General features: G+C 73.6%; 33 protein-coding genes and 1 pseudogene (1 of these 34 running past the window's edge). 23 read left to right on the plus strand and 11 right to left on the minus strand.

The features are described from left to right. The 6 genes from I6A81_RS12430 to I6A81_RS12455 all read left to right on the plus strand — a co-directional run. Nucleotides 1-311 carry the 3' portion of an alpha/beta hydrolase family esterase gene (locus I6A81_RS12430; protein WP_203005821.1) on the plus strand. 916 nt of this gene lie to the left of the window's left edge, so 311 of the gene's 1,227 nt are visible here — the last part of the coding sequence; its start codon lies off the left edge, out of view; the stop codon is at nucleotides 309-311. A gap of 210 nt (nucleotides 312-521) precedes the next feature. Further along, nucleotides 522-1,748: a 1-deoxy-D-xylulose-5-phosphate reductoisomerase gene (gene dxr / locus I6A81_RS12435; RefSeq protein WP_203005822.1), complete on the plus strand. Its 1,227-nt coding sequence runs from the start codon at nucleotides 522-524 to the stop codon at nucleotides 1,746-1,748. After that, on the plus strand, nucleotides 1,745-2,926 hold the full coding sequence (locus I6A81_RS12440) for a M50 family metallopeptidase (protein WP_203005823.1): 1,182 nt from the start codon (nucleotides 1,745-1,747) through the stop codon (nucleotides 2,924-2,926). The genes dxr and I6A81_RS12440 overlap by 4 nt, the downstream gene beginning before the upstream one ends. Before the next feature lie 168 nt (nucleotides 2,927-3,094). Beyond that, the gene (ispG, locus tag I6A81_RS12445) at nucleotides 3,095-4,249 is read left to right on the plus strand and encodes a flavodoxin-dependent (E)-4-hydroxy-3-methylbut-2-enyl-diphosphate synthase (protein WP_203005824.1); all 1,155 of its coding nucleotides are present in this window, start codon (nucleotides 3,095-3,097) and stop codon (nucleotides 4,247-4,249) included. 15 nt (nucleotides 4,250-4,264) lie between these two features. Beyond that, nucleotides 4,265-5,116, plus strand: a complete 852-nt coding sequence (locus I6A81_RS12450; RefSeq protein WP_203005825.1) for a GNAT family N-acetyltransferase — start codon at nucleotides 4,265-4,267, stop codon at nucleotides 5,114-5,116. Between the two features lie 946 nt (nucleotides 5,117-6,062). Further along, entirely contained in the window at nucleotides 6,063-6,518 is a 456-nt protein-coding gene (locus I6A81_RS12455) for an RrF2 family transcriptional regulator (protein WP_203005826.1), read from the plus strand. A 13-nt stretch (nucleotides 6,519-6,531) separates the two neighbouring features. Here I6A81_RS12455 and I6A81_RS12460 read toward each other — a convergent pair whose 3' ends face one another. Together I6A81_RS12460 and I6A81_RS12465 are read right to left on the minus strand one after the other, a co-directional pair. After that, nucleotides 6,532-7,053 (minus strand): DUF4439 domain-containing protein, encoded by a 522-nt coding sequence (locus tag I6A81_RS12460; protein WP_203005827.1) that lies wholly within the window; start codon nucleotides 7,051-7,053, stop codon nucleotides 6,532-6,534. A gap of 37 nt (nucleotides 7,054-7,090) precedes the next feature. Beyond that, nucleotides 7,091-7,612, minus strand: coding sequence for a hypothetical protein (locus tag I6A81_RS12465; RefSeq protein WP_238430226.1), 522 nt, complete (start codon nucleotides 7,610-7,612; stop codon nucleotides 7,091-7,093). A gap of 484 nt (nucleotides 7,613-8,096) precedes the next feature. Between I6A81_RS12465 and rimP the strand changes: the two genes are divergently transcribed. The 6 genes from rimP to I6A81_RS12495 all read left to right on the plus strand — a co-directional run bounded on the left by rimP (nucleotide 8,097) and on the right by I6A81_RS12495 (nucleotide 14,562). Beyond that, nucleotides 8,097-8,942, plus strand: coding sequence for a ribosome maturation factor RimP (gene rimP / locus I6A81_RS12470; RefSeq protein ID WP_307874622.1), 846 nt, complete (start codon nucleotides 8,097-8,099; stop codon nucleotides 8,940-8,942). After that, on the plus strand, nucleotides 8,939-10,105 hold the full coding sequence (gene nusA, locus I6A81_RS12475) for a transcription termination factor NusA (protein WP_203005830.1): 1,167 nt from the start codon (nucleotides 8,939-8,941) through the stop codon (nucleotides 10,103-10,105). The genes rimP and nusA overlap by 4 nt, the downstream gene beginning before the upstream one ends. Nucleotides 10,106-10,160: 55 nt before the next feature. Then, the gene (locus tag I6A81_RS12480) at nucleotides 10,161-10,427 is read left to right on the plus strand and encodes a YlxR family protein (RefSeq protein WP_307874623.1); all 267 of its coding nucleotides are present in this window, start codon (nucleotides 10,161-10,163) and stop codon (nucleotides 10,425-10,427) included. Nucleotides 10,428-10,656: 229 nt separating this feature from the next. Next, nucleotides 10,657-13,857, plus strand: coding sequence for a translation initiation factor IF-2 (gene infB / locus I6A81_RS44825; RefSeq protein ID WP_203010182.1), 3,201 nt, complete (start codon nucleotides 10,657-10,659; stop codon nucleotides 13,855-13,857). Between the two features lie 135 nt (nucleotides 13,858-13,992). After that, on the plus strand, nucleotides 13,993-14,298 hold the full coding sequence (locus tag I6A81_RS12490) for a hypothetical protein (protein ID WP_203010183.1): 306 nt from the start codon (nucleotides 13,993-13,995) through the stop codon (nucleotides 14,296-14,298). A gap of 30 nt (nucleotides 14,299-14,328) precedes the next feature. Beyond that, on the plus strand, nucleotides 14,329-14,562 hold the full coding sequence (locus I6A81_RS12495; RefSeq protein WP_203005284.1) for a hypothetical protein: 234 nt from the start codon (nucleotides 14,329-14,331) through the stop codon (nucleotides 14,560-14,562). Between the two features lie 336 nt (nucleotides 14,563-14,898). Here I6A81_RS12495 and I6A81_RS12500 read toward each other — a convergent pair whose 3' ends face one another. Beyond that, complete coding sequence (locus tag I6A81_RS12500) at nucleotides 14,899-15,129, minus strand: FmdB family zinc ribbon protein (protein WP_203005283.1); 231 nt, start codon at nucleotides 15,127-15,129, stop codon at nucleotides 14,899-14,901. A gap of 349 nt (nucleotides 15,130-15,478) precedes the next feature. On the opposite strand from I6A81_RS12500, the gene I6A81_RS12505 reads away from it, so the two are divergent. Continuing rightward, the gene (locus I6A81_RS12505; protein WP_203005282.1) at nucleotides 15,479-17,689 is read left to right on the plus strand and encodes a CoA transferase; all 2,211 of its coding nucleotides are present in this window, start codon (nucleotides 15,479-15,481) and stop codon (nucleotides 17,687-17,689) included. A gap of 102 nt (nucleotides 17,690-17,791) precedes the next feature. On the opposite strand, the gene I6A81_RS12510 is transcribed toward I6A81_RS12505, so the two are convergent. Both I6A81_RS12510 and I6A81_RS12515 read right to left on the minus strand, forming a co-directional pair. Continuing rightward, entirely contained in the window at nucleotides 17,792-19,213 is a 1,422-nt protein-coding gene (locus I6A81_RS12510) for a bifunctional glycosyltransferase family 2/GtrA family protein (protein WP_203005281.1), read from the minus strand. Nucleotides 19,214-19,360: 147 nt separating this feature from the next. Then, the gene (locus I6A81_RS12515) at nucleotides 19,361-20,731 is read right to left on the minus strand and encodes an XdhC family protein (RefSeq protein ID WP_203005280.1); all 1,371 of its coding nucleotides are present in this window, start codon (nucleotides 20,729-20,731) and stop codon (nucleotides 19,361-19,363) included. A 118-nt stretch (nucleotides 20,732-20,849) separates the two neighbouring features. Here I6A81_RS12515 and I6A81_RS12520 point away from each other — a divergent pair, with 118 nt between their 5' ends. Then, nucleotides 20,850-21,581: a nucleotidyltransferase family protein gene (locus I6A81_RS12520; RefSeq protein ID WP_203005279.1), complete on the plus strand. Its 732-nt coding sequence runs from the start codon at nucleotides 20,850-20,852 to the stop codon at nucleotides 21,579-21,581. Between the two features lie 328 nt (nucleotides 21,582-21,909). Here the strand turns inward: I6A81_RS12520 and I6A81_RS12525 are convergent, their stop codons facing one another. Both I6A81_RS12525 and I6A81_RS12530 read right to left on the minus strand, forming a co-directional pair. Then, the gene (locus I6A81_RS12525; RefSeq protein WP_203005285.1) at nucleotides 21,910-22,158 is read right to left on the minus strand and encodes a DUF6158 family protein; all 249 of its coding nucleotides are present in this window, start codon (nucleotides 22,156-22,158) and stop codon (nucleotides 21,910-21,912) included. Between the two features lie 219 nt (nucleotides 22,159-22,377). Beyond that, nucleotides 22,378-22,656, minus strand: a complete 279-nt coding sequence (locus I6A81_RS12530) for a hypothetical protein (RefSeq protein ID WP_203005278.1) — start codon at nucleotides 22,654-22,656, stop codon at nucleotides 22,378-22,380. Nucleotides 22,657-23,104: 448 nt separating this feature from the next. Here I6A81_RS12530 and I6A81_RS12535 point away from each other — a divergent pair, with 448 nt between their 5' ends. Both I6A81_RS12535 and I6A81_RS12540 read left to right on the plus strand, forming a co-directional pair. Then, nucleotides 23,105-25,459, plus strand: a complete 2,355-nt coding sequence (locus I6A81_RS12535; protein WP_203005277.1) for an Hsp70 family protein — start codon at nucleotides 23,105-23,107, stop codon at nucleotides 25,457-25,459. Between the two features lie 537 nt (nucleotides 25,460-25,996). Beyond that, nucleotides 25,997-29,377 (plus strand): pyruvate carboxylase, encoded by a 3,381-nt coding sequence (locus I6A81_RS12540; protein WP_203005276.1) that lies wholly within the window; start codon nucleotides 25,997-25,999, stop codon nucleotides 29,375-29,377. A 223-nt stretch (nucleotides 29,378-29,600) separates the two neighbouring features. On the opposite strand, the gene I6A81_RS12545 is transcribed toward I6A81_RS12540, so the two are convergent. The 4 genes and pseudogenes from I6A81_RS12545 to I6A81_RS45515 all read right to left on the minus strand — a co-directional run. Further along, complete coding sequence (locus I6A81_RS12545; RefSeq protein ID WP_203005275.1) at nucleotides 29,601-31,478, minus strand: serine/threonine-protein kinase; 1,878 nt, start codon at nucleotides 31,476-31,478, stop codon at nucleotides 29,601-29,603. A 579-nt stretch (nucleotides 31,479-32,057) separates the two neighbouring features. Further along, entirely contained in the window at nucleotides 32,058-35,393 is a 3,336-nt protein-coding gene (locus I6A81_RS12550) for a PKD domain-containing protein (protein ID WP_203005274.1), read from the minus strand. 108 nt (nucleotides 35,394-35,501) lie between these two features. Further along, the gene (locus tag I6A81_RS45510) at nucleotides 35,502-37,919 is read right to left on the minus strand and encodes a transglutaminase-like domain-containing protein (RefSeq protein WP_203010184.1); all 2,418 of its coding nucleotides are present in this window, start codon (nucleotides 37,917-37,919) and stop codon (nucleotides 35,502-35,504) included. A gap of 310 nt (nucleotides 37,920-38,229) precedes the next feature. Further along, nucleotides 38,230-38,937 (minus strand): annotated as a pseudogene (locus I6A81_RS45515) (metallophosphoesterase family protein); the annotation flags it as partial. Between the two features lie 96 nt (nucleotides 38,938-39,033). On the opposite strand from I6A81_RS45515, the gene I6A81_RS12565 reads away from it, so the two are divergent. From I6A81_RS12565 to I6A81_RS12595, 7 genes are all read left to right on the plus strand, one after another. Next, the gene (locus tag I6A81_RS12565; protein WP_203006482.1) at nucleotides 39,034-41,349 is read left to right on the plus strand and encodes an MMPL family transporter; all 2,316 of its coding nucleotides are present in this window, start codon (nucleotides 39,034-39,036) and stop codon (nucleotides 41,347-41,349) included. Nucleotides 41,350-41,614: 265 nt separating this feature from the next. Then, nucleotides 41,615-42,871 carry a glutamate-5-semialdehyde dehydrogenase gene (locus I6A81_RS12570; RefSeq protein WP_203006483.1) on the plus strand — a complete coding sequence of 419 codons (1,257 nt, stop codon included), beginning with the start codon at nucleotides 41,615-41,617 and terminating at the stop codon, nucleotides 42,869-42,871. Between the two features lie 290 nt (nucleotides 42,872-43,161). Continuing rightward, nucleotides 43,162-44,832, plus strand: coding sequence for a malate synthase A (gene aceB, locus I6A81_RS12575; protein WP_203006484.1), 1,671 nt, complete (start codon nucleotides 43,162-43,164; stop codon nucleotides 44,830-44,832). A 222-nt stretch (nucleotides 44,833-45,054) separates the two neighbouring features. Then, the gene (locus I6A81_RS12580) at nucleotides 45,055-45,945 is read left to right on the plus strand and encodes an AAA family ATPase (RefSeq protein WP_203006485.1); all 891 of its coding nucleotides are present in this window, start codon (nucleotides 45,055-45,057) and stop codon (nucleotides 45,943-45,945) included. A gap of 34 nt (nucleotides 45,946-45,979) precedes the next feature. Further along, nucleotides 45,980-47,401 carry a vWA domain-containing protein gene (locus I6A81_RS12585; RefSeq protein WP_203006486.1) on the plus strand — a complete coding sequence of 474 codons (1,422 nt, stop codon included), beginning with the start codon at nucleotides 45,980-45,982 and terminating at the stop codon, nucleotides 47,399-47,401. Between the two features lie 406 nt (nucleotides 47,402-47,807). Beyond that, entirely contained in the window at nucleotides 47,808-48,947 is a 1,140-nt protein-coding gene (locus I6A81_RS12590) for an FxsB family cyclophane-forming radical SAM/SPASM peptide maturase (protein WP_203006487.1), read from the plus strand. A gap of 128 nt (nucleotides 48,948-49,075) precedes the next feature. Continuing rightward, nucleotides 49,076-50,791, plus strand: a complete 1,716-nt coding sequence (locus I6A81_RS12595; protein ID WP_307874624.1) for a DUF885 domain-containing protein — start codon at nucleotides 49,076-49,078, stop codon at nucleotides 50,789-50,791. Nucleotides 50,792-51,245: the final 454 nt, after the last annotated feature.

Consider the following 51,245-nt stretch of genomic DNA (forward strand, 5'->3'; position numbering starts at 1 on the left):
GCCTCGGCCGCTACGCCCGGGGCGCCGGCTGTGACGCGGAGCCGACCAACCAGCAGCTGCCCGGGCTCGGCGAGCTGACCGCGTGGGCCTGCGATGGCAAGCCCGATGTCGGCGCGCTCCGGGTGGCCAGGGGTGGCCACACCTGGCCGCAGGCCGAGGCGCGCCCCGATCTCGGCCCGACGGCGACCTCGTTCAGCGCGACGGTCGTAAGTCTGCTGTACTTCCGGGCCCATCCGGTGGTCGGTGCCGTGGTGTCGCCGACCTCGCCCGGTCTGGCTCAGTCCCTCGGTGACGCGCTCGCGGGCGGCTGACCCGGTTCGCCGCGGCTGGCCGCGGCCGGGGCGATCGGCGCCGATGTGGCGAACTTCTCCACTTCCTCCCGAGTTCTGGGGAACCGGGCGCTGGAGCTGCGCGATCGCGGGCAGCGGCGTCGGGAGGTCCGCGGGAGCTGTCATGAACCGAACAGGGGTGAAGCGAACAGGCCGTCGTCGGGCGGTGGATGGGCCTGCGACAATGGGGTGGTGTCGCAGCCGCGGGTCGTTCGTGAGGTCGTTCTGCTCGGGTCGACGGGATCGATCGGGACTCAGGCAATCGATGTAGTTCGCCGCAACCCGGACAAGTTCCGGGTGGTCGGACTGCTCGGGGGCGGAGGGCGGGTGGATCTGCTCGCCCAGCAGGCCCTCGACCTGGGTGTCGAAGTGGTAGGGGTGGCGGCCGCGTCCGCCGCGCAGGATCTCCAGATCGCGTTCTACGCGGAGGCGTCCAAGCGCGGGTTCCGGCGTGGCGAGTTCGCCGTCCCGAAGATCCTGGCTGGTCCGGAGGCGGCGATCGAGATCGCCGCCTGGCCCTGCGACGTCGTGCTCAACGGCGTCACCGGGTCCGTCGGCCTCGCGCCGACGCTGTCCGCGCTCGCCGCCGGGCGCACCGTCGCCCTGGCGAACAAGGAGTCGTTGGTGGCCGGCGGGCCACTGGTGCTCGACGCGCTCGACGGCGACCCCGACCGGCTGATCCCGGTGGACTCCGAGCACTCGGCGCTGGCGCAGTGCCTGCGCGGCGGCCGGCGCGAGGAGGTGCGCAAGCTGGTGCTCACCGCCAGCGGCGGGCCGTTCCGCGGCAAGCGCCGGGAGGAGCTGGCCGCCGTCACCCGGGAGCAGGCGCTGGCCCACCCGACCTGGGACATGGGCCCGTTCGTCACGATCAACTCCGCCACCCTGATGAACAAGGGGCTGGAGCTGATCGAGGCGCACCTGTTCTTCGGTGTCCCCTACGACGACATCGCGGTGGTCGTGCACCCGCAGTCGCTGGTGCACTCGATGGTCGAGTTCTATGACGGTTCGACGATCGCGCAGGTCTCGCCGCCGGACATGCGGCTGCCGATCGCGCTCGCGCTCGGCTGGCCCGACCGGGTTCCCGAGGCGCAGCGCCCGATGGACTGGACCACGGCCCAGACCATGACGTTCTTCCCGCTCGACGACGAGGCCTTCCCGTCCGTCGGGCTGGCCCGTGACTCGGGTAAGCGAGGCGGAACCGCGCCCGCGGTGTTCAACGCGGCCAACGAGGAAGCGGTCGGGGCCTTCCTGGCCGGGAAGCTGCCGTTCGTTCGGATCGTCGACATCGTCGCCGAGGTGCTCTCCGAGCACGAGGTGATCGCGAAGCCCACGCTCGAGGAGGTGTACGCCACCGAACGGGAGGCGCGCGCCGCGGCCGGACGGCTGATCGAGCGGGAAGGCACGGTGGTGTCCCGGTGATGCTGCTCGGCATCGTCGCCTTCGTGGCGGCGCTGCTCATCTCGGTGTGCCTGCACGAGGCCGGGCATTTCTTCACCGCTCGGCACTACGGCATGAAGGCCTCCCGGTTCTTCGTCGGCTTCGGCCCGACCCTGTGGTCACGCAAGCGCGGCGAGACGGAGTACGGCGTCAAGGCGATCCCGGCCGGGGGCTTCGTCAAGATCGAGGGGATGACCCCGCTCGAGGAGATCGACCCGGCCGACGTCCCGCGGGCGTTCTACAACAAGCCCGCCCGCGCCCGGCTGGTGGTGATGTCGGCGGGCTCGATCGTCCACTTCATCATCGCCATCGTCCTGATCTACGGCGTCCTGCTGACCCTGGGCACGCCGAAGGTGAGCGAGAACAAGATCGGCGCCACCAGCTGCGTGGCGACCACCGCCGAGTGCTCCGGGTCCGGGCCGGCGGCGGCCGCCGGCATGCGCCCGGGCGACCGGGTGATCAGCTTCGACGGCGTGCCGATCACGAAGTGGCAGCAGTTCACCCAGCTGGTTCGCGAGCACGGCGCGGGTCAGGCCACCGTGGTGGTCGACCGGGACGGCGAGCGCGTCACCCTGACACCCACGCTCGTCGAGGTGCTGCGCGACCGGGCGACCGGCGGGGAGGGGAAGGACCCGGTCGGCGCGATCGGCGTCAAACCGGGCATCGACTCCGAGCGCTACGGCCCGATCGCGGCGATCCCGCGCACCGGTGACGTCATCTGGACCGGCGTCACCGGGATGTACGAGACCCTGACCCACCGGCTCGACGATCTGGGCAACCTGTTCAGCGACAACCGGGACCCGGCCGGCTTCGTCAGTGTCGTGGGCGCGGCGCGCATCGGTGGCGACGTCGTCGCCGCCCCGGACAGCTCCTGGCCGGACCGGATCCGTGACTTCCTGGTCCTGGTCGCGGCGATCAACCTGGCTGTCGGGATCTTCAACCTGTTGCCGCTGTTGCCGCTGGACGGTGGCCACATCGCCGTCCTCGCGTTCGAGCAGGCCAGGCACGGGCTGCGGCGGCTGCGTGGCTACCGTGGTCCCGTGCAGCGGGTGGACTTCGCGAAGCTGTTACCAGCCACCTACGCGACGGTGATCGTGCTGCTCGGATTCAGCCTGCTCATCCTGTCCGCCGACATCGTCAACCCGATCCGTCTGCAGTGACCCGCGCTGACCCGTGCCGCTGGACCTCGGACCTCCCAGATCGGCGCCCGGACCTCCCGGATCGGCGAAGCCGATCCGGGAGGAACCCCGGATCCGGCAGGAACCCGGGGAAAGAACCGCGCCGGGCACGCACACCGCTTCCGAATCCCAGTGAGGACTGAGGACACCGTGACCGTAACTCTGGGCATGCCACAGGCTCCGGCCCCTACCCTGGGCAAACGCCGGGTGAGCCGGCAGATCAAGGTCGGCAGCGTCCTGGTGGGCGGGGACGCGCCGGTCTCCGTGCAGTCGATGTGCACCACGCTGACCGCCGACGTGAACGCGACGCTGCAGCAGATCGCGCAGCTCACCGCGTCCGGCTGTCAGATCGTCCGGGTCGCCGTGCCGAGCCAGGACGACGCCGACGCACTCGCCGCGATCGCCCGCAAGTCGCCGATCCCGGTGATCGCCGACATCCACTTCCAGCCGAAGTACGTCTACGCCGCGATCGACGCCGGCTGCGCCGCCGTCCGCGTGAACCCCGGCAACATCAAGACGTTCGACGACAAGGTCGGCGAGATCGCGCGGCGCGCATCCGCCGCCGGCATCCCGATCCGCATCGGCGTCAACGCCGGCTCGCTCGACAAGCGGCTGCTCGCCAAGTACGGCAAGGCCACCCCGGAGGCGCTGGCCGAGTCGGCGCTGTGGGAGTGCTCGCTGTTCGAGGAGCACGGCTTCCGCGACATCAAGATCTCGGTCAAGCACCACGACCCGGTCGTCATGATCCAGGCCTACCGGCTGCTCGCCGCGCAGTGCGACTACCCGCTGCACCTGGGCGTCACCGAGGCCGGCCCGCAGTTCCAGGGCACCATCAAGTCGGCCGTCGCGTTCGGCGCCCTGCTCGCCGAGGGCATCGGCGACACCCTGCGGGTGTCGCTGTCCGCGCCGCCGGTCGAGGAGGTCAAGGTCGGCACGGCGATCCTGGAGTCGCTCGGGCTGCGCGAGCGCCGCCTCGAGATCGTCTCCTGCCCGTCCTGCGGCCGCGCCCAGGTGGACGTCTACACCCTGGCCAACCAGGTCTCCGCGGGCCTCGAGGGCATGACCATCCCGCTGCGGGTCGCCGTCATGGGCTGCGTCGTCAACGGCCCGGGCGAAGCCCGCGAGGCCGACCTCGGTGTCGCCTCCGGCAACGGCAAGGGCCAGATCTTCGTCCGCGGCGAGGTCATCAAGACCGTGCCCGAGGCGCAGATCGTCGAGACACTGATCGAGGAGGCCATGCGCCTCGCGGAGGAGATGGAAGCGGAGGGCGTCGCCTCCGGAGAGCCCTCCGTCTCCGTCAGCTAGAAAGCACGACGCTGGATGGGCCTGCCGCTGCGGTCCACCCCTGTCCGGCTGCTCGACGACCGGGATCTGCCCGCGGTCCGTCAGCTGCTGGCCCGTGACCCGGTCACCGACGTGTTCGTCGCGTCCCGGGTGGAGGCGTGCGGGCTCGACCCGTGGCGGCTGGGCGCCGAGGTCTGGGGGCACATCGTCGACGGCAGGATCGCGGCGCTGTGCTACTCCGGCGCGAACCTGTGGCCGGTCGGCGCAGGGCCCGCCTCCGTGCGGCTGTTCGCGGAGCGGGCCCGGCGCGCCGGCCGGCGCTGCTCGTCGATCGTCGGCGAGGCCGGCTCGGTCGCCGAGCTCTGGCGCCACCTCGAGCCGGCATGGGGCCCGGCCCGCGAAGTGCGCGCCGAGCAGCCGCTGCTCGTCATCGACGGCCCGCCGCTCATCGCGCCGGACCGGCTGGTTCGCCTGGTCCGACCCGACGAACTGGACGTGCTGCTGCCGGCCAGCGTCGCGATGTTCACCGAGGAGATCGGGGTGTCCCCGGTGGGCGCGGACGGCGGCACCCTCTACCGCGCCCGGGTCGCGGAGTTCATCGGACAGCGCCGCTCGTTCGCGCGGATCGAGGACGGGCGGGTGCTGTTCAAGGCGGAGATCGGCGCGGTCGCCGGCGGGGTCTGCCAGGTGCAGGGCGTCTGGGTCGACCCGTCGATGCGCGGCCGCGGGCTGGGCGCCGCCGGGACGGCCAGCGTCGTCGCCCTCGCCCAGAGCATGTACGCGCCGGTCGTGAGCCTCTACGTCAACGACTTCAACCTGCCCGCCCGCCGCGCCTACGCGCGGGTCGGCTTCGACCGCGTCGGCACCTTCGCGTCGGTGCTCTTTTGATGGTTCGCTCCGTCCGGGCGGCGCGCTCCGGCCCCGTCCTTGCTTCGCTGCGGACGGGACCTCCGCGCGCCGTCCTCCTCCGCGAACGTGCGCTCCGGCGACCTCCGCTGCGGCCCGCCACTTCGCTTCGCTCGTGGCGGGCCTCCGCGGAGGCGCGCCTGCGCGCCAGCTCGGTTACGACGTTCTCGACCAGTCCATCCCGGGCTACCCCTTGCTGGGAGCCACTTCGCTTCGCTCGTGGTGGGTCTGCGTGGAGGCCCGTCAGTTCGGTATAGGGCGCCTCGGTCGGGTCTGTTCAGGGCTGCGTCCTCGCGGGGAGCCGCTTCGCTTTGCTCGTGGCGGGTGTCCGGGGATGCGGGTCTGCGTGGCAGTTCGGTTTCGGGGGCCTTGGTCGGGTCTGTTCAGGGTTGCGCCCTGGCGGGGAGCCGCTTCGCTTTGCTCGTGGCGGGTGTCCGGGGAGGCGCGCTTGCGTGGCAGTTCGGTTTTGGGGACCTTGGTCGGGTCTGTTCAGGGTTGTGCCCTCGCGGGGGAGCCATTCGCTTCGGTTGTGGTGGGTGTCCGTGGGGGGGCTCTGGCTCAAATTCGGTGGTAACGCGGAGTCACCGCACACCGCAGCCCCGTGCGTGCCGCGTATGTCGGATATCGGCTCGTTTGGAGATGTCGCCGTGGCGGTCGAGGGACTCGGAAACGATCACCAGGCATCTGGTTCGGTCGTGTTCGCCGCCTGCCGCGTCGACTGCGCCTGCTAACAGACGGTCACCACCGAATTCGAGCCAGAGCCCGTGGGGGTGTGTCTGCGTGCCGGTTCGGCTGTGAAGGCTTGAACGTTGTTCCCTGGACTGGCCCGTTCGGTTGGTCGGCCGGTCAAGAGGCGGCGGCGTCCAGCTGTTGGGGCCCGTCAGACCCGGCGCGCGCGCCCGGGCGCGGGGGACGGCAAGATGGAGACATGCAGATCTCCGCGCGCGCCGACTACGCTCTGCGCGCCCTGCTGACCCTGGCCGCCAGTGACGGTGGGCTGGTCAAGGGCGAGACCCTTGCCTCGGCGCAGGACCTGCCGCTGCGGTTCCTTGAGAACATCCTCACCGACCTGCGCCGCAGCGGGCTGGTGACCAGCCGGCGCGGCGCGGAGGGTGGCTATCAGCTGGCCCGGCCGGCCAGCGAGATCGACGTGGCGACGGTGATCAGGGCCACGGACGGCCCGCTGGCCGGTGTGCGCGGCCGCCGTCCCGAGGAGGTCACCTACGAGGGCGCGGCCAAGAACCTGCAGGACGTGTGGATCGCCGTCCGGGTGAGCCTGCGCCAGGTGCTGGAGTCGGTCACGCTCGCCGACATCGCCACCGGCGAGCTTCCCGAGATCGTCCGGGAGCGCGGCCGCGTCCCCGGGGCCTGGGCGCCGCGGTAGGCCACGGGCTCCCTCAGGGACGGCCGGGAAGCGCCGGAAGCACGGTGACAGGGTTCGCGCCGGCCGTCAGGCGGGCGCGCAGGGCGCGCAGGGCCGCCTGGCCGAGCGCGTCCACGACGAGTTCGCGGGCCGGCCCCGTGACCGCGCCGACCGCGTCGTAGGCCGCCGCGGCCGTCCGGTCGTCCAGCTCCGCGAGCAGCGTCAGCGCGCTCTGGACGTCCACCGGCCGGACCGGCAACGTGTATGCGGGCAGCGCGGCCGGCGGTTCCCCGCCGGCGTCGAGAATCAGCTCGGTCAGCCGGTCCCGCAGCTCCCGGTGGGCGGCGTAGGCCGCCAGCGCCAGGCCGCGCGCGTCGCGCGCCGGCGCGCCAAGCGGGGCGAGCGCGCCGCCGGCCGACGACGCCCCGTACATCGCCGCGTGCTCGACGGCGAGCAACGCGGACAGCGCCGCCGCCGCCTTCGGGTCCGGGGAGGGGGTCCCCTGGGGCGTTCCCGCCGGTTGGCTCGCCGCCGCCGTCGTGCCTGTCGTCGCCATAGCGCTTGTCGCCGTTCCTCGTGCGCCGGGTCGCGGGTCAGCCGGCCGAGCCGGCGAGGGAGAGCAGGTCGGCGTGGCAGGACTCGGCCGCGTGCAGACTCGCGAGCAGCGGGGCGAGGCCGGTCGTCGTGGACAGGCAGCCGGAGCGGTGCGCGCCCGCGGCCGTCCGCTCGGCCTCGGCGAGCCGCGCCAGCGCGCTGGCCCGCGCCGCCGGTGAGTCGTCCACACCTGGGGAGGCCGCGTTCGTCGGCGTTGCGGCGCCGACGGACCCGGTCGCGGTCGCCGAGGCGCTCGGGCTGGGGCCCGCGAGGGCCGGCACCTGCGTCGTCAGGGCGGCCAGATGCTGGGCATGGTGCGCACGCAGCGCGCCCAGCAGGCCGGCCAGCCCGGGATGACGGGCGATCGCGGCGTCGTAGCCGGCGAGCAGGCCACGCTCGGTGCGCGCCGCCGCCTCGGCGGCGGCGAGATCGGCCGGCGGCGGCGCCGGATCGTCGGGCAGCGACTGGGTGCAGCCCGCGGCGCCGGCCAGCCCCGCGGCCGCGAGCCCCGCGGCCGGCATCGCCAGCACCGCCCGCCTCGACGGACGCCCCTCCCCACGCACGTCCCGCAGCCAATCACACTCTGGTGCCGGTCGGGTGGGCGTCTCCGCCGGCTCCGGCGGCCGCTTCGGCCCAGGGGGCCCCATAAGCCCGCTGGCCGCCCTGGTTATCGCGTCAGGGCGCGATTGGAGGCTTACCGCGACGGACGTAGGCTAAGGATCTCGAGGGACCGCGGGTGACGTGGCCGGCGACGCGCTGGCCCGCGCCGGCGCGTGAGCCTGACAACTCGCGTGAACCTGACAACTCCTGACAACCAATGCCCGAGCCCCCGACCTCCGGTCGGCGTGGCCGGAGTGGGAAGGATCAGACGACGTGGCACGGGATGCGACCGGCCGCACGGGCCATCGGTCGCCGGGCGGCGCGACACGGCCTGGTAAGGCCGCGTATTCCGGGAGCGGCCAGCCCCCGAAGACGGGGCGGTCACCGGCGGCTCAGACCGGCGAGGTGACCGAGACCGGGGTTTCCGGTGGATCGGCGAGGTCAAACCGAGAGGCCGGGAGCGCCGCCGCGCCGCGGGCCGCGGTCGCCGAGCGGCTCGCCCCGGCGCTGGCCGAGGCCGGATTCGACCTGGAGGACCTCAGCCTGTCGCGCGCCGGCTCGCGCAGCGTGCTGCGGGTGGCCGTCGACCGCGACGGCGGGGTCGACCTGGACGCCGTCGCCGACGCCAGTCGGCTGATCTCCGACCTGCTCGACCGCGTCGGTGACGAGGTGGGCCTCACCGGGGCGTACGTGCTGGAGGTGACCTCACCGGGCGTCGACCGGCCGCTGACCGAGCCGCGACACTGGCGGCGGGCACGTGGCCGGCTCGTCGAGGCCCGGCGCGCCGACGGCGCCGTGGCGCTCGGCCGGGTGCTCGGCGCCGATGACGAGGGCGTCGACCTCGCGGTGCCCACCGGCCCCGCCCGCCGCGGCCGCCCGGCGCGGACCAGGATCGAGCGGCTGCGCTTCGCCGACGTGGCCCGGGCCGTGGTCCAGGTCGAGTTCGGCCACGATGCCGAGGCCGAGGGCGTCGACTCCGCGGACGCCGAGGCCGAGGCCGCGGACGTCGAGGCCGCCGAGGAGCTCCTGGACGGGGACGTCGTCCTGGAACTCGCCGGGGATCCCGACGACGCGGAGCCGGCGGGAACCGCGTTCGACGACGACGGGGCCGGCGACGGCGTCGACGACGGTCCTGACGAGTCCGATACCGGTGATGACCAGCCCGACGGCACCGCCAGGTCCCTGCAGGCACGAGACGGCGCGGGTCGCGAGGATGTCGGCGAGACCCCGGGTGAGGAGACGGACCGGTGAAGATTAACGTCGCCGAGCTACGCGGGATCGAGCGGGAATACGACCTCTCCTTCGACACCCTGGTGGAAGCGATCGAGACGGCGCTGCTGAAGGCCTACCAGCACACCCACGGCCAGCACACCCACCCCCAGCAGGTCGCCGGCTCCGCCGAGGAGCCGAGGCCGCCGGACGCCCGCGTGGTGGTCGACCGCAAGTCCGGCGAGGTGACCGTGCTGGCGCGCGAGACCCGCGAGGACGGCACGGCGCGGGAGTGGGACGACACGCCGGCCGACTTCGGCCGGATCGCCCAGATGACGGCCAAGCAGGTGATCATGCAGCGGCTGCGCGAGGCCAAGCAGGAGGTCACCTACGGCCAGTACGCCGACCGTGAGCACGAGGTCGTCTCGGGGGTCGTGCAGCACCACGAGCAGCGCGCCGGCTCGAGGGTCGTGCTCGTCGACCTGGGCACGGTCGAGGGCGTGCTGCCCCCGGCCGAGCAGGTTCCGGGCGAGCAGCTCGAGCACGGCGACCGCATCAAGTGCTACGTGGTGCACGTGGCGCGCGGGCCCCACGGCCCGTCGGTGACCCTGTCGCGGACCCACCCGGAGCTGGTGAAGGGGCTGTTCCGGCTGGAGGTCCCGGAGGTGGCCGACGGTACGGTGGAGATCGCCGCGATCGCGCGGGAGGCCGGTCATCGCAGCAAGATCGCCGTCCGCTCGAAGGTCGCCGGGGTGAACCCGAAGGGTGCCTGCATCGGCCCGATGGGCAGCCGGGTGCGGGCGGTGATGGCGGAACTGCACGGCGAGAAGATCGACATCGTCGACTGGTCGGCCGACCCGGCCACCTTCGTCGGCAACGCGCTCTCGCCCGCGCGGGTGTCGCGCGTCGAGGTGACGGACCTCGCCGGGCGGTCGGCCCGGGTGACAGTGCCGGACTACCAGCTTTCGCTCGCCATTGGCCGGGAAGGGCAGAACGCCCGGCTCGCCGCTCGGCTGACCAGCTGGCGGATCGATATTCACTCGGACACGGAAGGTGAACATGGTGGCGCCGGGCGACGCCCCGCCGAGCCCCCGCGCCGAGCGGGCGCGGGACCCGCGACCGCCCGCCGGGCGGACGGCGCGGCCGGGCCGGCCGGGCGCCGGTCACCGGCCACGGGCGGGCAGCCCAGGGGCGCAACGGGATAGACTCGCCGTGGCGCGTCGTGCGGAGCCGGTCCTTACCGGTCCTGTCCGTACCTGTGTGGGTTGCCGATCCCGGGCGGCGCGGTCCGACCTGTTGCGTATCGTCGTGGTAGACGGCGAACTTGTGCCAGATGTTCGTCGCCGGATGCCCGGCCGGGGGGCGCATGTGCATCCCGACCTGGCATGCCTCGACCTCGCGGAGCGCCGCCGAGCGTTCCCGCGGGCGTTGCGGGTACCCGGTCCGCTCGGGCTCGAGTGGGTCCGGGCTCACGTCCAGCGGATTCATGGTCCCAACCGGGACGATGGCGGCCTTGGACGTTGTTAGAGGTTTGGGCGGCGTCTCGCCGCCATGGGCATGCGCTTCGGCGCGTGTCCCACGTAACAGGGTGGGGGAGTGCCCCACTCGACGGGGGCGTCACCGGACAGACGCCGGACGGCGCCGACAGGAAGCAGGTCGAGAGCGATGACCGCGCAATGAGCACGCAGCCATGATCGCGACCAGCAGGTAACGAGGTCACGCGGGCACTGAACCGCGGGCCGAACGAAGGAGCACCGTGGTAGGAAAGGCCCGCGTACACGAGCTCGCTAAGGAGCTCGGTGTCGACAGCAAGACCGTGCTTGGCACCTTGAAGGAAATGGGCGAGTTCGTGAAATCCGCCTCGTCCACCGTCGAGGCGCCCGTGGTCCGCAAGCTCAAGGAGAGGCTGGGTAGCCCGTCGGAGGCCCCGGCCCCCACTCGTACCGCCGGTCGGCCCGGTGCCACCGGCAATGGCGCCCGTCCAGGCCCGGCGGCCCGTCCAGGCCCGGGTGCCGTGCCCGGTCGCCCCGGTCCTCGTCCCGGCCCGGTTCCTGCCCGTCCGGCCCCCGGTCCTCGTCCCGTCCCCGGCGCCGGTGCTCCCGCCGCCGGTGCTCCTGGCGGTGGCGTTCCCGGTGGTGGCGCCGCGTTGCCGGCGGCGTCCAGCAGGCCCTCGGTAGGCGCTCCGAACGCGCCGGTGGCCCCCTCGCGCCCAGAACCGCCGCGAGCGGAGCCGGCCCGTCCGGCCGCGGCGGCGGCCTCGGCGGCCCCGGCCCAGCAGGAGTCCCCGTCCCGGACGGGGCCCCGTCCGGGTCCCCGTCCCAGCATGCCCACGCCGCCCGGGGCGCGTCCGCGTCCCGGCGCCCAGGCGGGCCCGGGCGGCCAGGCGGGCCCAGGCGGCCCCGTGGCCGGCGGTCCCGTCGGCGGTGCCACGCAGTCGGCCGGCGGCCCGGCCGCCGCGCCGGCGCGGCCGGGTGGCGGCGGCGGGCCTCGGCCCGGCCCGCGCCCCGGCCCTCGTCCGCAGGGCCCGGGCAACAACCCGTACACGACTCCTGGCTCCGCGGCCGGCCCCCGTCCCGGGCCGCCGCAGGCTCCGGGCGGGCCTCGTCCCGGCGCTCCTCGTACCGGCGGCGCGCCCGGCGGCGCCCCCCGTCCCGGCGGGTCCCGGCCGACTCCTGGCAGCATGCCGCCTCGGCCCGGTGGCACCGGCGGCCCGCGGCCCGGTCCCGGCGGCATGCCGCCTCGGCCGGGCGGCACCGGCGGCCCGCGGCCCGGTCCCGGCATGTTCCAGCCGCGGCCGCCGGGCGGCGGTGGCGGCGCCGGTCGCCCCGGCGGTCCCGGCCCGCGACCGGGCGGTGGCGGTGGCGGCGGACCGCGTCCCGGCGGTGGCTTCGCCGGACGGTCCGGTGCTCCCGGCCGTCCGGGTGCTCCCGGCGGCGCCGGTCGTCCCGGTGGTGGCGGTCCCGGTGGTGGCGGCGGCGCTGGCGGCGGCCGTCCGGCGGCCGGTGGTCGTGGCCGCGGCGGCACGACGGCGGGCGCCTTCGGCCCCGGTGGCCGTGGCCGTCCAGGGCGCCAGCGCAAGTCGAAGCGCGCGAAGCGGCAGGAATGGGAGAGCGGGCTCGAGGCGCCGCGCATGGGGGCGATGGTCCCCCGTGGCAACGGGCAGGCCATCCGGCTCCCGCGTGGCGCGTCGCTCGCCGACTTCGCCGACAAGATCGACGCCAACCCGGGCGCGCTCGTCCAGGTGGTGTTCACCCAGCTCGGCGAGATGGTGACCGCGACCCAGTCGTGCACCGACGAGACCCTGCAGCTGCTCGGCGTCACCCTCGGCTACGACGTTCAGATCGTCAGCCCGGAGGACGAGGACAAGGAGCTGCTGGAGAGCTTCGACCTGTCGTTCGGCGGCGAGTACGGCGACGACGTCGTGCTGGGCACCCGGCCGCCCGTGGTCACCGTCATGGGTCACGTCGACCACGGCAAGACCAAGCTGCTCGACGCCATCCGGTCCACCGACGTGGTGGCCGGCGAGGCGGGCGGCATCACCCAGCACATCGGCGCCTACCAGGTGACGGCGACGGTGGACGGCGAAGTACGGCCGATCACCTTCATCGACACCCCGGGCCACGAGACGTTCACCGCCATGCGTGCCCGTGGCGCGCAGGTGACCGACATCGTGGTGCTGGTCGTGGCGGCCGACGACGGCGTGAAGCCGCAGACGATCGAGGCGCTCAACCACGCCCAGGCGGCCGGCGTGCCGATCGTGGTCGCGGTCAACAAGATCGACAAGGAGGGCGCCGACCCGCAGAAGGTCCGCGGGCAGCTCACCGAGTACGGGCTGGTGGCCGAGGAGTACGGCGGCGACACCATGTTCGTCGACGTGTCGGCGCGTAACCGCACCAACATCGAAGGTGTCCTCGAGGCGATCGTCCTGACCGCGGACGCGTCCCTGGACCTGCAGGCGGCCTTCGGCGTCGAGGCGCAGGGTGTCGCGATCGAAGGCCGGCTCGACCGCGGCCGCGGCCCGGTGGCGACCGTGCTGGTACAGCGCGGCACGCTGCGGGTCGGCGACTCGATCGTCGCCGGTGAGGCCTTCGGCCGCGTCCGGGCGATGCTCGACGAGCACGGCCAGCAGGTCACCGAGGCGGGCCCGGCCCGTCCCGTCCAGGTGCTGGGCTTCACCAGCGTCCCGGACGCCGGCGACAACTTCCTGGTCGTGCCCGAGGACCGGGTCGCCCGGCAGATCGCCGAGCGGCGCCAGGCCCGTGAGCGCAACGCCGAGCTCGCGCTCAGCCGTGGCCGCCCGACGCTGGAGACCATCCTCGAGCGGATGAAGGAGGGCGAGAAGACCCAGCTCAACCTCATCCTCAAGGGCGACGTCTCCGGTTCGGTCGAGGCGCTCGAGGACGCGCTACTCAAGATCGACCTCGGCGACGAGGTGGGTCTGCGCATCATCGACCGCGGTGTCGGCGCGATCACCGAGACCAACGTCATGCTGGCCTCGGCGTCGGACGCCCTGATCATCGGCTTCAACGTCCGCCCGCAGGGCAAGGCGACCGAGCTGGCCGACCGCGAGGGTGTCGAGGTCCGGTACTACTCGGTCATCTACCAGGCGATCGAGGACATCGAGAACGCCCTCAAGGGCATGCTCAAGCCGGTGTACGAGGAGGCGCAGCTCGGCACCGCGGAGGTCCGCGAGGTCTTCCGGGTGCCGCGGATCGGCAACGTCGCGGGCTGCATAGTCCGGACCGGCATCATCCGGCGCAACAGCAAGGCCCGGCTGATCCGGGACGGCGTGGTGGTCGCGGACAACCTCACCGTCGAGTCGCTCAAGCGGTTCAAGGACGACGCCGTCGAGGTCCGAGACGGGTACGAGTGCGGTATCGGGCTCGGCTCGTTCAACGACATCAAGATCGAAGACGTCATCGAAACCTTCGAGCAGCGCGAGATTCCGCGCGTCTGACCGGCTCGGGCCGGCGCCCCCTGCTCGCTGAACAGCGCCGCGCGGGCCGGCCGGCGGCCGGGCGCGGATCCTCGCCGCAATGAGTTCGCTGGCCTGGTCGCGCTGTGCCTCGCGCTCGCGGCGGTGATCCTGGCGGTGTCCTGGCTGGTGGGGGCTCTGGACGCGTTCGCGGTGGGCGCGGTCGTCGGGGTGTGGGCGCTGTGCGTCGCGACCCGGCTGATCCTGGGACGCCACGGAGAGGACTGGACCGTTCCGGTCAGGAGTGACCAGCTTCGGGCCCTCTCGCGGGCCGGCCTGCGCCAGCGGATTTCCGAGCCGCCGTCGGGCCTTGGCGCGGGCGCGGTGTCGGCCGAGCGGGCCGCGCGGGCACGAGCGGCGCGGGAGCGGTCCACGCCGGTCACGAGTGGCACCCCGGCCGGAAGTGGCGAGAAGCATGAATAACCGTCGAATGACCCGGGTATGCCAGAAGGCATGGGTGCGACGAGCGAACATGGTCGACGATCCGCTTCCGGTGGTTTGTTTCACACTCTCGCGGCCGGGCTCGACCAGGACGAGCGGGAGCAGACCCTCAATCTGATCAGGCAACGTCTTTTCGCTGACCGCGCCGCCGCGGCGGCCGGACAGCGCGACCGTCAGGTCGATGTCGGCACGCGCACACGGGCGCGTCGCCGTCGGGACAACCCGGACCAGCGCCCCAAGGGCTAAGGCCACCCCATTACGGGTAAATGCGCCTGACAGCCACCAGGATCTGGCCGTCGCAAGGAATACGCACGGAGCGCGTTCGAGCGCTCGCGACGGGTTTCTAGTGCGCACCCGGCGGAAGGATGCCGGTTTCCCGCCGATTGCCGCGGCCCGAGTCGGGCGCCGGGTACGAATCACATATTGGTGGAATCGGCGGGGGAGCCCGCCGTTTTGTCACCGGTCCGCCACGGGCATGAGCCGGCCGATGTGCCGATGTGAGGACACGCCGACGGATGGTGACGGCGCGCCCGCGTCCACCGGACCGGCCAGCCGGGCCTGGTCGCGTCAGTTGGGGCCTGGTCAGCCGCAGCCGCACCCTCCGCCGCAGCAGGCGCCACCGCCTCCCATGGGGGCGGCCGCGCCCATGGGAGCCGCCGCGCCGCGGGCGACGGCCACCGCCGAGAACACCCGCGAGGTCTCGGCATGGCCGTCCGGGCAGGGCACGGAGGACGCCGGCGCGTCCTCGTGGATGCCGCGGCGCACCTCGAAGGAGGCGTCACAGACCCGGCAGCGGTAGTCGTAACGAGGCATGCCTCGAGGATAAGGAGGCGGCGCGGCGGTCCGCGCGGAAACCGTCCGAGACCGCCGAGCTACGCGGGCATCCGTCCGATAACGGCGGTGGATGCGCGCGACAACGGTGCGTGCCCGTCTGGCCGCTCACACGCCTCGTCGGCCGGCCGGCCCGCCCGCCACGTCGACCCGGCGCTCTCCCCCGCCGGCAGAACCGGCTTTGCCCACGTCATGATGGTCCCAGTTGGGTCGTTGTGCCGGATGCCGTCGCTTCGAGTGGGATGCTGAGCGTTGCCCGTTGCCCACTCTCGGGTATCGGTGGCGTACGGGATGAAAGTTACCGAAAACGGGCGCCGAGGCGGATGAGGAGATGACGGACCAGCTGCACGAGCTACCCCGACCGGACGGTCCCACGCGGCCGGACTCGGCGGCGGAGCCGGATCGGCGGGCGCCGTCCGACCCACCCAGGCCGACGCCCCCGCCCGACACGCCCGAGGCCGAGGACGCTTCCGGCTCGCGGACCGAAGCGGCGGTCGCCGAGGGAGATACCGCCGAGCCGGACGCGCCGACGGTCCTCACGGACGAACCCGCCACGGACCCAGCCGACGCCGACGACGCCGCGCGGGACGCGCCGAGCGTCGCCACGGACGAACCCGTCGCCCAGCCAGCCGGCGCGGCCGGCGACGCCCCCACCCAGGACCCCACCGCCCACGACCCCACCACTCACGACAGCGCCACTGACGACAGCGCCACCCACGACAGCGCCGCCCATGACAGCGCCACCCACGACCCGGCGGACGATGACGGGCCGCCGACCGTCGTGCTGGACGAGACCGTCGCCGGCACGCCGGTCGTCGCGGGCGGGGCGTCCGCCGAGCCGGACGCGGCCGCCGCGACCGCCGCGGCTCCGCCGGCCGAGGGAGCCGGCACCGACGCGGCCGTCGGCGCGGCTCTCGAGGCGGACGCGGCCGACGTCGACGAGGACGGGGGCGAGGACGAGGACGGGGACGGGGACGAGGCTCCCCACGACGACGGCTCCGATCACGCGGAGGCGGCGACGCTGGGCGGCGCGGCCCCCGGGGAGCTGACGAAGGACGCCGACGCGGAGATCGCGAACATCATCGCGGAGTTCGCGCGGGTGGTCGGCGACCCGCTCGCCGCGGAACGGCTGACGGTGACCGGGCCGCCGGACGTGCTTCCGAGCGTCTACCGGGTGACCACCGTGGCGACCGTCGCGGCCGCGGCCGCCGCGCACGGCGCGGCCCTGCTGTGGTCCGCCCGGTCCAGGCAGGAATGCCTGCCGGTCAGCGTCGACACCCGGCACGCCGCCGCCGCGTTCCGCAGCGAGCGGCTGCTGCGGGTCGGCGGACAGCCTGCGCCGAGCCCCTGGGACACGTTGTCTGGCTACTACCAGGCCGGCGACGGCCGCTGGATCCAGTTGCACTGCAACCTGCCGCACCATCGGGCCGGCGCGCTCGAGCTGCTCCGCGCGCGCGCCGAGCCGGCCGCCGTCGCCCGCGCGGTCGCCCGGCATGACGCGGCCCAGCTGGAGGCCGAGCTGCAGGCGATGGGCATGTGCGCCACGATGGCCCGCGACGAGCAGGAGTGGTGGGCGCATCCGGCCGGCCGCGCCGTCGCCGGGCTGCCACTGGTCGAGATCGACCGGATCGGCGACGACGTCGCCGAGGCCCGGGGCGGCCCGTCGATGGCGACGCCGGCCCGCGGGACGCGGGCGCCGGCGGTACCGGCCCAGGCGTTGTCGACGCAGGCCCAGGCCCTGGCGTCGCCGGCGCGCCCGGCGGCGGGCCTGCGGGTGCTCGACATGACCAGGGTGATCGCCGGCCCGGTGTGCGGCCGGACGCTGGCCGCCTTCGGCGCGGACGTGCTGCGGGTCGGCGCCGCGCACCTGCCGGACGCCCGGCCGCTGGTGATCGACACCAGCTTCGGCAAGCGGAGCACGTTCCTGAACCTGCGGGTCGCCGCGGACGCGCGCCGGCTGCGCGAGCTGGTCGCCCAGGCGGATGTCGTCATCCAGGCCTACCGGCCGAAGGCGCTCGACCGGCTCGGGTTCGGGCCGGAGGCGCTGGCGAGGATCCGGCCGGGCATCGTGTGCGCGACGATCAGCGCCTACGGCCGGCAGGGCCCGTGGAGCGGGCTGCGCGGCTTCGACAGCCTGGTGCAGACCGCCTCCGGGATCGCGCTGGCCGGCACGCGCGCCGCCGGCTCCGACCGGCCGCTGCCACTGCCGGCGCAGGCGCTGGATCACGCCACCGGTCATCTCGCCGCGTTCGGCGTGCTGGCCGCGCTCGCCCACCGCGAGATCGCCGGCGGCAGCTGGCACGTGCGGCTCTCGCTCGCGCAGACCGGCCGTTGGCTGATGGGGCTCGGGGAGCGGGACACCCTCGACCTGCCCGAGCCCCGGGAGGCCGAGATCGCGCCGTTCCGGCGGGTCATGCGCAGCGAGTTCGGCGAGCTCTCCTACATCGCGCCGCCCGGCTCGGTGGGCGGCGCCGAGCACGGCTACGACCGCCCGCCCAGCTCCCTGGGCACCCATCAGGCCGGCTGGGCCCCGATCCGCTGACCTTCCCCGCCCGCCACCGAAGGCTCGGCCCGCGGGCGTGCCGGGACCCGCGGTTCGGCTGGCGTCACCGCCGCCCGCCGGTCAGGCGCCCCCGCCCGCCGGTCAGGAACCCTCGCCAGGGGATCGAGGGCGGACGGGCTCGACCGGGCCGGCCGGCGCGACCGGCCGGGCCGGCTCGGCGGGGCGGGAGGCGGCCCGCCCGCCGCTGGCCCGGACGAACCACGCCCGCAGCGCGGCGAACCGGGTCAACGTCGCCAGCACGTTGGCCGCGACGAGGACGGCCAGCTCCACCGTCCGGGGCGCGCCCGGGTCGGCGGACCGCAGGGCGGCCAGCGCGCCGCTGGTCAGCGTCAGCCCGAGACCGAAGACGGCCAGGCCGGCGAGGTGCCCACCGGCGCCGACCGTGGCGGCGCCGAACGTCAGCCGGCCGTTGACCGCCGTGTTCGCCACCGCCGTCACCGCCAGCGCGATCAGGTTGGCCCACTGCGGCCCGGTCACCTGGCGCAGCAGGACGAACAGCGCCAGGTAGGCGACGGTGCTCGCGACCCCGACCGCGGCGAACCGCGCCAGCTGGCGGCCGAGCCCGTCCCGCCCGCCGGCCACCCGCGGGGCGGCCGGCTCGGCCCGGCCGAGCTGGGCGCGCAGCTCCCGGGTCGGCAGCCGGCCGCTCGCCAGCCCCCACCCGACCCGGGCCACGCCGCGCAGGTCGGCGACCGCGGTGGGGACGATCTGCACCCGGCTGTCCGGGTCGTCCACCCAGTCGACCGGCACCTCGTGGATCCGCAGCCCCGACCGCTCCGCCAGCACCAGCAGCTCGGTGTCGAAGAACCAGGCCGTGTCCTCGACCAGCGGCAGCAGGCGGTGGGCGATCTCGGCGCGCATCGCCTTGAAGCCGCACTGCGCGTCGGAGAACCGCACCCGCAGCGTCACCCGCAGCAGCCAGTTGTAACAACGGGAGATCACCGTCCGCTTCGGGCCGCGCACCACCCGCGCCCCGGGCGCCAGCCGCGACCCGATCGCCACGTCCGCGTGCCCCGACAGCAGGGGCGCCACCAGCGGCAGCAGCGCGTTCAGGTCCGTGGAGAGGTCCACGTCCATGTAGGCGACGACCCGGGCGCGGCTCGCCGACCAGGCCGCCCGCAGCGCCCGGCCCCGGCCCTTGCGCGCCAGTCGGACCGCCATGACCCCCGGCAGCTCGGCGGCCAGCTCGCGGGCGAGCGGCCAGGTGCCGTCGGTGCTGGCGTTGTCGACGACGGTGATCTGGAACGAGTAGGGGAAGCCGGCGAGGAGGAACGCGCGCAACGCCCGCACGCTCGGGCCGAGGTCGACCTCCTCGTTGTGGACGGGGACGACGATCTCGACGTCCGGCCTGGCGGCCTGACCGGCGGCTCGACCACCCCATGGCGCCCGCGCCGGGAACGTCGCCGGGTGGGCGGGATCGTCGGTCGCCTCCTCGCCGTCGACGCCGGCCAGGCCGTCGGCGTCGCCGGGGATGGCGCGCCGGGCCGGCGCCGGTGGTCTCATGGCTGCCAGCCTGGCCCGGCCGGCTGGGACGGCCCTTTCCGTGCGCTGTGAGCTTCCTGAAGCCAGCCTGATCCGCCCGGCCCTACCTGCCGGGACGCCCCTTTCGGCCTCCTGTCAGCCTCGGGTGGCCGGGCGGGCCGGCCCCGCTCACCCCGCCGGGACCGCGGCCGGGCCGTGGATGCGCCCGGACGTGTGCCCCAGCGGCGCGCCCGATCCGCCCCAGTTCATCTGGATGATCTCGGCCGCGATCGAGACCGCGGTCTCCTCCGGGGTCCGGCCACCGATGTCCAGGCCGATCGGCGAGCGCAGCCGGGCGAGCGCGTCCTCGGTGAGGCCGGCCTCGCGCAGCCGGCGCAGCCGGTCCTCGTGCGTCCGGCGCGACCCCATCGCGCCGACGTAGCCCGCCGGCGAGCGCAGCGCGACCCGCAGCACCGGCACGTCGAACTTCGGGTCGTGCGTCAGCACGCAGATCACCGTCCGCTCGTCCACCCGCACACGCTCCAGGTAACGCGACGGCCACTCGCACACCACCTCGTGCGCGTCCGGGAAGCGGCGCGCGGTCGCGAACACCGGCCGCGCGTCGCAGACCGTGACCCGGTAGCCGAGGAACCGGCCCATCGAGACCAGGGCGGCGGCGTAGTCGACGGCGCCGAAGACCAGCATCCGGGGCGGCGGCGCGAACGACTGCACGAACACGGTGACCGCGTCGGCGGGCAGGCCCGCGGCGTCGGCCCGGATGCCCACCGCGGCCGGGCCGGCGGCGGGCGGCCCGCCGGCCACCGGACCCTCGCCGGCCACCGAGTTCTCGCCAGCCACCGAAGCCTCGCCAGCCACCGGACCCTCGCCGGCCACGGCCACGAGGGGTTCCCCAGCCACGGGGCGCTCGCCGGTGGTTCCGGCCGCGGTGTCCCCGGCGGGCGCGCCGGCCGGGGCGGTGGCCGGCGCGGTGGCCGCGGCGTCGACCGGGGACCGCTCACCCGCCGGGCCGTAGTACCGCACGCCGGTCCGGCCCGCGGCCAGCATGCCGCGGGCGTCGTCGACCACCGCGTGGTCGAGGCCCGGCGAGCCGAGACCGCCCACGACACGGTCGGCCCAGACCGCGAGCTGCCGCCCGGTCGCCGCCACCCCGCCGCCCGGCCCGGTGAGGACGGTGGCGAGCGCGACCGGGACGTCCGCGGCGATCGCGTCCAGCGTCTCGAACATCGCCTCGCTGGTCGGCGTCACCATCACGTCGATCACGCCGCCGCAGGTCAGGCCGACGGAGAACGCGTCGTCGTCGGAGATGCCGTAGGTCGTGAGCACCGGCGCGCCGGTGGCGATCACCTCCGTCGCGACCTCGTAGACGGCGCCCTCCACGCACCCGCCGGAGACGCTGCCGAGCGCCTCGCCGGCCGCGTCGACGGCCATCACGGCGCCCGGCTGGCGCGGCGCGCTTCCTTGCACCCCGACGACGGTCGCCAGCGCGAACGGCGTCCCGGCCTGGCGCCACCCTCGCAGCTGCCCGGTCAACTCCCGCATCGCCTCGCCGTCCTTCCGCCCACGGCCCTGCGCACTCGCTCAGCACCTGTTCCTCTACAGGTTCGCGCGTCCGGGCCGACGCGCGCACCCGACCCCGGCAGGCCGTCATGATGTGGCGGTGCGAGTGGCCGGGCTGTTGCTGGCGGCGGGGGCGGGCAGCCGGTTCGGGATGCCCAAGGCGCTGGTGCCGTGGCGCGGGACGCCGCTGGTGGTCCGGGGGGCGCGGCTGCTCGCCGCCGCCGGCTGCTCGCCGCTGGTCGTCACGGTCGGCGCCCAGGCCGCGGCCGTCGCCGCCGTCCTCGCCGCGGCCGAGGTGCCGGCGCGGCCCGTCCCGGTCGACGGCTGGGCCGAGGGCATGGGCGCGTCCCTGCGCGCCGGCCTGGCGGCGCTCGCCGCCGACGAGCCGGCCGCGGTGGTGGTCGCGCTCGTCGACCAGCCCCACGTCGAGCCCTCCCTGATCCAACGACTGATCACGTACGCCACCCCGGCCCGGGGCTTCGAGATCGGTCAGACCCGCGGGGTCTCCGGTGACGCGCCCGGTCTGACCGATCTCGAAATCGGGGTGGGGGACCGGGGGGAGGGGGGTGGCGGTTCACCTGGGGCGGTCGTCGCGCCCGGGGCGGTCGTCGCGGCCTACGGAGGGCGGCCACGGACACCGGTGCTGCTGCGCCGCGAGATCTGGCCCGAGGTCGCCGCGCTGGCCCGGGGGGACGTCGGCGCGCGCGCCTGGCTGCGCGCCAACCCGGACCGGGTACTGGCGGTGCCCTGCGACGACGTCGGCCGCCCCGACGACATCGACACCCCCGCGGACCTCGCTCACCTCACTGGCGAGGACCCGGTCACCGGCTAGGGCCCTACCAGCGACGCTCGCCCTGTCGCGCCCCACCCGTCCCGCGGGTGGTGCCCGAAGTGTCAGCGAGAACGCGACCCATGACCCGCGAAACAGCGGACAAGTCAGGCCGCCCCGCCCAACCTCGGCCCCAACCACCCCAGACCACCACCGCACCCGGACTTGTCCGCCGGAACGCGACCCATGGACCGCGCTACCGCTGACACTTCACGGCGCCTGCCCGCGGCGCGAGCCCGAGACCGGGGAACCTGGCTGACGCGATACCTGGGCGCGGGACGGCGCGGCCCCTCGGCGGAGCCGGTCCGGGCAGCCGGACGCCGGCGTTCGGTCAGACGGACAGGCCGGCGGCGCGGCGGCGACCGGCGCGGGTCCGGCGCGGGTCCGGGCTCGCGGCGTCCGGGAAGCGGCGCAGGTACTCGCGCTCCAGCTCCATCATCCGCCGGGTGTGCGTCTCGAAGGCGTCTTCACTGCCCTCGAGGAAAGTCGAGTGCCTGGTGCGGTGAAGCTGGCGCAGCTCACGGACGAGCGCGGCGTCGGACAGCTCAGGACCGGGGATGCCGTCGGGACGGTGGGTCATGGCCTCGATGTACCCACGCGCCGCGGGGAACTCACCTGCCCAGGGCACCGGGCCACCGCCAGGCCACGGTCCGGCCAGGGACACGGCCAGCCGGCCCAGCCGGAGCCGGTGGCCGAGCCCTGGCCGCTGGCCCAGCCGGAGCCGCGCCCCCGGCCACGGACTCCGCGCTCCGCGCCAGGGGCGGCCGGCCAGCCGGGAGCCTCTGGCCGCTTCGGGCGCCTACAGCGGCTCGGGCAGGGGCATCGGCGGAACCGGGATGTCGGGCCCGGGAACCGGCGGCGGGTACGGGTCGGGAAGCGGCATCGGCGGGATCGGGTCCGGGTCGGGGACTGGCGGCTTGGGGTCGGGCGGCGGCGCCGGCGGGATCGGCTCGCCCGGGCCGGGCGACGGGTCGGGGCCGGGCGGCGGCAGCACCGCCCAGGACCGACGCCCCGGCACGGGCGCCCGGTGACGCGGGAAATCCACCACTGTGCGGCATTGGAGCGTTGTGGAGCTCATAGCAGCCTCCTTCACGGCTCTTACCCAGCGTGCCCCGATTCCGCCGTTCCGCAACCCCCGACGGCCGGTCAACGGAAGCCGGATGGACGGAATCGTCACGGTGCGCGCACGCACGCATACCGCGCCAGGAGGACAGACCCGCGCGAAGGGAGTGTCGGGCCGCTCGGCTAGGATCGGCCGGACAAGTCGACCTCCTGGCGACGGCGCTGGTTGACGACCACGGGGCCACCCGAAGCGAACGGTGGGCCGGCCTTGTGCCGGTGATGGGTAACCTCCCGGATCGGCCTCGCCGATCCGGCGGGAACTCCAGTCGCGGAGGTTGGAAGGCAGGCAGGGGCCCGGAACGCTGACCGGCTGGCGACAGGCGGTGGGCGCGAGGGGTCGACCGATACGTGTTCGATCACCGGCAGCTCGTGCGTGAGGCGCGGCGAGAAAGACGGAGGGCGCGGTGGGTGAGCCGATCCTCGCGATCGACTACGGCACCTTCCGGGCGTCCGCCGCATATGTGGTCGACGGCCGGGTCGAACTGGTGCGCGAGACGGCCAGCGGCGTGGTCTCGTGGCCGGCCTCGGTGTTCGCCGACAACGAGAACCTGATCGTCGGCACCCTGGCCGAACGCAGGAAGCGGATCTGGCCCGCGGCCTACCGCGGCGAGGTCAAGCGTGACCTGCGCCGCGAGGCCCCCGTGTCGCTCGACGGCCACACCTACGCGCCGGCCCGGCTGGTCACGGCCACGCTGGCGGCGCTGAAGGCCGAGGCGGAGGCGCAGCTCGGCGACACGCTGCCACGGGCCGTCATCACCATCCCCGCGGTCTACGACCCGACCGGCCCGCTGCGCCGACTCATGATCAACGCCGCCGAGGCCGCCGGCTTCGTCGACGTGGACCTGCTCGCCGAGCCGGTCGCGGCCGCGTGGGCGCCGCTGGGCGCCAACCGCCCGCACCCGGGCGACCTGATCCTGGTCTACGACCTGGGCGGCGGAACGTTCGACGCGGCACTGATCGCGATCGGCTCGTCCGGGCGGCACGAGGTCATCGGCCACTCCTCGCTCTACGACTGCGGCGGCCGAGACCTCGACCAGCTGCTCTTCGACGAGATCCTCAGCGTGCACGGCCCCGGCCTGGAGCCGCTGCTCAACCCGACCGGCCCCGGCGAGGTCTTCCAGACCGCCGCGCGCCGCACCCGGCACGAACTGGTCGACTTCGCGCGGGCGCTCAAGCACCAGCTGACCGACGTGCCGATGGTCGAGGACGTCTTCGGCCCCGCGGGCCTGCTGGTCGGCATCGACCGGGAACGGTTCGTCCAGCTCGCGTCCCCGACCCTGGCCCGCACGATGGCCTGCTGCCAGCACCTGCTCGACGCCGCCGACGTGCCGGCGGACAAGCTCGGCGGCGTGCTGCTGGTCGGCGGCGGCTCGAAGATGCCCGTGGTCGCCGACATCCTGGCCGGCCGGCTCGGCGTGGCCACCGACTGGCCCGGCCAGCAGCTGTTCGTCCCGCCGGACCCGGAGCTGGCGGTCGTGCGCGGCGCCGCGGCGTGGGCGGCCTCCGTCTCCACCCGGCGCACCGTCGCGGCCCGGCCGAGCCCCGTCGTCCAGCCGGCCCGGTGGGAGATCCCCGGCGGCACGGCGACGATGGTGCGCTGGCTGGCCGAGCCGGGCGCCCGGTTCGAGGCCGGCACCGTGCTCGCCCGGGTCCGCCTGTCCGACGGCTCGCTGTTCGACCTGGCCGCCGAGGCCCCGGGCAGCCTGCTGCACACGCACGCCCCGCCGGGCATGTCGATCACCGAGCACGACTGGATCGCCACCACCCTGCCGACGTCGCCGGTGCCGCTGGGCCAGGCGCGCGCCGGCACCGTGGGCGGCTCGGACCTGCGGGGCGGGGTCGAGCGCGCCCAGCGGCCGTCGCGCCACGTCGAGGTCAGCCTGCGCGCGACCCTGACCGGCCACGACCGCGACGTCACGAGCTGCGCGTTCTCCCCCGACGGCCGGCTGCTGGCCACCATCAGCAAGGACGGCATCAAGCTGTGGGACGTGACCACCGGCCGGGTGGTCGACGAGCTGTCGGCCGCGGGCCGCAAGAGCTCCGTCCCGAACAGCTGCGTGTTCTCCCCTGACGGGAAGCTGCTCGCCATCACCGGCAGCGACAAGACCCTCCGGATCTTCGACGTGGTGACGCGCGCCGAGACGATGACCTTCTCCGGCCACAAGGGCCCGGTCTACGGGGTCGCGTTCTCCCCGGACGGCACCATGCTCGCCACCACGAGCACCGACCGGACCGTGAAGCTGTGGGGCGTCGCGACCGGCAACCAGATCGCCACGCTCACCGGTGAGCACCGCGGCTCGATCTACGGCTGCGCGTTCTCCCCGGACGGGCGGCTGCTGGTGTCGGCCGGCGCCGAGGCGATCTACCTGTGGGACGTCGCGGTCGGCGAGTCGATCATGAAGCTGGCCGGGCACACGAACTTCGCGAACGGCTGCGCGTTCTCCCCCGACGGCCTGCTGCTGGCGACGACCAGCAACGACGGCACCCGGGTCACCGACGTCCCGACCGGCACCACCACGATGACCCTCGGCGGCTCCGCGCAGAGCTGCGCGTTCTCCCCCGACGGCCAGCTGCTGGCGACGGCGAGCACCGACGACGTCGCCCGCCTGTGGGACGTCTCCACGGGAGTCGAGGTCGACACCCTCTCCGGCCACAGCGGCACGGTCATGAGTTGCGCGTTCGCCCCGTTCGGCCTCCTGCTCGCCACGACGAGTACCGACACGACCGCCCGCCTCTGGGAGATCATCTACGTCCGTTAGGGGCGATCGGCTCAAGGTCGCCCAGGGGCGACCATCCGGACCTCCCAGATCGACTCCGCAAGCTCCGTCGATCCGGCAGGAACCCCGGCTCCGCCTGTCGGGCGCTTAGCGCCCTCCCACGGTTGGCGGCCGGGCTGGGTCTAGAACCTCCGGGGTTGCGTTCAGGCCTCCGGGTTGCGTTCGCGTTCAGGCCTCCGGGGTGCGTCCAGACCTCCAGGGTTGTGGCTGGCGGGTTGGTCGCCTCGGGGGGCGGTCGTTCCGCGTGTGAAGGGCGCTTCTGTGCCGTGGACCTACGGTTGACCGGTGGTTGGCGGATGGTCGATCGTTGACGCCTTGAGGCCCGGTGATGACGTTCGCATGACCCGACGGGGGGCAGGAGGACCATCGGCGGGCGCAGCGGTGTGGGTGAGTCACGGCACGTTGCCTTGGCATCGGCCAGACCCACCCGGTGAGAATGTGCGGCTAGGTCACACCCGCCCAGGTCCTACTACGGGCTCGTCCCCGCGCTCAGCTGCCAGCCACCGTGAGGAGCACGCGTTGCACAAGGTCCTGGTCGCCAACCGGAGTGAGATCGCGGTGCGGGTGTTCCGTGCCGCGCACGAGCTGGGTCTGCGCACGGTCGCGGTCTACACGCCGGAGGACGTCGCGGCGCTGCATCGCACGAAGGCGGGCGAGGCCTACGAGCTGGGGGTGCCGGGGCATCCGGTGCGGGGCTATCTCGACATCGACGAGTTGCTGCGGGTGGCCAAGCACGCGGAGGCGGACGCGCTGCATCCGGGTTACGGGTTCCTGTCGGAGTCGGCGGCGCTGGCGGAGGCGTGCGCGGCGGCGGGGATCACGTTCGTCGGCCCGCCGCCGGCCGTGCTGCGGCTGACCGGGGACAAGGTCGCCGCCCGCGACGCGGCGATCGCCGCCGGGCTGCCGGTGCTGCGCGCGTCGGCGCCGCTGCCCGACGGGGCCGGCGCGGTCGACGCGGCGGGGGAGGTCGGTTTCCCGCTGTTCGTCAAGGCGTCGGCCGGCGGTGGCGGGCGTGGCCTGCGCCGGGTGGAGCGGCCCGCGGACCTGCCGGACGCGGTGGCCTCGGCGGTGCGGGAGGCGGCCGCGGCGTTCGGCGACGGGACGGTGTTCCTGGAGCAGGCGGTGGACCGGCCGCGGCACATCGAGGTGCAGGTGCTCGGCGACGGGGTCGGCGAGGTGGTGCATCTGTTCGAGCGGGACTGTTCGGTGCAGCGCCGGCACCAGAAGGTCGTGGAGATCGCTCCGGCGCCGAGGCTGGACGCGGCGGTGCGGGACGGGCTGTGTGACGCCGCCGTGCGGTTCGCCCGGCATGTGGGCTATGTGAACGCGGGCACGGTCGAGTTCCTGGTCGGCGCGGACGGCACGTTCACGTTCATGGAGATGAACCCGCGCATCCAGGTGGAGCACACCGTGACCGAGGAGGTCACCGGTGTCGATCTGGTCGGCGCGCAGCTGCGGATCGCCGGTGGGGACACCCTCGCCGATCTGAACCTGTCCCAGGAGGCGGTCGCGATCCGGGGCGTGGCGATCCAGTGCCGGGTCACCACCGAGGATCCGGCGTCCGACTTCCGGCCGGACACGGGGACGATCTCGTACTACCAGTCGCCGGGCGGGCCGGGGGTGCGCCTGGACGGGGCGACCTATGCCGGCGCGGAGGTCAGCCCGTACTTCGACTCGCTGCTGGTGAAGCTGACCTGTCGGGGTGTCAGCCTGGAGAAGGCGTCGCGGCGGGCGCGGCGGGCGCTGCGGGAGTTCCGCGTCCGCGGGGTCCACACCAACATCGAGTTCCTGTCCCGGCTGCTGGCGGACGAGGACTTCCTCGCCGGCGGCGTGACGACGTCGTTCATCGACGAGCGGCCGTGGCTGCTCGCCGGGGACGGCGGCGCCGACAAGACCAGCCGGATGCTGGCCAGGCTCGCCCATGCCACCGTCAACGGGAAGAAGCGACCGGCGGGGGTGGCGTTCACCGACCCCCGCCGGATGCTGCCGCCGCTGGGCGCGGCCGACGCGCCGACGGCCGGCTCCCGCCAGCTGCTCGCCGAGGTCGGCCCGGCCGAGTGGGCGGCCCGGCTGCGCGCCCAGGAGCGGCTCGCCGTCACCGACACCACGCTGCGCGACGCCCACCAGTCGCTGCTGGCGACCCGGCTGCGCAGCTTCGACATCCTGGCCGCCGCGCCCGCGTTCGCTCGGCTCACGCCGAACCTGCTCAGCCTCGAGTGCTGGGGCGGCGCGACCTACGACGTGGCGCTGCGGTTCCTGGCCGAGGACCCGTGGGAGCGGCTCGCGGCGCTGCGCGAGGGCGCCCCGAACATCTGCCTGCAGATGCTGCTGCGCGGCCGCAACGCGGTCGGCTACACGCCCTACCCGGACGACGTGGTGCGCGCGTTCGTCGTCGAGGCGGCGAGCACCGGGATCGACCTGTTCAGGATCTTCGACGCCCTCAACGACATCGAGCAGATGCGCCCCGCCATCGAGGCGGTGACCACCGAGACGGGCGCGATCGCCGAAGGCACCCTGTGCTACACGGGCGACCTCACCGACCCCGCCGAGAGGATCTACACCCTCGACTACTACCTGCGCCTCGCGGAGCGGCTCGCCGAGGCCGGCTCGCACGTACTGGCGATCAAGGACATGGCCGGGCTGCTGCGCCCCACGGCGGCGGCGCGGCTGGTCACGGCGCTGCGGGAGCGCTTCGACACCCCGGTGCACCTGCACACCCACGACACGGCCGGCGGCCAGCTCGCGACCCTGCTCGCGGCCGCGGGCGCCGGGGTGGACGCGGTCGACGCCGCGGCCGCCCCGATGTCCGGCGGCACCAGCCAGCCCAACATGTCGGCGCTGGTCGCCGCCACCGACCACACCCCCAGGTCCACCGGCGTCGAGCTGGCGGCGCTGTCGTCGCTGGAGGCCTACTGGGAGGCGGTCCGCGACCTGTACGCGCCGTTCGAGGCTGGCCTGCGGGCGCCGACCGGCGCGGTCTACCGGCACGAGATCCCGGGCGGCCAGCTGACGAACCTGCGCCAGCAGGCCATCGCGCTCGGGCTCGGCGACCGGTGGGCGCAGGTCACCGAGTGCTACGCGATCGCCAACGAGCTGCTCGGCAAGCCGATCAAGGTGACGCCGACCAGCAAGGTCGTCGGCGACCTCGCGCTGTTCATCGCCGGCGGCAACATCGACCCCGACGTCCTGCGCGCCGAGCCGGAGAAGTTCGACCTGCCCGCGAGCGTGCTCGGCTACCTGGCCGGCGAGCTCGGCACCCCGCCGGCCGGCTTCGCCGAGCCGTTCCGCGAGCGGGCGCTCGCCGGCCGGCATCCCGAGCCGCCGGCGGCGCAGCTCGACCCGGCGGACAAGGCGGCGCTCGCCGGCGACGCCCGGCGGGCGACGCTGTCCCGGCTGCTGTTCCCCGGCCCGTGGCGCGACTACGAGAAGGCCGTCGAGCAGTACGGCGACAGCTCGGTGATCCCGACGGAGGCGTTCCTCTACGGCCTGCTGCCCGGCGAGCCGGTCAGCGTGTTCCTCGAGCCCGGCGTCGAGATCATCGTCGGGCTGGAGACGATCAGTGACGTCGATCGGTCCGGCGTGCGCACGCTCTACCTGCGGGTCAACGGCCAGCCCCGCCCGGTCCGGGTCCGCGACGAGTCGGTCACCTCGGTCTCCACCGCCGCCCGCCGCGCCGACCCCGCCGACCCCGGCCAGGTCGGCGCCGGCCTCCCCGGCATCGTGACCTTCGCGGTCAAGGTCGGGGACACCGTCCAGAAGGGCGCCAGACTGGCCGTCGTCGAGGCCATGAAGATGGAGGCCGCCGTCACCAGCCCGCTCGCCGGGACCGTCACCGAGCTCGCCCGCGCCTCCGGCGACTCCGTCGAGGTCGGCGACCTCCTCCTCACCATCCAGCCCTGACCCCAGGCGCTCAGCCCCGCCCCAGCCACCCCGCCCTCCTCTCCCCCCATCGCGCCAGAAACCCCGGGATCCCGGACGTCCTGTCAGACGTCAGGGTCACGAAACGGTGCCGGTCGTGGCTCTGGTGTCTGACGCGGTTCCCCCTGACGTCGGACAGGGCGAGCGTGCCGCCGCGCAGGCACAGGGCGAACCTTGCCGGGCATGGCACCAGGCGCTGGTGGTCCTACAGGAGCGGGTCGAAGTCGGTCCACCATTCGTAGAGGGCGACCGCGTCCCCGTCGGTGACGAAGAAGGAGACCAGCTCGTCGTCGATGGACCAGTTGATGTAGAAGTCGCCGTCGTCGGAATGGGCGCAGATCAGCGTGCCCACGTCCGGGTTGCCTTCCTCGCCGTAGTGCCAGGTGCCGACCGTGTCCTTGCCCTCCGAGCAGTTGCCCGTCTCCGTGACCTGCTCGCCGATGTTCTCCATGTCGGCGAGCAGCGCCCCGCCGTTGTAGTAGCCGAAGATGAAGACGCCGCGCTGGCCGGACGTCGCCGTGCACAGGAGCGCCGCCTGGATGAGGTCGTCCTCCTGGTCCGACGCGGGCTCGCAGTCGGTCAGCTCGCCCGGGTCGAGCCTGTCGAGCAGCGCCTGCTGGGCGAGGGTGTACTCGGGCGACGAGGTGGTCGGCGGCGGAGTCGTCGTCGGCGGCGGGGTTGGCGGGCTCGTCACCGTCGGCGATGAGGTCGGCTCGGACCCCCCGGAGCCGCCCGACCCGGCCAGCTGCACCCCGAGGACCACGAACAGGACGATCAGGACCACGCCGATCGCGCCACCCGCGATGAAGAGGTTGCGGCGGTTGTGGTCCGCCGGCGGCGGCCCGGGCGGCCGGGAGCCGAACGGGTAGCCGCCCGGCTGCCCCTGGCCATAGGGGTAGCCCGGCTGGCCGGGGACAGGCGTACCAGGCATGGGTGTGGGCCCCGGCCTGGGCGCAGGCGTAGGCGTGGGTATGGGAGCGGGCCGGGGCGTGGCCGTGGGTGGGTACCCGGGCTGGGGGTGGTAGCCAGGCGACGGGGTCGGCGGCACCGGCGTGGGCAGCGGGGGGATGTAGCCGGGCGGTGGCTGCGGCGCCGGCGTGTGTGGCACGGAGACCGGCGGTACCAGTCCGGGCGCCGGGGTCGGGGGCATCGGCGGGGCCGGGATGGTGTGGGCCAGGGGTGGCGGGGTGCCCGGGCGGGAGCCCTCGACGAGGGCGCGGACGTCGTCGTCCAGGTCGACCGGGGTGCCGGCGCGGGCGAGCCACCCGGGCCCGAGGACGGCCGTGGCCGCCCGGGCGAGGTCGAGGGCGAACGCCTTGGCCGTCGGCTGGCGGTGCGCCGGGTCCTTGGCCAGCCCGGTCATCAGCACCTGGGCGACCTGGTCCGGCACGCCCGCCGGCGGCGGGGGCGGGATGCTCAGATGCGCCTCGCGCAGCCTCAGGTAGCTGTCGGTGTTGCCGCCGAACAGGGGCTGGTTGGTGAGCATCTCGTAGGTGACGGCGGTGAGCGCGTACACGTCGACCGTCGGGCGCAGGGTCTGCCCGAGGAACTGCTCGGGGGTCATGTAGCGCGGCGTGCCGATGATGGTGCCGGTCAGCGCCGCGGTCCCGGCGATGTCCTTCGCGATTCCGAAGTCCGTCAGCTTCGCGCGCCCATCCGCCGTGAACAGCACGTTCGCCGGCTTCACGTCTCGGTGCAGCAGTTCCTGCCCGTGCGCCATCTCCAGGGCGGCGGCCACCGCCAGCGCCACCGCGCACGCCCATTCCGGCGTCACCCGCGACTGCTTCAGCCGCTTCTTCAGGTCGCCGCCGGACAGCAGTTCCATCACGATCAGCGCGAGGTCGCCCGCCGGGACGAAGTCATAGACCCGCACGATGTGCGGGTGCTCCAGCCGGGTGAGGATGAGCGCCTCGGCCTCGGGGTGCGCGCCGGCCTCCGGCGTGCTCGGCAACACCTTGATCGCGACGTCCCGGCGCAGCCGGTCCTTGGCCGCCAGCACGGTGCCCGACCCGCCGACGCCGACCCGGTCACCCAGCACATAGCCCGGCAGCGCCCGCTCGACCAGCGCCCGATCCACGATCACGACCTACTCCGTCCCCCGAGGCCGACCGTCCCCATGGCCTCCCGAGCGCGAGCGACGCGAGAAGGCGGCATGTTCGCGCTCCCTCCGGCCAGCTCCCGTCCGTCACGGCCGCCGCGCACCGGTCCTCGGCGGCGGCGCCACGGCCGTGCCACCGGGCTCGGTGCCCAACCCCACCAAGCATTACCGGCCCACTGGGATCCGGCCGGGGCGAACCGTCATACAGCCGACACAGTCAGCCGGCCAACCCTTTCGGGCCACGAGCTACATACGCCGGATCGGCCGCTGGCCGCCATACAACCAGATGTATCCCTACATCCGCACTCAGACGGAAGCCAGTGCCGCGACTGTCCCGGGGCTTCGGCACGCTCGGGCCCGCCCAGGCCAGGTGACGCCCAGGACCGGCCTCTCGCCAGCTGACCGTGGACCGTGCCTTCCCGAACGCGCACGGCGATCTCGCGGACGGCCCTGCCCCCGGTTCCTATCCGGGCGGGGGTGTCGATGACGCCGGCGGTGCCGGAAACGGGTCCACGACGACCGTCGCGTGCGCGGCGTCCGCCAGCCCGGCGTCATGTGTCATGGTCAGGTACCGCCACTTGGAGGTGTTGACGTCGACGACGCGACGGCGATCACTTGCTGGCTTTGCGTGACGGACTGCCCGGTGCTGTCGGTGACCCTGACCTGCACGGTGAACTGGCCCGCGGGATACGTGTGGGACCAGCCATCCGCGGAATAGGGCCCCTGGAATCCGCCCCCGTCGCCGAAGTCCACATAGTAGGAATACGAGCCGGAACCGCCCGTCGCGTTGGCCCGGATCGTCGACTGTAGCGGTGCTTCCCCGACCCTCGAGGCGATCGTCAGGTTCATCCGAAGCGTCGAGGTCCCGGCTGTGACGGTCACCGTCGCGCTCTGGGTGTCGGACTGGTTGGACTCGTCCGTCACCCAGAGCGTCACCGTGTAGGTGCCAGGAGCGGTGTAGAGATGGGTACCCGAGGGTCCCGTCGAGGTGCTGTCGTCCCCCCACCCGATCGAGTACCGCCGGATCGGGCTGCCCCCGGGCGTCGAACCCGTCGCGTCATAGCTCACCGACAGCGGCGCGGCGCCGCTCGTCGGCGACAGCGCCAGCCGCGCCACCGGGGGAGCTCCCTTCGGCGTCGTCACGGTCACCGTTCCGCTCGCCGAGTCGGTCTGGCCGGCGCTGTCGGTGACCGTCAGCGTGAACTGATAGGTCCCGGGAGTGTCGTACCGGTAGCTGCCGGTCACACCCGTCGAGGACCCGCCGTTGCCCCAGTCGATCCGGTAGCTCGTGATCGGGCTGCTTCCGGGGCTCGAACTGCTCGCGTCGTAGGACATCGTGTGCGGCGCCGGTCCTACCGGCACCGACATGGTCATGTTCGCCGTGGGCGGGCTGCCCGTCGGCGCGCCGTCCACCGTCACGGCCACGGTCTCCGTGTCGGAGCCGGAGCCGTTGGCGACCGTCAGCGTCACCGCGTAGGTGCCGGGCGAGGTGTAGGTGTGGCTCGCGCCCGCGGCCGTCTGTGTCCCCGTCGACTGCCCGTCGCCCCATCCGAACTGGTAGGTCAGCCCAGCGCCGCCGGTGGAGCCTGAGCCATCCGCGGTGACCGCGAGCGGTGCCGTTCCCCGCGTGGGCGAGAGGGCCAGCCGGGCGACCGGCGCCGTGATAGTGCCGCCACCAATGGTCACGGTCTGCGACTGGCTGTAGTCGGCACCGGTGACGCGGTCGGTTACCAGCACCCGCACCGTGTACGTCCCGGCCGCCGAGTACGTGTGCGAGGCGCTCTGGGACGTGCGGATCGCCGCGCCGAGAGGCGGGGTCGACATCGTCCCGTCGCCCCAGACGAACGTGAAGGTGAAGTCCCCACCGCCCCCCGACGCGCTGGCGCTGGCGTTCACGGTCAGCCCCGAGGCGTTGGTGACCGAGAGGCTGACGCTCGCCGGCGTCGTGGGCTCCGTCGGTTCATCGGGCGTCGTCGGCTCGTCCGGCGTCGTCGGCTCATCGGGCGTCGTCGGCTCGTCCGGCGAATCGGGTGACGTACCGGTTCCGGTGCTCGTCGTGGGTGGTTCGGCCGGCCCGTCAGTGCTCTCGCCGGTCGGGTCGCCGGTCGGGTCGTCGCCGTCGCCGTCACCGATCTGGTCGCCCGGGCCCGCGGGCTGGGCGACGGACGGCTGGAGCCCGGGCGTCGCCGGAGGCGCCCGCTCGGTGACGGTGATCTCCGTCGCGGCCGACAGTGCCCGGCCGTCCGTCAGACGCGCCGACAGGACGATCTGAAACACCCCGGGCTCGGCCCAGGCATGGGTGAGCCGGACACCGGCGGCGTCCTGGCCGTCACCGAACGTCCACCGCGCGTCGTCGATCCCGGCGGACTCGCCGGAGTAGACCGCCTGTATCGTGACCGACCCGCCGACGACCACGCTGGACGCGCTGAGCTGGATCCCCAGGCTGGCCTCGCCGAGCCGGGCCGGTGTCGTCGGCGCCCCGGTCGGCCCCGGGGCCGGCTGCTCCGGGCTCGCGGCGCCGCCGGGGAAGGCCGCCGGGGCCGGCGTCGGCGCCGCGGTGCTACTCGGAGCGGGCGACGCCGAGGCGGGTGCCGGCGGTTCGGAAGCTGATGGTTCGAGAGCCGGCGGTTCGGGAGCCGATGAGGCGGGCGGGCCGGCCGGTTGGTCGGCGGGCTGGGGCTGGTCGACCTGGTTCGCCGGGCCCGAGGACGGCTCCGCCCCCGGCGGTGTGCCAGGCGACGTCCCCGGCGACGTGCCGCTGGCACCGGCATCGCCGGCGGTGTCGCCGCTGCTGGACTCGTACTTCTTCACCTCGCGGATGTCGCCATCGGGGTCGACGACGCCCGCCTGACTGCTCGCCGGATCGTTGAAGAACATCACCGGCCCCTGGCTGCGCAGCTCGAACGCCGTACCGTCCGGCAACACCTCAGCCGTCGCGACGACCGACCGAGTCTCCGGATCGACGACGATCACGTTGCCAGCGGTGAAGTCCGGCACGAACACCCGACCAGCGGCCTCCCGCGGCTGACCAAGCTCATGACCCGCGACCTTCAAATCGACCACGGCGTCACAGCGCCCCAAGTCAAGATCGGTGATGAGCAGCAGCCCGCGCCGACCACTGACCAGATACACCTGAGAGGCCAGACTCGCCCCAGTGACAAGGACCGTGTCGTCGTCGAGCGGCGAGTCCACGCACACACCCCCACCCGCGACACCACCCGACCCGATCGGCCACACCCGGCGCGCCGACAGATCGACGGCATAAGGCCTGCCAGCCGCGGTGACCAGCGTGGTCCTGGCGGGGTCAACCTTCCGACCGGTAACCGCCGTCCCACCCCGGTCAACCCGGACCAGCTCACCACTGCCCTCGTCCACGACCCACAGCCGGCCAGCGCCCTCCACGACCGCCCCACCCACCGGCACCCTCGCGGACAACGAGAACGTCGTCGACGCCACCAGCGAGCGCGCGTCAGCGAGCGTGACCACGCCGGTCGCCCGGTTGACGACGAACAGCGTGTCCTCAGCCGGGAACACCGCCAACGGCTGGTCCGCCCGCGCGAACGAGGCCGGCTCCGAAACCTGATACGTGGCGCCGTCGACCCGACGCAGCGAGCCGTCATCCGCCGTCACGAACGCGTCCGCGCCCGCCTGCGCCCCGGCCCGCGTGCCGCCACCCACCTCGACCTTGGCCACGACCCGCGCCGTCGACCCGTCAATCAGCGTCGCCTGCCCCACAGCCGACGACACCAACCACGCCGAACCATCCTCCAGACCGACGACCTGGCCGGCACTGGCCACCGTCCGCCCCGCCAACGCCGCGACCCCACCCACGGCCACCAGCACCACGGCCAACAGCGCCCGCACCAGCCAGACCGGCCGGGATCCCCGCCCTGTGCGCACCCCGCCCACCCCCTGTCGTTCGTTTCGCTGTCCCGCGGTGGCTCCATCAGGTGGGTCACGTCACCGGTCACCTGGATGGCCTGGCTGATCGGGAAACCGGCTGGCGGTCTAGGCCGCCGGGGCTCGGGGCGCCGCCGAGGCGCGGGCGGCCGAGACCGCCTGGGCCGTCGCCCGCATGGCCGAGGGCGAGACGCCCGCGGCCGGCGCGGCGCCTGGGGTCAGCCGTGGCGCCGGCAGCAGCGGGCGCGGGTCCAGCCGGGCCCGCGCCCGGCCACCGAAGCCCTCGGCGGCCCGGAGCCCGGCACGGACCTGGTCGACGAGCAGCCAGGCCCGTGCCGGGTCGAGGCCGTTCGACGCGGCCGGCGCGTACATCGCGTGATCGGTCATCGCCGCCAGTTCCGCGAGCGGTCCAGCCGCGGCCGACAGCGGCCCCGCCCCGGCGACGATCGTGACGATCTCGCGCTGGGTGAGCGCCTTCGACCGGGAGACGCCGTGCTCGGCGAGCCGGTCGCGCGCCTCCCGCCAGGCGCCGTCGACCTGGGCGACCGGGCCGCCCCGGTGCCGCCGCCCGCGCCGGCGCCGCTTCTCCAGCACCACCAGGGCCGGCAGGCCGATGAGCACGGCGAGGACGACGTACAGCACGACGAACGGCCAGCGCAGCGCCGCGTTCCCGCCGGAGCCGCCGTCCCTCGCCGTGTCCGGCGAGTCGTCGAGGCGCGGCACGATGATCGGCTGGACCCGCTCCGGCTCGGCGAGCTTGCCCTGCTCCGCCCCGCCGGTCGGCGTGAGCGGCCCGGCCGGCGGAGGCAGCGTCCTGGTGAGCTGGGTGACGTCGGTCGGCTCGAAGGCGACCCAGCCGATGCCGTCCAGCAGCACCTCCGGCCAGGCGTGCGCCTGCCGGGTGGTGATGGTGAACGTGTCCGCCCCGGCCCGCGAGCTCTCGAAGAGCAGGTAGCCGACGCTGATCCGGGTGGCGAAGCCCTCCGCCCGGGCGAGCACCGCGAACGCCGCGGCCCGCTGCTCCGCATAGGACCGGTGGTCGGCTGGCTCCGCGCCGGTGAGCATCCGGGACAGCACCCCGTAGGAGTGTCCCGGCGCGGCCGAAAGGTCGTAGGGGAACTGGGTGTCGTCGCGCAGGAAGGTCTCCAGGGCGACGAGCTTGTCGTACGGCGTCCTCGCGTCGCCGGTCACCTTGCCGGCGATCTCCAACAGCGCCGGCGGCAGCCCGGGTGGCAGCCCCAGGTAGGGCGCCGCGGCCGGCCCGGTGGCGGGCCCGGCCTCGCCGAGCTCGTCCTCGGTCGGCGCTGGGAAGGTCGCCTCGAAGCGGTAGTGGTCGCCCTTCTGGACGTTCGACAGGATCGCCAGCGCGCCAGAGGCCGGTTGGAAACCGATGCCCTCCGGGCGGTCCCTGCCGCCGGCCGGTGCCGGCGCCAGGTCATAGTCCAGAAAGGTGGGCTGGCCGACGGACGGCAGCAGCACCCCGGTCAGGTCGCCCACTGTCACCTCGGCGCGGACGAGCGCCTGCTCGACCGTCGAGGTACCCGGCGGCGGGTCGGCGGCCGGGAGGGTGCGGTCGATCCGCAGGAACCGGCCGTCGTCGCGCCAGCTGGCGCCGTCGAACTCGCCGAGGGCCGCGATCCGGATCCGGTCCGGAACCGTCCCGGTGTCGGAGGTCATCCGGATGGTCAGCAGGTTCTGGACCGGTTCGGTTTCCAGCTGCGAGCGGACCCGGACCAGCGGGTTGAGCAGTTCGACGCCGTCGACCGGCGGGTGCCAATGGTCGCGCGGGTCGAACCGGTCGTCGCCGGCGAACGGGATGACCGCTCCGGTCGCGGTACCGAGCGCCGCGATCACGGCGACGATCGGGAGACCGACGGCGAGCGCCCCGACCCGCCGCCGAGCCTGGGCGCGCGGGCCGTCCGCCGGCCCCGCGGGCCCGGCCGGCCCGCCCGCCGCCACCACCGCGACCGCCTGGACGGCGGTCGGCTCGACCCGGCGGCCGCGGCGCGTGGCCGGACCGGGGCGGCCCCCCGCGGGCAGCGCGGCGCGCAGGGCGGCGGCCGCCAGCAACGTCACGGCGAGCGCGCCGGTGGCCAGCACCCGCGCCCGCGCCCCGAGGTCGCCGGCGCCGCCGACCAGCACGAGCATGACGACGAAGGCCAGCAGCGGCGGGGCCATCGGGGTGAGCGCGCCGCGGGCCCGCAGCGCCAGCACGACGGCGACGAACGCCGTCACCCACAGCACCGCGCCCGGTGGGGTCAGCAGACCCGTCGTCGGCTGGGCCGGTATGGCGGCGCCGAGCAGCTCGGCCCAGCCGTGCCGCGACGCGCCGAGCAGGTCGCCGACCCGGCCGAGGGCCAGCGTGGTCCCGTAGGCGAGGCCGCCGGCCACGCCCACGAGCGCCACCACCTCGAGGTGCGCGAGGCGGCGGGCCGCCAGCCAGCCGAGCAGCGCGGCCGTGACGACGGCGCCGGCCAGCGGCACCAGCGCGAGCGGCCCGTCGAACAGCGCGCCGATGACGTACACCGCCGGCAGGTGCGCGAGGACGAGGAGCGTGACCTGCGCCAGCGTCGCGGGGCCCCCCCGCCCCGGCGCGCCCGGCCGGGCCCGCGTCCGGCTCGACCGGGGCGTCGTCGTCGACGTCGGGGAGCCGGCCGACGACGGCGGCCGGCTCCAGGTAGGGGACCGGGTAGACCCGTACCGGGCCGAACCGGTCGGCGAGGACGACCGGGGTGGCCAGCGCCGCCGGGTCGGCGCGGATGCGCACCCGGGGGTCCAACAGCCCCGCCTTGTCGCCGAGACGGGCTGCCGCGTCGTGGTTGCCACTGATCACGACGACGTGGGCGCCGGTGTCGCGCAGCCGGGACAGCGCCTCGTCGAACAGCCGCAACGCGCTCACCGGCGGGATCGCTCGGTCGTGCACGTCGCCAGCGACCACGACGAGGTCGACCCGCTCGGTGCGCGTCACCTCGACGAGGTGGTCGACGAAGGCGCCCTGCGCGGCGACGAGATCATGGCCGTGCAGGCGGCGTCCGAGGTGCCAGTCGGACGTATGCAGGACGAGCATGCCGCAACGGTAGGACCGGGGCGCCGCTTCACCGGCGCGGGGTGCGAACCGGGCCCGGCGTGTCGGATCGGGCGCGGTGCGCATACGCGCGGGAGCGTAGCCGGACAGCCGTCCCCCGGCTGACGACCGGGCCCGGCGACGGCCGCATTCTGGGCACGGGACGGAGGCCGCCGCGGGCGCCGAAGCTGGGAAGCGCGAGCGGCCGGCCCGGCCCGATGTGGAATAGGTCACTTCCGCGTTTCTGGCGATGTATTTGCCGGCTCGGCGCCGTCGGTCTCCATGGCCGGGATGGCGTCCCTGGCCTGCGCGGGTGGGCTCCACGTCGGACGGACGGCCCATCGGGCGGGCCTCGGCGGCCCGCCTGCCACGCACAGAAAACCTGATGGCGCGGACGGAAGGCCACGACATCATCGGAGACGCCCCGCCCGCGGCTGGGGTGTCACACCGGGTCAGTACGGTCGTGCCAGCCGGCGGCATCACGTCGTGGGCGACCACCACGGACCCGTCCCGATGAGAACCACCGCCAGACGCCGTCGACGACGAGCCGAGACGAAGTTGACCGGGAGTAGACAGATGAGCGACCTGGCCGAGCACGAGCGCTCGGGGACCGACCTTTCCAAAGGCGCCCCCCCGCCGGACGCATCTCCGCCGCCACCCAGGCGCCGCCAGCCATGGTTCGTCTGGGCCGTCGGCATCGCGGGCATCGTCTTCTTCCTGGTCGGCCTGGTCGGCATGCCCTTCGAAGGCAAGCTCGGTGAGGTCCAGAAGAATGACAACGCCGCCTGGCTGCCGGGGTCCGCGGAGTCCACGAAGGTGGACACCGAGTCGCAGAAGTTCCAGTCGATCGCGACTATCCCGGGCTTCGTCGTCTACGAACGGGACGGCGGCCTGACGGACGCCGACAAGGCCAAGATCACCGAGGATCTGGCCAAGTTCGCCGAGATCCCTGGGATCGCGGCCGACCAGATCACGCAGCCGCAGTTCTCCAAGGACGACTCGGTCGCCACGGTCACGGTGCCCCTCATCGGGAAGGACGGTGAGGAGGAGGTCGACGGCGAGCAGCTCGGCGAGACCGAGGACGCGGTCATCGACACCGCCCGCGAGGGCGCGCCGGACGGCCTGGAAGTGCTCCCCGCCGGACCGGGCGGCCTGCTCGTGGCCTTCGTCGAGGTGTTCGGCGCGCTCGACGGCCAGCTCCTGCTCGCGGCCGGCGTCGTGGTCATCCTCATCCTGCTGGTCGTCTACCGCAGCCCGGTGCTGTGGTTCTACCCGCTGTTCAGCTCGCTGCTGGCCCTCGGTGCGTCGGCGCTGGTGATCTACCCGCTCGCGAAGAATGAGTGGCTCACGCTCAACGGGCAGAGCCAGGGCATCCTCTCGGTCGTCGTGATCGGCGCCGGCACTGACTACGCCCTGCTGCTCGTCAGCCGGTACCGGGAGGAGCTGCACAACCACGCGCGCTCGCTGGACGCGATGGTCACCGCCTGGAAGGGTGCCGCGCCGGCGATCGCCGCCTCCGGGACGACCGTCATCCTCGGCCTGCTGTGCCTCGCGCTCGGGGAACTGAACTCGAACAAGAGCCTCGGCCCGGTCTGCGCGATCGGCATCGCCTGCACCGTCCTGATCATGCTCTTCTTCCTGCCGGTGTTCCTGCTGTCGGCCGCCCTGCCGGGGCGGCTGCTCGGGCTCGTCGTCCGGCGTTTCCGGGGCGCGAGCGGCCGCTGGCTGTTCTGGCCGCGGATCCCGCGGTTCGACCAGCGGGCGGACGTCAGCACGCACGGCGCCTGGGCGCGGTTCGCCGAGGGGGTCAGCCGGCGGCGCCGGCTCGGCTGGGTGTCGACCGCGGCGCTGCTGCTCGTCTGCGTGGCCTTCCTGCCGTTCCTGCGCACCGAGGGCCTGTCCACCATGGACAGCTTCACCAGCGAGCCGGACGCGATCGTCGGCCAGAAGCTCTACGACGCCAACTTCGACGCGGGCGCCGGCGCCCCGGCCGTGATCACCGCGAGCGCGGACAAGGCGGACGAGGTGATCGCCGCCGCGGCCAAGGTGCCCGGGGTCGCCACCGGCCCGGGCGCGATCTGCGTCCAGCCCGACTACGCCAAGATCTCCCAGCTGATCGCCTCCGGCGCGATCAGCCCGGCGGACCTGGGCGGCGCGGGCTGCGCGCCCGAGCAGCTGCAGGTCCAGCCGATCGACGGCCGGATCATCATCGACGCCAACATCGTCTACCGGTACGACACGGACGAGGCGGACGCCACCGTCCAGCGGATCCGGGACGCCGTGCACGCCGTCCCGGGCGCGGACGCGATGGTCGGCGGGTCGACGGCCATCAACCACGACGTCCTCGCGGCGTCCCGGCACGACCGCAACCTCGTGATCCCGATCGTCCTCGTCGTGATCATGATCGTGCTGGGGGCGTTGCTGCGGGCGCTGGTCGCTCCGCTGCTGCTCATGCTGACCGTCGTGCTGTCGTTCGCGGCCTCGCTCGGCGTCTCGGCGCTGATGTTCAACTACGTGTTCGACTTCGCCAACGCGGACCCGGCCTTCCCGTTGTTCGCGTTCGTCTTCCTGGTCGCATTGGGAATCGACTACAACATCTTCCTGATGACCCGGGTGCGTGAGGAGACACTCGTCCACGGGACCCAGTCCGGCATCACCCGCGGCCTGTCGGTCACCGGCGGCGTGATCACCTCGGCCGGCATCGTGCTCGCCGCGACGTTCGCGGTGCTCGCGGTGCTGCCACTGGTGTCGCTCGCCCAGGTCGGCTTCACGGTCGCGTTCGGCGTGCTGCTGGACACGATCATCGTGCGGTCGATCCTGGTGCCCGCGCTCAGCCACGAGATCGGCAAGAAGATCTGGTGGCCGTCCAAGCTCGCCAAGACCGCCGACTAGCCGTCTGGCGCTGCCTGACTGTTAGCCGCTAGCACCCGAATCCCTGGGGCCGCGTGGGTGACCGCGCGGCCCCAGGTGTTCCCGGAGCGGGCCGGCTCGGCCTCGCGGGCGTCGGCGGGGCCGCGGCAGGTAGCCTCGGGGGATGGCGCGGCGCGCCCACGCGCCGAGCCGGTTCAGCGCGTTCGCTGACCCAGGGGCGCCTCCTGACGGGCCGTGTTGCCCGCCCGGGGAGGACCCCGGGGCCCCGGTGAGAAGGGAACGGGTCATGCAGGTCTCCGCGGAGGACGTCCGAGCGAGCGCGGTGCGCGCGAAGCGGGCCGCGGCGGCGCTGGCCCCACTGCCGCGGGCCGCCAAGGACGCCGCGCTGCTGGGCATGGCGGACGCGCTGCTCGCCCGCCGCGAGGAGCTGCTCGCGGCGAACGCCGAGGACGTCGCCGCCGCCCGGGCCGCCGGCACCGCCGACGCGATGGTCGACCGGCTCACCCTCACCGAGGCGAGGCTCGCCGGCATGGCCGACGGGCTGCGCCAGGTCGCCGGGCTCGACGACCCGGTGGGCGAGGTCGTGCGGGGCCAGGTGCTGCCCAACGGGATGGAGCTGCGCCAGGTCCGCGTGCCGCTCGGCGTCGTCGGGATCATCTACGAGGCCCGGCCGAACGTCACCGTCGACGCAGCCGGGCTGTGCCTCAAGAGCGGCAACGCCGCCCTGCTGCGCGGCAGCGCCTCCGCGGTGCGCTCGAACACCGCGCTCGTCGGCGTGCTGCGCGACGCGGCCGAGGCGGCGGGCCTGCCGGCGGACGCCGTCCAGCTGGTCCCCGGCGTCGACCACGAGTCGGTCAAGCACCTGATGCGACTGCGCGGCCTCGTCGATGTGCTGATCCCGCGCGGTGGCGCCGGGCTGATCCGCGCCGTGGTCGAGGAGTCGACGGTGCCGGTCATCGAGACCGGCGTCGGCGTCTGCCACGTCTACGTCGACGCGGACGCCGACCTCGACATGGCCGTCGCGATCGCGCTCAACTCGAAGACCCAGCGGGTGTCCGTCTGCAACTCGGCCGAGACCCTGCTCGTGCACGCCGACGCCGCCGCCGAGTTCCTGCCCCGGGTGCTCGCCGCGCTCGCCGACGCCGGCGTGACGATCCACGGCGACGACGCGGTGCGCGCCGTCGACCCGAACGCCTTGGCGGCCACCGAGGACGACTGGGCCGCCGAGTACCTGTCGATGGACCTCGCCGTGCGGGTGGTGCCGTCGCTGGACGCCGCCGTCGAGCACATCCGCGCCTACGGCAGCGGGCACACCGAGGCGATCGTCACCCGGTCGCTCGCCGCGTCCCGGCGTTTCGTCGCCACCTGCGACAGCGCCGCGGTCATGGTGAACGCCTCCACCCGGTTCACCGACGGCGAGCGGTTCGGCATGGGCGCGGAGATCGGCATCTCCACCCAGAAGCTGCACGCCCGTGGCCCCATGGGCCTGCCCGAGCTGACCTCCACCACCTGGGTCGCCATTGGCGACGGCCACGTTGTTTGAGCGGCGAATCCTGTTCGCCGACCTTCGGTCGGCTTCCCGTCTGCTCCATCAACGGATGTCTGCCCAGGGGGATGACCCCCTGGAACCCCCACATGTCGGGCTTCGCCCGACCCACGGGTGGGTGTAGCGGCGAACTCTGTTCGCTGCCCGTCGGCTGGCGCCTCTAGCGCGTGATCACAGGCGTGGCTGATCCTAGGCGATAGGCGTGGCAGATATATCTCTTCGCCGAGTGTCGGTTCGGGGCCCTGAGCGGCCAGACTTGAGGCTGCTGGCGAGCGACGGAGGGCTTCATGGGTGCGACGGCTGGGCTGCGGGGGGCGACGAGCGACGGGGTGCGCGTCGAGCGGGACGTGCCGGGGCTCGCGGCGGACGAGGCGGCGACCCTGGTGGCCGACGTGCTTCCCGACGAGGCGGTCGCGTTCGTCGCCGGGCTGCAGCGCGCGTTCGGTCCGCGGCGCGCGGAGCTGCTGGACCGGCGCGCCGAGCGGCGCGCGCTGATCGTCGCGGGCGGCACGCTGGACTTCCTGGCGGAGACCGCCGACGTGCGGGCCGGGGACTGGAGCGTCGCGCCGCCCGCGCCGGACCTTGCCGATCGCCGCTGCGAGATCACCGGCCCGACCGACGCCAAGATGGTCATCAACGCGCTCAACAGCGGCGCCCGGCTGTTCATGGCCGACTTCGAGGACGCCAACGTCCCGACCTGGGCGAACCTGCTGGAGGGGCAGCGCAACCTGACCGAGGCGATCGCCGGCACGTTGACCTTCGCCAACCCGGACGGCCGGGTCTACCGCCTGGGTGAGCGGCTCGCGACGCTGGTCGTGCGACCGCGCGGCTGGCACCTGCCCGAGCGGCACGTGGTCGTCGATGGCCGGCCGATGTCGGGGTCGCTGTTCGACGCGGGCCTCTACCTGTTCCGCAACGCCCGTGCCCTGGTCGACGCCGGGCGCACGCCGGCGTTCTACCTGCCGAAGATGGAGAGCCACCTCGAGGCGCGGCTGTGGAACGACGTGTTCAGCGCCGCGGAGAACGCGCTCGGCTTGGCCCGGGGCACCATCCGGGCGACCGTGCTGATCGAGACGCTGCCGGCCGCGTTCGAGATGGACGAGATCCTCTACGAGCTGCGGGAGCACTCCGCCGGGCTGAATGCCGGCCGCTGGGACTACATGTTCTCCACGATCAAGACGTTCGCGTCGCGGCCGGCGGAGTTCCTGCTGCCTGACCGCAACTCGGTGACGATGACGGTGCCGTTCCTGCGTGCCTACACCGAGCTGCTCGTCGCCACCTGCCACCGGCGCGGCGCGCACGCCATCGGCGGCATGGCCGCGTTCATCCCGTCCCGGCGCGACCCGGAGGTGAACGCCGCCGCGCTGGCGAAGGTGCGGGCCGACAAGGAGCGCGAGTCGGGCGACGGGTTCGACGGCAGCTGGGTCGCCCACCCTGACCTGGTGCCCGTCTGCACCGAGGTCTTCGACGGCGTGCTCGGCGACGCCCCCCACCAGCTCGGGCGGCAGCGCCCCGACGTCCACGTCACCGCCGCCGACCTGCTCGCCGTCGCCGCGACCCCGGGCGAGATCACCGAGGCCGGGGTGCGGAGCAACATCAGCGTTGGGCTGCGCTACCTGGAGAGCTGGTTGCGCGGCACCGGCGCCGTCGGCATCGACAACCTGATGGAGGACGCGGCCACCGCCGAGATCTCCCGCAGCCAGCTCTACCAGTGGGTCGCGGCCGGCGCGAGGCTCGCCGACGGCCGGGCTGTCACCGCCGAGCTCGTCCGCGCCGTGCTCGCCGAGGAGGTCGAGCGGCTGCGTGCCGCCCCGGGCCCGCGCCCGGCCGCTCAGGGCACAGCCGAGGAGACGTTCGCCGACGGCCGGTGGAAGGACGCGGTCGAGCTTTTCGAACGGACGGCGCTCGGCGAGCCGTACGCCGAGTTCCTCACCTTGCCCGCCTACGACCGGATCTGATCGCCGCTGCCGGGTTGGTCGCGGCCGGCTCCGCGACGGGCGGGGCCGGGTGACCGCGAAAATGTGTCCTGGATCACGATTCTTCTGGGAAGGGCTAACCGTCCGCGCCCGGAGGACCCCGAACCTGTAGCAGTCCAGGTATTTGACGGGGCGTACTGGCACTATGTGGAAGACGAATTAAGGATCCAAGGGGATCAGACGGTCGAACGGCAGGAACACCTCATGTCGCTGCAGGAACACGCCTTCGCCGACGTCGCGGATGTCCGCGGCAGGCTGAAGGAGACTGGCTACCTCGCGGACGAGGCGATCGCCACCACGGTCTTCCTCGCCGACCGGCTGCGCAAGCCGCTGCTGGTCGAGGGACCGGCGGGCACCGGCAAGACCGAGCTCGCGAAGGCGCTGGCGGCGTCCGTGGGCGCCGAGCTGATCCGTCTGCAGTGCTACGAGGGCCTCGACGAGTCGCGCGCGCTCTACGAGTGGAACTACAAGAAGCAGCTGCTGCGCATCCAGGCCGGTACGGGCGAAGGCTCCGACGCCGCCGACTGGCGCTCGACCCACGATGACATCTTCAGCGAGGAGTTCCTGCTCGCGAGGCCGCTGCTGGCCGCGATTCGGCGTGACGCGCCGACCGTCCTGCTCATCGACGAGACCGACAAGGCCGACGTCGAGGTCGAGGGCCTGCTGCTGGAGGTGCTTTCCGACTTCCAGGTGACGATCCCGGAGCTCGGTACGATCTCCGCGTCGCGGCGCCCGTTCGTCGTTCTGACCTCGAACGCGACCCGCGAGCTTTCCGAGGCGCTCAAGCGCCGCTGCCTCTACCTGAACCTCGACTACCCGTCAGCGGCCCGGGAGAAGGAGATCCTGCTCGCCCGGGTCCCCGAACTGCCGGAGCAGATGGCCGAGGCGCTGGTCCGCACGGTGCGCGCGCTGCGCGCGATGGAGCTGAAGAAGGCGCCGTCGATCGCGGAGACCATCGACTGGGGCCAGACCGTGCTCGCGCTCGGCTTCGACTCGCTCAACGAGGAAGAGGTCAAGAGCACCCTCGGCGTCGTCCTCAAGCACGCGAGCGATCAGGCCCGCGCGATCAGCCAGCTCAAGCTCGGCGCCAACTGAGCTTCGGCCCGCTCTGACGTAGCGAGGGGCAGCGATGAACCTGGTGGACCGCACCGTCGACTTCGTGGCCGCGCTGCGGCGCGCCGGCGTACCGGTGAGCACCGCCGAGACCGTCGACGCGGCGCGCGCCGTCGGCGCGGTCGGCTGGCTGGACCGGGAGGCCGTCCGGGCGGCGTTCGCCACCACGATGTGCAAACGCCCGCTCTACCGCAACGCCTTCGACACGCTGTTCGACCTGTACTTCCCGCCGCGCCTCGGGGACGGGGTGGCCCGCGAGGCCGACGGCCAGCCCGGCCTCGGCGAGGGCGAGCCGAGCGGTGAGCCGCGTGAGCTCACACCCGAGGAGCAGGCCGCGCTGAAGAAGGCGTTGCGCGATCAGCTCCAGCAGGCGCTGCTCGACGGCGACGACGACGCGTTGCGCGAGCTCGCCCGCCAGGCCGTGTCCGCGTTCGGCTCGGCCCCCGCGGGTGGGCAGAACGGTCGGTCCTGGTTCGTGTTCCGGGTGCTGCGCGCGATGTCGCCGGACACGCTCATCGCCGCGCTGCTCGCCGCGATGCTCGGCCCCCAGGACTCCGGCGGGCTCGCTGAGCGGATCGCGCGGCAGACGATCAGCGACCGGATCCGGCAGTTCGAGGAGATGGTCCAGAGCGAGATTCGCCGCCGGATGGCGGAGGAGCGCGGCCTGGAGGCGACCGAGCGGACCGCGGTCAAGCCGCTCACCGATCAGGTCGAGTTCCTGCGCGCCTCGCACGCCGACCTCGTCGAGCTGCGGCGGCAGGTCTACCCGCTGGCGCGGCGGCTCGCGACCCGGCTGACCGCCAAGCGCCGCCTCGGCCGCAGTGGCCGGCTCGACTTCCGCCGGACCGTGCGGGCCTCGCTCGCCACCGGCGGCGTACCGCTGGAGACCAAGCACCGGCCGCACAAGCCGCACAAGCCCGAACTGGTCGTGCTCTGCGACGTCTCCGGCTCGGTGGCCTCGTTCGCGCACTTCACGCTGCTGCTCACGCATGCCCTGCGCGAGCAGTTCTCCAAGGTGCGCGCGTTCGGATTCATCGACACCACCGACGAGATCACCCGTTTCCTGCGCGGCGTCGACCTCAGCGACATGATGTCGAAGATCGCCAGGGAGGCGGACCTCGTCTGGTTCGACGGCCACAGCGACTACGGGCACGCCTTCGAGGTCTTCGCGGAGAAGTATCCGGACGCCGTCGGCCCGAAGACGTCGCTGCTGGTTCTCGGCGACGCCCGCAACAACTACCGCGCCACCGCCGCCACCCCGTTCCGGCGCCTGTGCCAGCAGGCGCGCCACGCCTACTGGCTCAACCCGGAGCCGCGCTCCTACTGGGGTTCCGGCGACTCGGCCACCAAGGCCTACGCCGACATCGTCGACGAGATGGTGGAGTGCCGAAACGTCGAGCAACTCGAAGCCTTCATCGAGCGCCTCCTGCCGACCTGACCTCGAACAAGCGGGCACCGCGGGCCGCGGGAACATGCGTATCAGGGAAAACACGGTTGACCGGCATGTGACACTGGTTGGGCGGGGTTGGGAAACGGCCGGACATCGGTCACGCTGACCTCGCTCGGGTCCGTTTCGCAGGGGGTGCGTCATGTCCCAGTCCGCCGTTACCACGCCCAATCCCGACGCCAAGCCCGCAATGTCGGCGCTGGACCACGCGCTCGCCCGTCGGGCTTCCTCCGACGCTGACTGCGTCAACGGCGCCTATGCGCACAACTCGGGCCCGGCCCGGTTCCAGCCGCGCAAGTCCTGACTTTCGGAAGCCGTCGCGCAGGCCAAGCCATGCCCGAGGACCTGCCCTGGCCCGCCGCCGGCCGGCTGGACTCCGGAACCCTTCCGCGAGGTCATCCTGAAGGTCGCGTCCCGCTGCAACCTGGACTGCGACTACTGCTACGTCTACCACCTGGCCGACCAGTCCTGGCGTGCCCAGCCCCGATTCATGTCCGACGAGACGGTCGCCGCCACCGCGGAGCGGATCGCCGAGCACGCGCGCGTCCACGGGCTGGACGCGGTGAGCATCCGGCTCCATGGCGGCGAGCCGCTGCTCGCGGGACCAGAGCGGCTGGGCCGGATCGTCGGCGCGTTGCGGGCGCGGCTGTCCGGGCTCACCGAGGTCGCGGTGACCGTGCAGACCAACGGGGTGCTGCTGGACGAGGCGATGGCGGCGTTCCTCGTCGACGAGGACATCGGCGTCGGGGTGAGCCTGGACGGGGACCGGTACGCCAACGACCTGCACCGCACCTACCTGAACGGCCGATCGAGCTATGACGAGGTCGTCGCTGGCATCGCCATGATGCGCCGGCCGGAGTTCCGTTCCCACTTCCTCGGTCTGCTGTGCACCGTCCAGCTGGCCGCGGATCCGGTGCGCGTGTGGGACTCGCTGCTGGATCTCGAGGTACCGACGCTGGACTTCCTTCTCCCGCACGGCACCTGGGAACGCCCACCGCCGGGCCTCGAGCCAGGCGACGCCCGGACGCCCTACGCCGACTGGCTGATCCCGTTGTTCGACCGCTGGTTCGACGCCCCGGCCCGGCCTGTCGCGGTGCGCACCTTCGAGTCCCTGCTGCACCTGTCCCTCGGCGGGCGGGCGAGCCACGAGTCGTTCGGCCTCGGCCCCATCGCGCTGGTCGTCGTCGAGACCGACGGCTCCTACGAGCAGGTCGACAGCATGAAGGCAGTCGACGAGGGCGCGGCGGCCACCGGCCGCGGCGTGTTCACCGACCCGCTGGACGCGCTGTTCGCGCTCCCCACGGTCACCCAGCGCCAGCTGGGCCTGGATGCGCTGGGTGAGCGTTGCCGCGCCTGCGAGATCGTGTCCACCTGCGGGGGCGGCCTCTTCCCGCACCGCTACCGGCCGGGAACCGGATTCACCAACCCGTCGGTGTACTGCGCTGACCTGTACGCGCTCATCACCCACATCCAGCGACGCCTCGAGGAGGCGCTGGAGCGTCGCGGCACCAGCCTCGCCGCCATCCGCGCCAGCTGACAGTCTCTTCGCGCTCTTCGCGGCGCCGTTGTCGTCGCTCTCGACGCCGCGGCGCCGGCCGTTACGTTCTCGCGACGGACCACCCAAGAGGGCTGATCGGGCGTCAGGAGGACGCATACGGTCACCTGGTGACGCAACCACCCGGGGACGTGGGGCTTGCCGCGGTGGCCGACCGGGCCTTGGAAGATCTGCTGGGGCGGCGGCCGACGTGGGCGAGTTCGCTGGGAGACCACCGGTTCGACGACCAGCTTGCCGATTTTGGGCCGCAGGCGCAGCGGGAGTACCTCGCCGCGCTGCGAGACCACCGGGCGGCACTGGAACGGGTCGACGCCGCCACGCTCGAGCCCGAGGAGGCGGTGGACGCCGCCATGCTGGGAGAGCTGCTCGCCGCGGAGGAGTTCGACGTCGCCGAGTTGCGCCCGCACGAGTGGGACCCACTCGTGCACCTCCCAGGCCACGCGCTGCACGGTCTGCTGACGCGGCCGTTCGCGCCGGTCAGCGACCGGCTGAGGCTGCTCGCCGGCCGCCTCGCCGCGCTGCCTGACGCGTTGGCCACCGCGCGCCGTGTCCTCGGCCCGATGCCCCGGATACACGTCGAGACCGCGGTGGACCAGGCCGCCGGGCTCGCGAGTCTCATCCGCGAGGACATCGCCGCGGCGCTCGTCGACGAGCCATCGTCGCGACCGCTGGTGGAGCCGGCGCGAGAGGCCGCGTTGCGGGCCGTCGGAGAGTTCGGCGACTGGCTGCGCGCGAAGCTACCCCCCCAGCGGGAGGCCGCCCACACGGGCGAGCACCGCGTCGCCGACGGCACTCTCGACGAGGTGACCGGTCCGCACGAACGAGGTCCTCGTCTGGGCCAGGCATTGTGGGAGCGGCGGCTGGCGCACAGCCTGTCGAGTGATCTCACCTCCGCCCAGGTCCTCGCCGCGGCGCGTGAGCATCTCGACAGGCTGACCGAGGAGATCACCGAGGTCGCCGCCAGGTACGTCGGCGGGCGGCCAGGCACGGACGTGGTCCGGCAGGCGCTGGACCTCGTGGCCGCCGACGCGCCAGACGACACGACGGTCGTCGCGGACATCCGCGCGGCGCTCGCCGACGTCACGGCCTTTCTCGTCGATGCCGACCTGATCAGCCTTACTGACGACCCTCTCGACGTCGTCGAGATGCCGGAGTTCGCCCGCGGCGTCTCGGTGGCCTACTGCGACCCACCCGGTCCCCTGGAGACCGCCTCGCTGCCTACGTTCTACGCGATCGCGCCGACGCCCCAGCACTGGCCGGACACAAGGAGGCGTTCCTTCTACCGGGAATACAACCGGGCAGCTCTGCGTAATCTGACCGTTCATGAGGCTGTCCCCGGCCATCACCTGCAAATTGCCGTGGACAGGCGTTTCCGAGGACCGACCAGGGTGCGCACCGCCGCCAAGTCAACATCCTTCATCGAGGGCTGGGCGGTGTACGCGGAACAGATCGTGGCCGAGGCGGGTTTCGGCGGCCTTCCGGTGCGCCTGATGCAACTGAAGATGCAACTGCGGTCGACCATCAACGCGTTGCTCGACCACGGCGTGCATTGCGCCGGCCTGACCATGCCCGAAGCGATGGCACTGATGATGGACCGCGGACTGCAGGAGGAGGGTGAAGCCCACGGCAAGTGGCGCCGCGCGCTGCTGACCTCAGGGCAGCTGTCCACCTACTTCGTCGGCTGGAAGGAACTCACCGAACTCCGGCTGGCCCTACGGCCCGGTCCCTCGACACTGCGCGCCTTTCACGACGAACTCCTCGCCCACGGTTCGCCTCCGATCCGTCATCTGCGTGCCCTGCTGACGACTCCGCGCTCCGCCGCCTGACGGGCTCCTGTCCGCTGGTCGACTCCGGTGGTGGAGATCGGTCGGGTCCGCGCCCGTCGATGTGGGCTGGCCGGCTCGCCTCCCACCCAGACGGCTCCGCGAGGGAGCTCACATTCGTGCCACGCGGTGTCGTCGGGAACCCGACACCCGTTGTTGCCAGCCGCGCGGTGAACCGATCTCGGGCCGGGCGCGTCGAACGCCTCCAAAGGTGCTCACGAACTGGGCACGGATCGGGAGGAAAGCGATGGCGGCGAACAGGGCGCCGGACGCCCAGCAGGAGCCGAGGCCTGGCGGTGGCGCCGGCGCGGCGGAGGCCGTGGGGGCGACGGCGACACTGACGAGGGACGAGCCGAGACCGGGGGAGGGGCCCGCCGCCAGCATCCCGCCGCCCCCGCCGGGGCCGTGGCCGGCCCCGGGCCGCCCCAAGTGCCGCCCCGGGCCCCAAAAACCGGCG

Origin of the sequence: Frankia nepalensis (assembly GCF_016786325.1) — a bacterium.
GTDB lineage: Bacteria > Actinomycetota > Actinomycetes > Frankiales > Frankiaceae > Pseudofrankia > Pseudofrankia nepalensis.

Coding starts and splice junctions, on each gene's coding strand:
- I6A81_RS12530 (WP_203005278.1), bottom strand. CDS start 22,656: ATGAGCTCCACAACGCTCCAATGCCGCACAGTGGTGGATTTCCCGCGT.
- I6A81_RS12570 (WP_203006483.1), top strand. CDS start 41,615: ATGCAGGTCTCCGCGGAGGACGTCCGAGCGAGCGCGGTGCGCGCGAAG.
- aceB (WP_203006484.1), top strand. CDS start 43,162: ATGGGTGCGACGGCTGGGCTGCGGGGGGCGACGAGCGACGGGGTGCGC.
- I6A81_RS12495 (WP_203005284.1), top strand. CDS start 14,329: ATGGGTGCGACGAGCGAACATGGTCGACGATCCGCTTCCGGTGGTTTG.
- I6A81_RS12500 (WP_203005283.1), bottom strand. CDS start 15,129: ATGCCTCGTTACGACTACCGCTGCCGGGTCTGTGACGCCTCCTTCGAG.
- I6A81_RS12510 (WP_203005281.1), bottom strand. CDS start 19,213: ATGAGACCACCGGCGCCGGCCCGGCGCGCCATCCCCGGCGACGCCGAC.
- I6A81_RS12505 (WP_203005282.1), top strand. CDS start 15,479: ATGACGGACCAGCTGCACGAGCTACCCCGACCGGACGGTCCCACGCGG.
- I6A81_RS12460 (WP_203005827.1), bottom strand. CDS start 7,053: ATGGCGACGACAGGCACGACGGCGGCGGCGAGCCAACCGGCGGGAACG.
- I6A81_RS12525 (WP_203005285.1), bottom strand. CDS start 22,158: ATGACCCACCGTCCCGACGGCATCCCCGGTCCTGAGCTGTCCGACGCC.
- I6A81_RS12455 (WP_203005826.1), top strand. CDS start 6,063: ATGCAGATCTCCGCGCGCGCCGACTACGCTCTGCGCGCCCTGCTGACC.
- I6A81_RS12465 (WP_238430226.1), bottom strand. CDS start 7,612: ATGCCGGCCGCGGGGCTCGCGGCCGCGGGGCTGGCCGGCGCCGCGGGC.
- I6A81_RS12565 (WP_203006482.1), top strand. CDS start 39,034: ATGAGCGACCTGGCCGAGCACGAGCGCTCGGGGACCGACCTTTCCAAA.
- I6A81_RS12515 (WP_203005280.1), bottom strand. CDS start 20,731: ATGCGGGAGTTGACCGGGCAGCTGCGAGGGTGGCGCCAGGCCGGGACG.
- I6A81_RS12450 (WP_203005825.1), top strand. CDS start 4,265: ATGGGCCTGCCGCTGCGGTCCACCCCTGTCCGGCTGCTCGACGACCGG.
- I6A81_RS12580 (WP_203006485.1), top strand. CDS start 45,055: ATGTCGCTGCAGGAACACGCCTTCGCCGACGTCGCGGATGTCCGCGGC.
- I6A81_RS12585 (WP_203006486.1), top strand. CDS start 45,980: ATGAACCTGGTGGACCGCACCGTCGACTTCGTGGCCGCGCTGCGGCGC.